Raw genomic sequence first — 50,772 nt, 5'->3', positions numbered from 1 at the left:
ACCACACCCCCCGAACTCCCACCAACGCCTGGGACGACGCCGAGCGCCGCCTGCACCCCACCCGCTGACGACATCTCAGTGAGGTGGTCTCAGTGGAAAGGGGGCAGGGTGCGGCAGGCAGCGGGAGCCCGGTTCCAGCGGTCCGCGCGGCCGATGAGGTGGAAGAGCCGGCTGAGCTGCCGGTAGGGGTCGCGCCGGCCTGCTTCGAGCTCGACCTCGGCCGCGGCCTGCAGCTGGTCGGCGTCGTTCGGGTCGAGGGCGGCTCCGCCGAGGTCGAGCCAGTCGACGAACAGCCACACCCCGTACCACTGGACGGGCCGGAACCCGCGCGCGTCGATGAGGTCGCTGATCTCCTCGACGGTGTCGGCGCGGGTCGGCAACCCGAGCACGCCGGTCTCGCGGGTGGTGTCGAACGAGGCGAGCGCGTCGGTCCACCGCCGCTCCAGGGAGGGGCGGACCGCCATCGCCCCGGCGTTGCCGGTCATGATCGACACCAGGCCACCGGGAGCGACGCACCGGCAGAGCTGGTCGACCACCGGTTCGGGATCGTCGAGGTATCCGATCACGCCATGGCACAGCACGGCGTCGAAGCGCCGGCCGCCGACCGCCTGCGAGGCGTTCGCCGCGTCCGCCCTCGACGAAGGTGACCCGCCGCCGGGCGTCCTCGGGGAGCTGCTGGAGCCGCTGCCGCGCCTTGTCAAGCATGCCCGTCGAGGAGTCCAGCAGAACCACCTCGTAACCGGCTCTGGCCACCGGGAACGACTGGTGCCCGGCACCGCCTCCGACGTCGAGGACCCTCGCCGGTGGCGGCGGCAGGTGCTCCCCCAGCTGCCGGTGGATCACGTAGGTCCGCACGCGCCCCTTGACCGAGGCGTACGCCCCGTCAGCGAACTCATCGGCCAGCCCGGCCCAGGTGTCATCGACCGCCACGTCCCCGAGCATCCCGCGCCGACCGGCGAGAACGGGTAGAACTCACCGCATGAGCGCTTGGGACGCCGACGCACCGGGGGTGCTGGCACTGCCGTCGGGACGCTCGGTCCGGTGACGCGGGCTGCGCAGACCGCTTCCCGACGGCCCGCGCCCGGAGTTCGCGCTGCACCTGCTGGGTCGCCGACGCCGCCGACGCCCTCCGCGAGGCGTGGCGCCGAGCCACCCGCGAACGCGTGGAACTCTCCTGCGGCGGAGGCCGCGGACGCACCGGCACGGCGCTGGCCTGCCTCGCCGTCCTCGACGGGGTCCATCCCGGCGAAGCCGTGTCCTTCGTCCGCGCCCACTACCAACCCAGCGCCGTCGAAACTCCCTGGCAGCGGCGCTACGTCCGGGGCTTCCGCACCTGAGGCCAGGACTTTCGGCCGGTCCCCCGGCTCCCGGACGCGGCTGACACTGGTGTGGTCGAAGGGGTCGCCACCCGGCACTCCGCACTGAGATCCAAGGAGGCGAACAACATGCGAATGCTGGTCAGGGTCAGGCCAGACCTGCGCGTGGCCAACAGCGCTATCGCCGACGGCTCCATGAAGGAAGCGATGGAACGGGCTCACGAACGGCTCAAGCCCGAGGCTTCCTACTTCCTGCCACAGGACGGCCAGCGCACGGCCCTGTTCATCTGCGACATCCCCGACGAGTCCCAGATCGTGGCGTTGCTCGACCCGTTCTTCTCCAACCTGGAGGCGAAGATCGACGTCTTCCCCGTGATGAACTTCGACGACCTCCGCGCGGGATGGGCCCAGCTCGCCCGGGGCTGAGCACACCTCTGCCCAGGTCAAGAGTCCGTTCCGAATCCGCCTGGGGTTCGCCAGGACGTCATCTGTGCTCCATAGCGTCAGTCCGGTTTTCCCGGAACTGACCGAACAGGTGGAGCATGACCTCGAATCCCTCCCGTGTGAACCGCCGCCAGGTGTTGCTGGCTGGATCGGCCGCCATCGGTGTTGCGGCGCTGGGCACCGGGTTGGCCGGCGCCGCCGGCGCCGGTACCGGCCGGATCCGCGAGCCGTTCCAGCTCGGCGTCGCCTCCGGTGACCCGTCGCCGGACGGCGTGGTGCTGTGGACCCGATTAGCCCCCGAGCCGCTGACCGAGGACGGTTTCGGCGGCATGCCCGACCAGATCGTCCCGGTGCAGTGGCAGGTCGCCACCGACGAGAGGTTCACCGACGTCGTCGCCGAAGGCACCGAGCAGGCCCAGCGCGCATCGGCTCACTCCGTGCACGTCGAGGTGTCCGGATTGCGGGCGGGCGCCGAGTACTTCTACCGGTTCCGAGCGGGCAGCGAGCTCAGCCCGGTCGGCCGCACCAAGACCGCCCCGGCACCGGGCGCGAAGCTGGACAGGTTCTCCTTCGCCTTCGCCAGCTGCCAGAACTTCGTCGCCGGGCACTACACCGCTTACCAGCACATGGCCGAGGAGGACTTGGACCTGGTGGCGTTCCTCGGCGACTACATCTACGAGGGCGGCAACGCGGGCTCGATCGGGCGCCCGCACGTGCCCGCGCACGAGATCATGGACCTCGCCGACTACCGGACCAGGCTCGGCCAGTACAAGGCGGACCCGTTCCTGCAGGCAGCCCACGCCGCGTTCCCGTGGGCCGTGGTCTTCGACGACCACGAGGTGGAGAACAACTGGGCGGGCGACCTCTCCCAGCCCGACACCGAACCCGACCAGGACCCCGCGGTGTTCCGCGAACGCCGCGCGCAGGCGTTCCAGGCCTACTACGAGCACATGCCGCTGCGGCGCGCGCAGCGGCCGTCCGGACCGGACATCCGCATCCACCGCCGCTTGACCTTCGGCGATCTGGTCGACGTGCACCTGTTGGACACCCGCCAGTACCGCGACGACCAGGAGGTGCCGCCGGAGCAGGTCGACGACCCGGAGCGCACCCTCCTCGGCGCCGAGCAGCGGAAGTGGTTGTTGGACAACCTCGCCGGGGAGACAGCACGCTGGAACGTCCTCGCGCAGCAGGTGTTCTTCAGCCAGCGGGACTTCGCCGCAGGCGATGCCGACTCGTTCAGCAACGACGCGTGGGACAACTACCCGGCCGAGCGCAACCTGCTCCGCGACCGCATGGCCGGCGTCTCGAACCCCGTGGTCATCACCGGTGACGTGCACGCCAACTACGCCGCCGACATCAAAGCCGACTTCGAGGACCCGGCATCGGCGACGGTCGGTGTAGAACTCGTGGGCACCTCGATCACCTCGGGCGGCAACGGATCCGACCAGAACCCGAGCGATTCGGTCCAGCTGCAGGAAAACCCGCACATCAAGTTCATCAACCGCAAGCGCGGCTACGTCCGCAACACCATCACCCACGACTCCTGGACCGCCGACTACCGCGTCGTCGACCAGGTCACCGCCCCCGGCGGTTCCCTGTCCGACCGCGCCACCTTCACCATCCAAGCGGGCAAGCCCGGTCTGCTCCAGGGCTGACCGCTGCACCTGTGGGGGTCGGGAGGACCCGACCCTCCACAGTGGAGCGACTTGGCCGCAGCCCAACGTGCAGGCCAACGGCGGATGAAGACCTGCTACCAGCCGACATCACGGGCCTTCCGCAGCGCGGGGGCCGGTGGGCGTTGGGTACTGTGGAGCCGATTCAACGGCGAGCTCGTAGGACGTGACATGACGAACGCGCGGCGGAAGCTGATCTTGGTCCGGCACGCGAAGTCCGCGCACCCCGACGGTGTGGAGGACTTCAAGCGGCCGCTGGCCGAGCGCGGCCGACGCGACGCTCCCGCGGTGGGCCGCTGGCTGCGGGACAACGCCTACGCGATCGAGGCCGTGCGCTGCTCACCGGCCCTGCGCACCCGCCAGACCTGGGAACTCGCCGGAGCGCACATCCCGGCCGGACCGCAGGTCAGCTTCGAGGAGCGCATCTACGGGGCCACCGCGCACCAGCTGCTCGCGATCGTGCGCGAGATGCCGGTGACCGCGATGACGACCGCGATCATCGGCCACAACCCGGGCTTGGAGGACCTGGTCCACCTGCTCACCGGTGAGCCCGTCGAGCTCAAGACCTCGGCGGTGGCCCTGCTCAGCAGCGAACGCGCCTGGTCCGACGCCGACGAGTCCTGGACGTGCGCGTCCACCTTCGCCAAGCCACGTGGCTGACTACGGCACCCGGATCGCCACCACCGCCCCGCCCAGCGCGGCCACCTGGTCGGCGACAACGCGGGCCCACGGGTGCTCGTCGGCGCTGCGGCCACCGAGATCCACCAGGAAGCGCACGGCGTCACCGGCCGTGACCTCGTCGAACACCGCCGAGCGCGTTCCCAGCAGCCCTCTGACGCGGTCCGCTGCCTCGGGACGGACGGTGAGCACCATCCGGCCGGTCGCCGAAGCGGCCGGAGCCTGCTGCGCGGCGGCGCGCGCGGTCGGCGCGGTGTCGGGCTTGGGGCCGGTGAGGGCGTTGTGCAGCACGTGGGCGGTGCCGTTGGTGAAGGCCCGGTAGTTCGGGTCGAAGCCGAACAGCACCACGCGCCCGGAACCGACGTTCTCGTCGACGACCGCGGTCTTGCCGTGCAACTCCTCGGCGCCTTCGGCGAAGCCCGAGACGTACCAATCGGGATCGCCGGCGGCCGGGAACCGCACCGCGGTGGCCTCCGGCGGCGCCGTCCAGACGAAGTCGTACTCGTACATCGCCCACGCCGTGTCCCCCACGCCCTCGGCGAGCGGGCTGCCGGGGGCGGTCTCGGTGCGGATGAGCGCTCCCGGGATGTCCGAGGTCGGTTCGGCGTAGGTCGCCGAGGTCAACCCGAGGCGGCTGGCCAGCCGCGAGCCGTCGCGCAAGCCGATCAGCGTTCCGCCGCCGCGCACCCAGTCGGCGAGCGCGGCCTGCCCCTGCGGGCCCAGCGCTTGGGCGGCCTCCTCGTCCGATCCGTTCGGGATGATCAGCGTCCGGTAGTCGTCGAGCGCGCCTCCGGCGATCTGCTCCGCGGTGAGGTCCCCGAAGTGCTGGTGCCGCTCCCGCAGCCAGTGCCGCAGCCAACCGGCGGACTCGACCGAGGAGCTGTCGGTGGTCGATATCTGGTAGACCGCCGTCTTCGGGCCGCGTGCGGCCGGAGGCTCGGGCTCGACCTGCGGCGGCAGCGGCATGGCGACGGGCTCGAGGTCGGCGCCGGATCGGCCGCCCTCGACGTTCTCCAGCAGCGGTCCGCTCCAGGCGGTGATGTCGTAGAAGTACGGGAACGGCACGTAGCTGCTCTCGTTGAGCATCGCCTGCACCCAGTGCTTCTGGCCCTGCGCCAGCGGGATCCACAGGGTTCCGGCGGGCAGCGTCGTCTCGCCCGCGGGCCTCCCGTACGGCGTGTGGTCGGGCACCGACAAGGGCGCGGCGAGGCGGTGGACATCGACGTCCATGCGCTGCAGGCGACGGGCCAGGCGTTGCACGCCTTCGGCCTTGGCGGGATCGTCGGTGCGCAAGAAGTAGTGCTTGACGTCGGCGTCGGGCACCGGGTTGGTGATCTCGCCGTCCTGCCAGTACAGCTGGTTGGGCTCCAGCTCGCCCTGCTCCCCCTGTCGCTGCGCCTCCAGGTGCTCGCCCCGCCACTGCTCGCGCAGTCGCGCGTTCTGCTCGCCCGCAGTCATCAGGGTCGTCCACATCGCCGTGTACTGCTCGCGCACGCGGTCGGCGATCGGGTCGGCGTTGTTCTTCTCGAAGGTCATGCCCGCAGCGTTGAAGCCGGTCAGCGGAACGGTGTCGCCGTAGCCCATGTACAGCAGGTCGTAGGAGCTGCCGTTGAAGTACGGGATGTCGAAGCGGTCGAACGAAGCCTGCATGGCCGGCCCGTAGAGGTCGTAGACCCAGTTCAGCGGCGTTTCGCCGATGTCGTGGTAGACGGGGTCGGCGTTGGGCGGGAAGAAGTAGTCGTCGCTTCCCATCTCGTGCGAGTCGACGTAGAGCTGCGGCGGGAGTTCGCGGAGCTTGTCCAGCTTTCCGTCGGTTTCCGGCTGGGTGCGGGCGAACCAGTCGCGGTTGAGGTCGAAACCCGCTGCGCTCTGCCGCGTGTCGAGCTCGTGCCCGTCGGGGTTCTGCATGGGCAGCACGACGACGATGGCATCGTCCAGGATGGACGGTGCCGTGCAGTCCGTGCGCGCGGCGAGCTCGTAGAGCACTCGCAGCGAGGCGTCGGTCCCGCTCTCCTCGTCACCGTGCACGTTCCCGGCCACCCACAGCACCGAGGGCGTGGCCCGGACGAGCTCCTGGGCGAGGGGTTCGGGAGTCCTGGGATCGCGCAGCAGGTTCAGGTTGTGCCCGATGGTCTCCAACGCCGCCGGACTGGTCCACCGGGGCTGCCCGACGACGGCGTAGTTCAGCGGCCGACCCTGGGTGGAGGTCGCGATCGTGCCGTCGACGACGTTCGGGCTCGCCTGCGACACGGCGTGCAGGTAGGTGTCGGACTCGGCGGTGGTGACCTCGCGCTGTCCCAGGTCGAAGCCGAGGACGTCACGAGCGGCGGGGACGCTGCGGTCGACGGTGGGCGGGGTGAACGCATCGCAACCGGGCTGCGCCCCGGCGGCGGGTGCCGCCACCTGCGGCAGGACCGCGACCATCGTCACAACACCGATCAAGGCTGCGCCGCGCAGGTGCTCGGTCACCACGTGTCCCGCCCTCCGGAGAGCGTCCGTCCCAGCGCACAGCAGTCGATCAGCGCGCCATCGGGATGTCAAGGCGCACATCGGGCGTCGCGCATCCGGCGTTCTAGACTCCGCGCATGGTCGACATCGCTGGTGAGCCGTTCTTCCGCCCCAACGGGAACTTGCTGGTCCCGGCCCCGCACGCGAGCAGCCCGTGGTCGCCGCAGATGATGCACGGGCGGCTGTTCGGCGGCCTGCTGGCGCGGTCGCTGGAGATCGAGCACGGCGCGGAGGACTTCCAATTCGCCCGGCTGACGGTCGACCTGTTCCGCAGCGCCCAGCTCCAACCGGTCCGCGTCGAGACGCAGCGGGTCCGCGACGGTCGCCGCATCCGGGTCGCCGACGCCACGATCTGCTCCGGCGAGGAGGTGGTCGCCCGGGGCAGCGCCGTCCTGCTCCGCCGAGGTGAGCAGCCCCAGGGTGAAGTTCCCACCACCCAGCCGTGGTCGATGCCCACGCCCGCCGAGCTCGGCCCTCCCCCGGCTTCGGCGGGTCAGTGGGAGCCGCCGTTCGACATCTGGATGCTCGACGAATCCGGCGCCCCGACCGACTGGTCCAACGCGGGTGCCCGCCGAGCCTGGCTCCGCGACACCCACGACCTGGTCGAGGGTGAAACCATGACTCCGCTCGTCCGCGCGGCCACCGCCGCGGACTTCGCCAGCCCGCTGGCCAACATGCCCAAGGGCGGCGCACTGGGCTTCATCAACGCCGACTACACGCTCACCCTCAGCCGGATGCCGTCCACGCCCGAGATCGGCATGGAGGCCACCGGCCACCTCAGCCACGAGGGCGTGGCCACGGCGTCCACGACGTTCCAGGACGTCGAAGGCCCGTTCGGCTACTGCAACGTCACAGCGGTGGCGACCGCGCCCATGGCCTGACCTCGGCGTTCAGGGGTGAGCGCTCTCAATGCGAGCAGCCGGGAGCGCTCACCCCTGGCCGGTGGTCAGCGCTGGTCCAGCTCGCCCGACTTGATCTTCCGCGAGAAGGCCGCCCACTCGTCGCTGCCGACGGCCAGGATCGGGCTCCGCTCGCCCAACTTGCTGTCGCGAACCAGACGACCACCCGCAACAGCAGCGGTCTCAACGCATTGCGCATTGCCGGAGCTGTAGCTGCTCTTCACCCATCGAACCCCGGCCTCCGGGACATGACTTCCCATCGAACTCGCCCCTCTCGTCATCACTAACCCATCTGTTCCGCCGCCTCGGCGAGGAACTCGCGTGACTCAACTGGCCCGAGAGCGGCAGCCTGCAACCGACCCCACAAGGCTCCGTAGGAGGACACGGCATCGTGGGCGTCGAGATATCGAGCGTCGTCATGAGATTCGACGTAGACGAAGTCCAGCGGCGAACTCACGCCGGAAGCGGGAACGTTGACCAGCGTGAAGCGGTACGCGACCTGCCCCGCGTAGGTGCGAGCGTCGAAGGGCAGCACCTGGATCTGCACGTTGCGGAGCCGTGCGATCTCGACGAGGTGGAGCAGCTGCTCCCGCATCACCGCCGGTCCGCCGATGTTCCGGCGCACGCATGATTCGGACAGTATGAAGGAGAGCTGGGGACGGTCGTCCCTGGTGAAGATGCTCTGCCGCTCTTTGCGCGCGAGCACGCGGTTCTCCAGGTTGTCGTCCGCACCGCCGTTCTCGAACAAGGCTTGGATGTAGTTCTCCGTCTGCAGGAGGCCGGGGATGACTTCGACCTCGACCGACTTGAGGGCTGCGGCGTCTCGTTCGAGGTCGACGAACAGGCGGAACCAGTCCGGGTAGATGGCGCGGTAGCCGGCCCACCGCCCTCGCTGGTTCTGGCCGCGCGCGAGGTCGAGCAGGACTTCGGCGTGGCCGGATTTCGCACCGTAGAGCTCGCTGAGCAGCTTCACGTCTCCGGCCTGGATGCTGCTCTGCGCCAGCTCGATGCGGCTGATCTTGCTCGTCCGGCAGCCCAGGTGGCGTGCGGCCTTGTCAGGGTCGATCCCGGCTTGCTCCCGCAATCGCTTGAGCTCGTTGGACAGCAGCAGTCGACGAACGGTCGGGGTCGTGGCCATCGGGACGGTGCCTCCGTGGTGCGAACGGGTCGTGATCAGTATCGATCGTCGACAGCGCCGAGAAGATCCCCCTTTCGGGCGAAGCCACATTAGGAGTCCTACATTCACCGCTCCGCCTGCCGATGTTCCTGGCAGCTCGGTCGACGGTGCCCTCCTCCCCGACTCGGCTCCGCCGACCGAGCCCTCATCTCACGAGAAGGGACAGCGCGGTGTCTTCCGAAGCACGAGCCACGCGCCACTACTGGCTGCCGATCCCCAACCCCGACGGCAACGGGGGCACTCGTCACGCCTACCGGGGCCACCGCTGGCTGGGGACCCCGAGCGAAACGGCGATCTGCGAACGGGAAACACCCATGGCGCCACCGTCCGAATTGGACTGGATCTGCTTCCCCACCTGCCGCACCTGCAACGAGACGCTCAAGGGCGAACTCACGTGAGTGCCGGAACGGGATGACCGGATCGTGCTCTCGAGTGGCGGGATCGCGCCTTCTGCCGAGGCCGGTTCCGACCCGAGGACCGTGGCGTGAGCAGAGCACTTCTCGTCATCGCCGTTCAGGATTCCTACCAGCGGCTGCCGCTGTGGCGGACCATGTCCCATCCCGATATCGCCGCCGCCGCGCGGGCCGTCGGGCTCGCCGACGCACGCATGCTGCGCCGCATCCGCACCCGCGAGGCCGCCGCGCGGAGTTGATCCGCGCGATCGGACCCTTGACTTGCGGACATACACAAACCCATTATCTGTATGACTGTCGCTGGGTGATGGTGGTCCGAAGACGTACCCGCACGCGAGGAAAAGGCAGGTCATCGGTGCACGAGAAGCCTCTCACGAACTCCGTGCACGTGGTGCAGGGCGAACGGGTGCACATGCCCGTCGAGGTGCGCGCGGCCACCGGCGTCACCGCCCAGTTCCTGGTCCCCGCCGGGCCCGCTCGCGACACCCTCGCCGCCGCCGGACTGGCACCGGTCACCCCGGTCCCGGGACGCGTTCCCGCGACCTTGGGGTTCGTCCACTACCTGGACGGCGACCTGGGCGAGTACCACGAGTTCCTGGTCGCGCTGATGTGCAGGCAGCCCGGCGTGCGCGGCTCGACCGGCGTCTTCATCCACTGGCTGCCGGTCGACCAGACCTTCACGTGTGAAGCCGGGCAGAACATCTGGGGATTCCCCAAGGAGATCTCCACCATCGATGTCAGCACCCGCGGCAAGCGCACCCGCTGCGAGGTGCGGCTGGAGGACCGCGCCGTCGTCGCGATGGAGTTCGGGCGCGGCGTTCCCGCGCCCTCCGCGATGGGCGCGATGACCCTCGACGCCTACACGCACCGCGACGGCGTCCTGCGGCGAACCCCGTGGACGATGCGCGCCGGCGGCACCCGGATGCGCCCCGGCGGTGCGCGGGTCGAACTCGGCGACCACCCGATCAGCGACGACCTGCGGCGACTCGGATTCCCGCGAGATGCTCTGTTCACCAACCACATCGGCGAGCTGACGATGCGGTTCGCTGACGCAACACCCATTTCCAGCCGGTCGTGACCACGCGAACCGGAGCAGTCAACGGCGACCCCTGGAGAAGTTGGACGAAGATGAGCGATGCCGATTACATCGTCGTGGGCGCGGGCAGCGCCGGAACCGTCGTGGCCAGCAGGCTGGCCGAACGCGGCGCGAACGTGCTCCTGCTGGAGGCCGGCCGCAAGGACGACCTCCCCACCGTCACCGTGCCCGGCATGATCTCCGTGCTGCACGTCGTGCCGCAGCTGAAGAAGCAGGTGACCTGGAAGCAGTACTCGACCCCGCAGAAGCACGCCCACGAACGCGAGATCCCGATGACCCGGGGCAAGGTCCTCGGCGGGTCGAGCTCGGTCAACGGCATGCTGTTCGTGCGCGGCAACAAGGAGAACTACGACTCGTGGGCGGCCGAGGGCTGCGAGGGCTGGAGCTACCAGGACGTCTTGCCCGCCTTCAAGCGCTTGGAGAACTGGGAGGATGGCGCCAGCGACGTGCGCGGCGCGGGTGGGCCGATCGAGGTCACGCGGCAGAAGGACATCACCCCGGCCGGCGAGCAGTTCATGGCGGCAGCGCAGGAAACCCTCGGCGTGCCGCGGATCGACGACTACAACGGCGAGTCGCAGGAAGGCGTGAGCGTCTTCCAGCAGAGCGCGAGCAAGGGCCGCCGCTACAGCTCCTCGCGCGGCTACCTGACCAACCGCGAGCTGCCGTCGCTGCGCGTGCGCACCCACGTGCACGTCGCGCGCGTGATCATCGAGAACGGCCGCGCCACCGGCGTGGAGGTCATCGACACCAAGAGCGGCCGGAAGGAGGCGCTGCGCGCCTCCAGCGGAGTGGTGGTCTCGGCAGGCGTGGTCGGCTCGCCGCAGGTCCTGATGCTCTCCGGTGTCGGCCCGGCCGGTCACCTCAGGGAGAAGGGCATCGAGGTCGAGGCCGACCTGCCGGTGGGCCAGAACCTCCACGACCACCTGTTCGTGCCGATGACCTTCGTGACCAACAAGGCCCTGCACCGCTCCACCGCGACGTACATGGCCTCCGGGATGCTCAAGGAAGCACTGGGCAAGCGCGGCGAGTCCTGGCTCGGCAGAACGCTCTTCGAGACCGTCGGTTTCGTCAAGACCTCCCGTGCCGAGGGCGACTTCCCGGACATGCAGATCCACACGATCCCGTGGAGCTACCCGACGCCCAACCAGGACGAGGACAAGCTCTACCGCACCGACACGCGTCCGGCGATGACGATCTTCCCGACGCTGATCTACCCGGCCAGCCGCGGCGAGGTCCGGCTGGCCTCGACCGATCCGACGGCTTCGCCGGTGATCGACCCCGGTTATCTCAGCGACCCGGCCGACACCGAGTTCCTCATCGAGGCGATGAGCATGATCCGGGAGATCATGGCGAACAAGACCATCGCCGCGGACGTCACCGAGGAGCTCAGCCCCGGACCGGAGTACTTCGACGAGACCGCGCTGCGGCGCGAGCTGCCGACCCGGATCCACTCCGTCTACCACCCGGTCGGCACCTGCCGCATGGGCGTGGACGAGCGCGCGGTCGTCGACCCCAAGCTGCGCGTGCGAGGCGTCGACGGCCTCTGGGTGGCAGACGCCTCGATCATGCCCAGCATCACCGGGGGCAACACCAACGCCCCCTCCTACATGATCGGCGAGATGTGCGCCTCCCTCATCTGACCAACCCCACCCCACCCACAACCCCAAGATTCCGGTCAACTCCCGCACCCACCCACACCCCGAGTCCGCGGGTGACCCGAATCGGCCGCAACCGGGTCATCACCTCGGGACCGCGAGGGGTCGGCTCGGGCGACGGGCTGCGGGCTGGAGCTGTCATCGACTTGTTCGGGGCGTGAGAATCGGGTCATCGCGTTGCGCGGTGACGCCGGGCGTTCGCACGTTTAGCATCCGGTTCACCATGACGAAGTGACTTCACATTTCTGAAGCGAGGGTGATCGGGTTGTCGTCGCCGACCTTGGACCAGTTGGGTTTCCGCCTGCACGAGGAGGACTCCGTCCTCATCGCCCGGCAGGACATCGAGCCCGGCACCTACTCCGGACTCGAGATCGCGAACACGGTGCCGCGCGGGCACAAGGTCGCCACCGCCGCCATCGCGGAGGGGACGGCGGTGCGCAAGTACGGGCAGATCATCGGGTTCGCTTCCCGCGACATCGCCGCCGGTGAGCACGTGCACACCCACAACGTCGCCTACCAGGAGTTCCAGCGCGAACACGCCTTCGGAGCCGACGTCACCACCACCGAGTACGTGCCCGAGGACCAGCGCGCCACGTTCCAGGGCTTCGTGCGGCCCGACGGCCGGGTCGGCACCCGCAACTACCTCGCCGTGCTGACCTCGGTGAACTGCTCGGCGACGGCGGCGAAGATGATCGCCCGCCGCATCGAGGCGTCCGGCATCCTCGACGACTACCCGAACGTCGACGGCATCTGCCCGCTCACCCACACCCTCGGCTGCGGGCACAGCGGACGCGGCAACGAGGGCTTCGAGGTGCTGCGCCGGGCGCTGCAGGGCTACGCGGGTCACCCCAACATCGCCGGGCTCCTCGTGCTGGGGCTGGGATGCGAGGTCAACCAGGTCAGGGCGCTGACCGAGGACCTCAAGCTGCCCGACGACATGCCCGTGCACGCGATGACCATCCAGGAGTTCGGGGGCACCAAGAAGACCGTCGCCGAGGGCGTCCGGCGCATCGAGGAGATGCTGCCGATCGCCAACTCCCACCAGCGGCAGACCGTCGGCGCCGACAAGCTGGTGCTGGCCATGGAGTGCGGCGGCTCGGACGCCTACTCCGGCATCACCGCCAACCCGGCGCTCGGTGCGGCGGCGGACCTGCTGATCCGCCACGGCGGCACGGCGGTGTTCGGCGAGACCACCGAGATCTACGGTGCCGAACACCTGCTCACCCGCCGCGCGGTCAGCCGCGAGGTCGGCGAGAAGCTGGTGGACCGGATCGACTGGTGGGAGAAGCACGTCCAGGTCGACGGCAGCTCGATCAACAACAACCCCTCCCCCGGTAACAAGGCGGGCGGGCTGACCACGATCCTGGAGAAGTCGCTCGGCGCGGCCGCCAAGGGCGGCACCACGAACCTCGTCGACGTCCTGCAGTACGCCGAACCGATCACCGACCGCGGGCTGATGTTCATGGACACGCCCGGCTACGACCCGGTCAACGCCACAGGCTTGATCGCGGGCGGCGCGCAGCTGCTGTGCTTCACCACCGGGCGCGGTTCGGCGTTCGGCTGCAAGCCGGCGCCGAGCATCAAGCTGGCCACCAACACGCCGCTGTACGAGCGGATGACCGACGACATGGACATCAACTGCGGTGTCATCGCCGACGGCGAGATGACCGTGGCGGAGATGGGCGAGCAGATCTTCCAGCACATCCTGCGCGTCGCCTCGGGCGAGGAGACCAAGAGCGAGGAACTCGGCTACGGCGAAGAGGAATTCGTCCCCTGGCACCTCTCGACCGTGCTCTGAGGAGGGCGCGGGCACCTCGGACGCGCAACCTCGGATCAACGTGAGAGCGGTTCCGCCGAACTGGTTCGGCGGAACCGCTCATCATCCCCCTCATTCAGGCCGCTACGGCTTCGCGGCTCGGGATCTCCAGGTCCCAGCGGTGGCGGTGCAGCAGCACCGGCACCTGCTCACCGCGCTGCGCGGCGGCGAAGACCTCGGCACGGGCTCGGCGCCACCAGACCCAGGTGCGCGAGGCGCCGAAGATCAGCAGCGCGACCAGGGCCAGCATCGCCACCCGGTACTCCGAACCGCCGGGCATGGACTCGAACAGGTCGAGCACCAGACCCACGGTCAGCACGCCCAGCGCCGTGGCCGAGTGCCCGCCGGCGTTGGCCACACCGGTGGCGGTGCCGACCTGGCGCAGCGAGTTGTAGTCGCGCACCAGGGCGAAGGCCACCGAGGACACCGGACCGCCGATGGCGAAGACCAGGAACGCCACCGCGATCACCGCCAGCGGCGGGCGACCCTGCGGCCAGGCCAGCAGCGCGCACCACGACAGCGCGTTGAGGCTGAGATACCCCATCACCAGCCACATCCTGCACTCCGGCCGCTGGCCGATGAGCGCTCCGACCAACGGACCGCCCACGACCTGGCCGATGATCAGCAGGCTCAGCAGCACGCTCGCCGTGGAGGCCGCCACGCCGAGCCCGTCGACCAGGTACGGGAAACCCCACAGCAGGGTCAGCGCACCCGAGACGAACATGGTGCAGAAGTGGGTCCAGAACGCCAGCCGCGTTCCAGGCACCGACCACGCGGCCCGCACCTGAGCCAGCACCGCTCCCCCGCTCTTGGGAGCCGAAGCCTTCGGCGTGGTGTCGCGCACGACCGAGACCGTCACCGCCGCGTAGGCCATGGTCAGCGCGCCGACCAGCAGGAACGTCCCGGTCCAGCCGATCGTGCGCAGCGCCGCGGCCAGCGGGAACGTGGCCGCGACACCACCCAGCGCCCCCAGTGCGCTGGAGATGGTGGCCACCAGCGCGTAGCGCCGCGCCGAGAAGTGCGCCGCCACCAGGCGCAGGATGCTCACCCACATCAACGCATCGCCCAAGCCCAGCACGCCGCGCGCGGCCAGCCCCATCGCGTACGTGTCGGCCAGCGCGAACAGCGCCTGGCCGGTCCCCAGCAACAACACCGCCGTGGTGATCACCCGGCGTGCGCCGAAGCGATCCACCAGCAAACCGGTGGGAATCTGCATGCCGGCGTAGACGCCGACCTGCAGCACCGTGAACGCGCTGAGCGCGGCCGGTCCGACGTCGAACCGATCGAGCGCCTGCGTCCCGGCAACCCCCAAGCTGCCCCTGTGAAATACCGCGGCGAGGTAGGCGACCACCGCCACGCTCCAGATCCACCACGCCCGACTCTCCGGTCGGTCGGCAGCCACGAATGCCCTCCCGTGTTCTCCATGTCAACAACGTCCTGCGAACGCTTACTCATCCGTTACTTCGTCTCGCGGAGCCCCGGGGTTAGCCATCTCGCGAGTGGACTGCACCACATGCTCCACAGTGGAGGGACGACGATCCGAGCCTTGGCCCCGGAGCGACGCTCGCTTAGCCTCTAACCCGGTGCCCGCGACGCGGCGGGCAACGACGCATCGAAAACACCGGCGCGCCAACGCGCCAGGTGGGATGGAGCGCGATGGACGGCAACACGGCCCCGCATCCAGCGATCCACCGCATGTTGCACCCGAGGTCGATCGCGGTCCTAGGCGCTTCGAACAACCCGGTCAAACTCTCCGGCCGCGCGATCGCGCTGATGAAGCGCTTCGGCTACGCGGGGAGGCTGCTACCGATCAAACCGGTGCGCGCACGGGTGCAGGGAATCCCCGCTCATCCCCAGCTGGCCGACGTCGACGGCGAGATCGACCTCGCGATGATCATGCTGCCCGCGGACCAGGTCGTCGACGCCGTCCGGGACTGCGCCGATCGGGGGATTCCGGCGGCGATCGTGGGCGCGGCGGGTTTCGCCGAGCTCGACGAGCAGGGGGCGCGACTCCAGCAGCGGCTCAGCGAGGTCGTCTCCGAGACCGGCATCCGGGTGCTCGGACCGAACTGCCTGGGCATGTTCAGCCTGCGCGACAAGGCGATGCCGACCTTCACCTCAGCGATGGATGGGAACTTCCAGCTGCGCGAGGGACCGCTGGCGTTCGTCAGCCAGAGCGGCGCGTTCGGCACCTTCATCTTCTCCGCGGCCCAGCACGCCGGCATCGGGATCTCGCACTTCCTCAACACCGGCAACGAAGTCGATCTGTCGGTCGCCGAGCTGCTGGGCGGGCTGGTCGAGCTCGACGAGGTCCGGGTGCTGATGGCCTACCTGGAAGGCGTGCACGACGGCCGGGAACTGCTGACCGTGGCCCGGCGAGCGCACGAGTTGGACAAACCGCTCCTCGCGGTCAAGGTCGGCAGCTCGGAGGCCGGAGCGCGGGCCGCGGCATCGCACACCGCGTCGCTGGCCGGTGAGGACGCGGTCTTCGACGGTGTCGCGCGGCAGTTCGGCGTGGTGCGGGTGGACGGGATGGAGCCCCTGCTCGACGCCGGACTGATCTTCGCCGACGGTCGCCGGGCCCGGGGCAGGCGCCTGACGACGCTGTCGCTCTCCGGCGGCGCCGGGGTGCTGATGGCCGACGCCGCCGCCCGCCGCGGCTTGGACGTCCTCCCCTGGGAACCCGAGTGGCAGCGCCGGATGGCCGAGGTGCTCCCGGCGTTCGGTTCGCCGCGCAATCCGGTGGACCTCACCGCGAACCTGATCAGCGATCCGGCGATGCTGCGACGCGCCCTGGAGATCGCGGTGGAACACCCGGGCTCGGACATGATCGCGGTGCTGCTGGGCAATTCCGACCACGTCGCGGACGAGCTCATCGGCGCTGTCGAGCACGCCTACCGCTCCACGGACCGACCGCTGGTCGTGGTGTGGACGGGCGGCAGCGGACGTCCCCGGGAGTGGCTGCGAGAGCTGGGCATCCCGTGCTTCACCGACCCCGGACGCGCGGCCGCAGCACTGGGCTCGCTGGCCGGCTACAGCCTGCGCCCGGCTCCACCGAGTCCGCAGCGGCCGAACGACATCGACAGCAGGGCCGTGCGCGCCATCCTGTGCGAAGCGCGCGATCACGGGCGCAGGCAACTCGACGAACACGAGTCCAGCAGGCTCATCGCCGCCTACGGGGTGCCGTGCGCGGGCGCTTTCCCCGCCAAGGACCCGCAGAGCGCGGTCGCCGTCGCGCACGACCTGGGAACGCCCGTGGCGGTGAAGCTCCTGTCCCGCGCCATCGGCCACAAATCGGACATCGGCGGGGTGCGCCTGAACGTGTCCACCGACACCGAGGTCCTGGAGGCGGCCGAGGACCTGCTGCGACTGGATCCGGACGCCAAGCTGCTCGTGCAACGGATGACGGCCGGGACGGAGTTGATCGTCGGCATCAAGCGCGACGCCACGTTCGGTCCGGTCGTGGTGGTCGGGTTCGGCGGCGTCCTGGTCGAAGTCCTCGCCGACAGCCGAGTCGGCGTCGCTCCACTGGACACCGCCTCCGCCACGCGACTCCTGCTCTCCCTGCGCGGGAGCAGGGTCTTCGCAGGCGTCCGCGGCGAACCGGCCCGCGACCTCGACGCAGCGGCCGACGCCCTCTCCCGCCTGTCCTGGCTGGCCCACGACCTCGCCGACGACCTCGCCGAACTCGACGTCAACCCGCTCCTGCTCGACGAGAACGGTGCAGTGGCGGTCGACTGCCTCGCGATCCTGACCTAGCGCGCGGGGGTGCGTTGCGGGACGAGGGCTTCCCTTCTCAAGATCACGCGCGCGAAGTCCGTCGACGATGACCGACACCATCGGCTGAGCCCGCGCGTCCCACTCGGCTCCGGGAACGCGGGCCAACTCGCCCAGCAGCAGGATGACCTCCGCCGCTCCGACGTCGTCGCGCACCTCACCGGCGGCTCTCCCCCGCTCGAGCAGCACCTCGAGCGCGTCGTCGAGCCGCTGGTGCTGGTCCGAGTGGAGATCGCGCCACGCCGACGGCCAACACGGCATCACATGGTTTGACCGCTCGAATCTTCTATTGACCGGTCAAATGCGCACCGCTAGATTCCGTCCATGGCGACCCCGGCGTACCTGCGCATCCGCACCGAACTGGAGCAGCGGATCCGCTCGGGTGCGCTGCTGCCCGGCAGCAAACTCCCCACCGAGGCGGAGCTGCGCGAGAGTACTCGGTCAGCCGTGCCACCGCGCAGCGGGTGCTGACCGAACTGGCCCAGGCCGGGCTGGTGGAACGACACCGCCGGCGCGGCACGTTCGTCGCCGAAGGCGCGCGGCAGGAGAACCTGCTGCGCCTGGTCAACCCCGCGCTGCAGGGCCCGGAAATCCCCGGACGGCACGCGGTGGACTCAGCTGCGGTCGTCCGGGCGCGCGACGCCGACGTCGAGATGCCCGGGATTGATGACGACGCGCCGGTGACGCAGCTGCGCCGGCTCAAGTTCGACGTCGACGACAACCCGATCGCCATCGAACTGTCCGCGGTCCCGTTCTCGCTGGCACCACGACTGCTCGACGAGGACCTGGCCCACCTGACCGTGCACGACTACTTCTCCCGCAACGGCGTACCCGCCGCCAAGTCCCGCGTCTACATCGACCCGGTGCTGCTCGACGACGACACCGCGTCCCGGCTGAACCTCTCCCCGGGCCAGCCCGTGATCCGGCTGCGCCGGCTGACCTGGCTCACCGGCGGCAAGCTCGCCGAAGCCATGTGGCACATCATCCGACCCGACCTCGTCGAGTTCTTCATCGAGCACAGCGTCCTGTCCACGCAGGACCGCTGAACCCCCTTCACCCCGGACGGTTCCGCGTGGGAACCGTTCGTTCAGCCTGCCCGGAAACCTCGGAGGAGTGTTCATGACTCGCGTCGCGGTGATCGGCACCGGCGTCATCGGTGCCATGACGGCCTGGCGGCTCGCGCTGCGCGGAGCCGAGGTGCTGGCCTTCGACGCCTACGGCCCCGGCCACGACCGGGGCGCCTCAGCAGGCGAATCCCGCATCTTCCGCACCGCCTACAAGGAAGGCGCCGGTTACGTGCCGCTGCTGCAGCGCGCCGAAGCGCTGTGGCGCGAGCTGGAACGCTGCGCGGACGCGCGACTGCTGACGATGTGCGGTGGGCTGACCATCGGCGCACCCGAGAACCCCGACGTCTCCGCGGTGCGGCGCTGTGCCGAAGACGCCGGGCTCGACCACGAGGTCCTCGACACCGCCGAGGCGCGAAAGCGGTTCCCGCAACACCGTCTCGACGACGGCGAGGTGATGGTGCTCGACCCGGCGGCCGGTGTGCTGCGACCGGAACCCGCCGTGCAGGCCGCGCTGCGGTCCGCCGAGTCAGCGGGGGCCAAGATCCTGCCTTACCACCCCGTCGCCGACGCCACCGAGACCACGGACGGCTGGCGGATCACCAGCGACGACAGCACATTCGACGTCGACCACGTGATCTTCGCGCCCGGCCCGTGGGCGCGACGACTCGCGCCGCTGCGGAACCTCCCGGTTGAGGCGCGCCTGATCACCGCCTACTGGTTCGCCGCGCGCGACGTCGCAGCGCACTCGCCTGTGTCGCTGCCCATCGCCATCCGCAGGCACGCCGAAGCCGGGTTCTCCTGCTTCCCGGCTCTCGACGGAGTCGCGATCAAGATCGTGCCGCACCACCTCGGTTGGCCCGAGCTCGACGGCCCGGACGACCTCCCGCGCAACTCCACGACCGACCACGCACGAGCCGCTTCGGCCGCCGCCGCGCGGCTGCTGCCGGGAGTGACACCGCACCCGATGCGGACCGGCACCTTCGCCGAGGGTTTCACCCCTGACGACCACGCCCTGCTCGGCCCGCTCCCGGGTCACCGCCTGGCCACCGTCATGACCGGTTTCTCCGGGCACGGCTTCAAGCTCGCGCCCGCCTTCGGCGAGATCGGCGCGGACCTCGCGCTGACCGGGGGCACCTCGCACGACATCGCAACGCTCGACCCGAACCGCTTCCCGCTGTGAGCCCACTGGAGGCAAACCATGCTCACCGGTTCCACCGGCCAGATCGCCGGGATCATCATCGCCAGCCTGCTGGTCATCGGATTCGGCATCGGCATGTCCGTCTACTTCGGACGCAAGGCGAAGAACTCCGCGGACTGGCTTTCCGCGGGTGAATCGCTGCCGCTGATCGTCGTCATCATCACCCAGTTCGCCACCGCCACCGGCGGCGGCGTGCTCATCGCGCACGTCGGCATCGGCTACCGCTCCGGGTGGTCGGTGTTCCTCTACGAGGGATGCGTGCTCGTCGGGTTCCTCGTGCTGATGTGGATCGCGAGATGGCTGCGCGAGCAGCGCTTCACCACCGTCCCCGACATCATCACCGAACTTTACGGCCGCAACCGGCTGGCCATCGCGATCGCCGCGCTGGCAGCGCTGGTAGTGCCCTTCGGCTGGCTGGCCACCCAGTTCGTGGCGTTCGCGCAGCTCTTCGGCCAGCTCACCGGCGTGTCGCCGACCGCGCTGATCCTGGTCATCATGGTGGCGTCGCTGCTGTTCGTGCTGCCCGGCGGCCTGACCTCGGTCGCGTGGACCGACTTCGTGTTCGGCATCTTCATGATCGCCATGTCGCTGGGCGTGGCCGCATACGCCATCCACCTCGCAGGCGGTTGGGGCCAGATCACCGCGACCGTCCCGCAGCGGCTGTGGGGCTGGGAGGGGTTCACGGCGGCCGGCTGGGACCAGATCTGGCTGTGGGTCGCGGCGATCCTGCCCGGAACGCTCACCAACCAGCTCTACTACCAGCGGGTCTTCGCCACCAAGAAGGTCTCCGACGCCCGTCGCGGGCTGGGCCTGTCCGGCCTGACGATGCTCATCGGCGGCATCTACGCCGGGTGCATCGGCCTCGCCGTTCACTCGATGAACCCGGGCCTGGTCAACGAGGAGGACGCCGCAGGCTGGCTGCTCACCCAGCTGCCGACCTGGCTGGTAATCGTCTTCGGCGCGTTCCTGGTGTCCACCATCATCTCCACCACCGGTGCCGCGCTGCAGTCGGTGGTGGCCAACCTGACCCGCGACGTCTACCAGAACATCGCGGGCAAGCAGGCCGGTGAGCGGCAGACCGTGTCGCTGTCGCGGATGATCACCGTCGGCGTGTCGGTCCTCGCCGCGGTGCTGGCGATCCTGTTCCCGAAGGCGCTGAGCTGGCTGGTGGCGACCTACGCCTACTCGGCGGCGGCGCTGGCGGCGCCGATCTTCCTCGGGTACCTGCTGCACCGGCGACGCCGGCTCACCCCGGCGGCCGCCATCGCGGGCATGGTCGCAGGCATCGTGGGGTGCGCCCTCGCCCAGCTCGCGGACACCACCGTGCCCTACGCGGTCTACGGCATCGCCATCTCGACCGTGGCAGTGCTGGGAACCGCACTGCTCACCCCCGCCCGTCCCGCCGTCGAGAACGAAAGGGCAGTCCAAGCATGAACATCGCCGTGATCGGACTGGGTGTCCTGGGCGCGGCAACCGCGCGCTCCCTGAGCCTCGCAGGTGCCCAGGTCACCGTCTTCGAACGCACCGCGCCGCTGGCGGGCACCTCGAACACCTCGTTCGCCTGGGTGAACTCGCACAGCAAGAACCCGCGCCCGTACCACGACCTGAACGTTGCGGGCATGGCCGAGCACGACGCCCTGGCGTCCTCGCCGGGCCGGTGCGCGCCGTGGCTGACGTTGGGTGGGAACATCGAATGGGCCCAGGACCCGGCCGGGACCGAACGGTTGGCCGCCTCGGTGCGCGAACTGGAGGACCGGGATTACCCGGTGAGGTGGATCGGGCCGTCGCAGGCCCGCGACCTGGTGCCCGACCTCCTCGTTCCGAACGGCGTGCGGGACATCGCCCACTACCCCACCGAGGGTCATCTGATCCCGGCGCTGCTGGTCGCGCGCTTGTGGGGAGAGGCACGCGAGAACGGCGCCGACCTGTGTTGCCCGGCCGAGGTCGTGTCGGTGTCCGAGACCGGGAGCGGGGTGCGGATCACCTTGTCGGACGGTGACTCCGCGACCGCCGACGCGGTGGTGTTCGCGGCCGGGCGCTGGACCGAGTCGCTGACCGCGACCACCGGTCACCGGGTGGCGATGGCCGATCCGGACGTCGCGGGATCGGCCACCGTCGGGCTGCTGGGATGCACCGCTGCCCTGCCGACCCGGCTGGACGCGGTGCTGACCACGCCTGCGCTGAACGTGCGTCCCGACGGCGGCGGGCGACTCGTGGTGCAGGGCCTGGACCTCGACGCCCACGCGGATCCGGCGAATCCTCCTGCGGTGGACGGCCACCACGCCCAGGAGCTGTGCCGGCGGGTGAACGACCTGCTGGCGGGGACCTCCGGCGCGGTTCTGGAATCCCTCCGGGTCGGACAGCGGTCGATGCCCGGCGACGGGTTGACGGTGGCGGGCTTCCTGGGCGAGACCGGGCGGATCTACGTGCTGGCCACGCACAGCGGGGTCACGCTGGGGCCGCTGCTCGGCAGGCTCGCCGCGACCGAGCTGCTCGGCGGTGACACCGCGCCGGAGCTCCGGCATTTCCGCCCTGACCGGCTCGTCGGTCGAGACTCGTTGCCGCCCTTGGGAAAGGTGCGGTTCGCCGGCCAGCAGTGATGGTCACTCCGCAGTGGTGTGACGAGGCGCTCCCCACTCAACTCATTTCGGAGCGTGACCAGGTAGATCATCCCATCCAGCGATCTCCATCCGCTCGCATGTCCGAATGGCCGGCGGCACAATGGGAACATGAGTTCGATGACATGGGCACTGGTCCGACACGGGTTGCGCGCACCTGGATGTGGTGGCGTGGCGAGCAAATCCGGCCCACCGCCACGTGACTCGGGCGCCGATCCTCAAACCACGAGATCACGAGCCGAGTATCGGCACCGCCAGAAGACCACCGAGAACCGGCCTCCGCGGAGGCCGGTCACCCCGGTACGCCCCTTCCGAGCGCGACCGCTGTTCGACAACTCCACAGTGGAAAGCTCAGCCCAGGTGGCGGTGCAGGAAGTCCAGGGTGCGCGGCCAGGCGACGCGGGCCGATTCCTCGTGGTACGACGCGGGGTTCTGGTCGTTGAAGAACGCGTGGCCCGCCGCGTAGACGTGGATCTGGGGGTGGACCTCGGTCTGCTTCTTGATCTTGTCCGCCACCTCACCGACGGCGTCCACCGTGACGCCGCGGTCGTACTCGCCGAAGTGACCGAGCATCGGCGCCGTCATCCCGGAGAAGTCCGTCTCGACCGGTGGGATTCCGTAGAAGGGGATGACGGCGCCGATGCGGTCACCCTGCTGGGCAGCCAGGACCAGCGCGAACTTGCCGCCCATGCAGAAGCCGACGGTGCCGACCGCCGACCCGGTCACCAGCTCGTGCCCGAGCAGGTGGTCCACGGCTCCGGCCAGGTCACGAGCCGCCCGGTCGACCGGCAGCTCCTGCATCATCCGGGCGGCTTCCTGCGCGTCGTGCGTGGTGTGGCCCCCGTAGAGGTCCGGGGCCAAGGCCACGAAGCCTTCGGCGGCGAAGCGGTCCGCGACATCGGCAACGTGGTCGGTCAGCCCCCACCACTCCTGGACCACCACCACTCCCGGGCCCGGTCGCCCGGGAGTCGCCAGGTAGCCGTGGGCTGTCCGCCCGTTGCTGGTGAAGCTGACGTTCTGGTGCGGGTTCGTCAAGCTCGTGCTCCTTCGTCGGAGGATGACCGTTCGCCGGGGCCGCTCGTGCCCGCACCATGATCCCGCCGCGAACAGTTGATCGCAGCCCTCAGTCGAGCGGCATGTGGAAGATCTCCCAGATGTGCCCGTCCGGGTCTTCGAAGCTCCGGCTGTACATCGGGCCTTCTTCCACGACGTCCCCGATGCGAGGCGATCCGGCCGCACGAGCCTTCGCCACGAGTTGGTCCACCTGCTCGCGCGAGTCGACGGTGAGGGCGGTGATGACCTCGGCGACCTTGGTCGCATCCGCCAAGTCCTTGGTGATGAAGGACTTGAAGAACGGTTCCACCAGCAACATCGCGTAGCTGTCGTCACTGATCACCATGCAGGTGGCGTTCTCGTCGGTGAAGTTCTGGTCGAAGGTGAACCCCAGCGCGGTGAAGAACTCGACCGAGCGGTCCAAGTCCTTGACGGGCAGGTTGAGGAAGGTCTTCATGGCCATCGTCGTCACTCCACTCAGTTGAGGTCGGAACTGTCAGGATCGGGCGGGGACGGGGATCGTGCCGCGCCGGGCCCAGGCGAGGAGCACGAGGACCACGCACAGCACGAGCGGCGACAGGGCCACCGCAGGGGCGCCGAGCGGGAAGACCTGCGCCAGCGCGGCGCCCACCATCACCAGCGCAAGACCGAGCGCCGCGAGCCCGCACAGCCGCGGGACCAGCAGCCCGATCGCACCGAGCAGTTCGACCGACCCGGTCAGGTACCGGAACCACTGCCCGAAGCCGATCAGGTCGAACATCTGCACGGCCATCGGATCACCGAGCAGCTTCGGGACCGATGCGAAGACGAAGAACGCCGCGAGCAGCACCTGCAGCACCCAGAGCCCGGTGTTGGCCGCCCGTCTCGGCGGAGCCTTGGTCTCGGTCGCACTCGTGGTCATTCGAGACGCACCCCTTCCATCGCGCTGTCGAGATTCGATCGCAGGTATCGACTCGACGCGCGTTGGAAACTCATCGGTGGCCGCCGACGAAGGGTGTCAGTCCACCAACTGGTCGAGCACGGTGGTGAAGACGTCGCGATCCACGGTGACCGGGTCCTGCGCGAGCCAGTGCCCGATCTCCTTGACGAACTGCGCCGGAGTCATCGGCACCACCCGCTCGTCAGGCTGCTCGACGGTGGTGATCTCGCCGGCCCGGCTGGGGTAGATCAGCACCGCACCGCGCACCTCGACCTCGGGCAGCAGCCCCTCGAAGTTGGCCACGCCCTCGTTCAGCCGGGTCACGCCGCCGCGGAACGGATGCCCGTTGCGCCACAGCGACCCCTTCTCGTCGGTCGTGTAGTGCCCGGGCAACCAGCTCTTGGACTCCACGAGCACCAGGCGACGTCCGCACAGCACCGCGTGGTGAACGTCCTCGAACACCGAGTCCTGCCAAGTCAGACCGTGGAACACCCGCACGCCGGGCAACCGGATGAGGTACTTCGCGCACAACTCGGCGGTGAGCAGCTGGGCCCGCTCGTGCTGGATGTCGGGCAGCCCGAAGATGCGCTGGTTGCCGAACTCGGCGGTGAACATCCGATGCTCCCGGTGGGCGCCGATGTGGCGACGCAGGAGCACCACGATCACGACTCCGGAGCTGATCAGCAGACCCAGCCAGGTCGCCATCAACACCGCGTTGAGCTCGACCGCCAACCCGGCCAGCAAGAGCAATGACCAGGCGCCGACCAGCGCAAACGTCGGCATCCGGTCCGGACCGAGAACCGGCAGGTACTGCACCCGCGCCTGCGGGTCGACGCTGTCCCACCAGGCGAGGTCGTCGAGCCGCACCTTCGGCATCCGGGGCACGTAGTCCGGGTCCTCGCCGAAGTCGCGTCCGGGCCGCCTGGTCCCGCCCGGCCGTCGCGGACGCCTCGACGGAGCGGTCTCTGCCTCGACCGGACGGCGCCGACCGCTGTCGTAGGAAGCGCGGCGCACCGGGTCGGTGAGCGTCTCGTACGCCTCTCGCAGGAGCCGGAACGCACCGTCGCTACCGCCGACGTCGGGGTGCATGCTGCGGGCGAGCGTCCGATAAGCCGATCTGATCTCGACCGGCGTCGCGTCGCTCCCCACACCGAGGAGTTCGTAGTAGTCGACCCCGCGCACTACCCTCCCCCGCCTCCCGGACCGCGCGGCAACAACGAGTTGCGATGACAACGCCCGGCAATGATAGGACGTGATCCGAGATCAAGATCAACCGACTGGCAGGATCTCAACCCGAACCGATCCGCCGATCTTCCGGCGGGAACGAAAAAACCCGCTGACCTGCTTGGCCAGCGGGCTCTTCCACGCGGATGACCGAGGCGGCGCTCCGCCGCCCCTCCCTTTTGGCCACCCGGGAGCCGGGCTCGGTCCTGGATGGCGCCTGGGACCGGCTCGGCCTGCTGTGCGGTGCGCGACCGCGTGAGTCTGCGTAATGCTCAGAGGGGGACCCGCCCGGCATCGCCGCCCACCATAGCCGATCGAGGCGCAGTTGTGGGCGGAATCGACTACCGAACCGGCCAACCGTTCGGCCGGGTGCGCGCAGGGTGCCCCATCAGGCTGGTCGAGTTCCCGGGAAGCGACCTTGACGCGATCTGATCCGACGTGCATAAGATCGCCGGTCGAGCCGCTGGCTGAAAGGGTGCAGATGGCTGCGGATCCGCTCGCGCCCGGCGTCTGGGGCGTGGTCGCCACCCCGTTCACCGAGTCCACACAGGACGTCGACCTGGCGTCGCTGGCGAAGCTCGTCGGGCACTACCAGCGGATCGGAGTCACCGGGCTGACGGTGCTGGGCGTCTTCGGCGAGGCGGTGCGCCTGTCCGCGGCTGAGAGACGAGCGGTGCTCGAAGTCGTGGTGGAAACCGTGGACCTGCCGATCGTCGTGGGCGCCTGCAGCACCTCGCCGGCACCCGTGGCCGAAGAGGTCGAACTGGCCACCGACGTGGTCGGCGACCGGCTGGCCGGGGCGATGGTGCAGGTCAACACCCCTGATCCGGAGCTGCTGGCCACCCAGCTCAACGCGCTGCACGCGACGACCGGCGCCGGCTTGGTGGTGCAGGACTACCCGCTGGTCACGGGCGTGTCGATCAGCGCGGTCGACCTGGCCTCGGCGGTCGAGCAGGTCGAATCGGTGGTGGCGGTCAAAGCCGAGGCCCCGCCCACTCCCCCGGCGATCACCACGCTGACGGCTCGCACCGGTGTGCCGGTCTTCGGTGGGCTAGGCGGCGTCGGGCTGCTGGACGAGCTGGCCGCGGGCTCGGCGGGAGCGATGACGGGGTTCTCCTACCCCGAAGGGCTCAAGGCCTGCGTGGACGCGTGGCGGCGGGGCGGCTACCAGGCGGCGCTGGAGGCGTACCTGCGGTACCTGCCGCTGGTGAACTTCGAGGCTCAGGCCCGCATCGGGCTGGCGATCCGCAAGGAGGCGCTGCGCCGACGGGGTCTCATCAGCGAATCCCTGGTGCGGGCGCCTGCGCCCGGCATGCCGGAGAGCCTGGAGGAACAACTGGATCGCCACTTGGCGGCCGTGGAGAACATGGAGAACTGATGGATCTGGGAATCGCCGGCCGCAATGCGCTGGTCTGCGCCTCGACAGGTGGACTGGGTGAGGCGACCGCGCGGGCACTGGCCGCCGAGGGCGTCAACGTGGTGGTGTCCGGTCGTCGCGGTGAACGCGCGAAAGCGATCGCCGCCGAGCTGCCCGGCGCCACTGGCGTGGAGGTCGACCTGACCGCGCCGGGCGGGGCCGAGAAGCTGCTGTCGGCGGCGCAGGAGGCGCTGGGGAAGATCGACGTCCTGGTGCTCAACGGTCCCGGGCCGCGCCCGGCCAGCGCCTCCGAGGTCGGTCCGGACGACACCGCGGAGGCGGTGCGGAACCTGCTGCTGGTGCACCAGAGGCTCGTCGGCGGCGTGCTGCCGGGGATGCGGGAGCGTCGTTGGGGCCGGCTCCTGGCGATCGCCTCCAGCGGTGTGGAGGCTCCGATCCCGAACCTCGCGCTGTCCAACATCGGTCGCAGCGCCCTGGCGGCGTACCTGAAGAGCCTGTCCATCGACGTGGCCGACGAGGGCGTCACCGCGAACCTGCTGCTGCCGGGCCGGATCGCCACCGACCGCTTGTCGTCGCTGGACCGTGCCACGGCCGAGCGCGAACGCCTGCCGGTCGAGGAGGTCCGCGCCCGGGGCGAGGCCGCGATTCCGGCCAAGCGCTACGGCGAACCCGCTGAATTCGGCGCCACGGCGGCGTTCCTGTGCAGCGCCCACGCCTCCTACATCACCGGAACCGCGATCCGCTGCGACGGGGGCCTGGTCCCGACCTTGTGACACCGCAACGGCTGAACGAGGCGTGTCGCGTGGAACGACGGGAGGTTCCTCCACGCGACACGCCTCTTCCGCCCCCGGAGTGTCAGCCGGTGACGGAGTTCAGGGTCGGCAGGTACGCGTTGGCGTGCCCGTCGACGTCGGGGTGGAAGGACTCCTGGATCGGGTTGCTCGGTCCGTTGATCCACTCGTCGGAGGCGCACACGCCGTGCCCTTCGAAGGCACTTCGCGGGTCGGCGAAGGAGAACCCAGCGGCCGAGGCGCGTTCGGAGATCACCGAGGCGAGTTCGTCGGCGCCCTCGTTGATCCGCTGGCGCTTGTACTCGGAGTAGAACGGGATCCCGCAGTCGCCCATCTCGTTGATCTTCGGGTAACCGAGCACGACGACCTCGGCGTTGGGCGCGGCGGAGCGGATGTTGGCGTAGGTGGTGTCGAGCTTGGCGGGCAGCTCGTTGCGGGCCTTCTCGGTGGCGTCGTTGACGGCGTTGTCGCAGCCCTCGTCGGTGCCGGCGACACAGCTGGTGATGACGTCGACGAAGCCGATGTCGTTGCCGCCGATGGAGATGGTGACCAGCGTGGTGTCGGCGCTGAGCGAACCGAGCTGGTCGGCGTTGACGTCGTCGGTGACGGCGCCCGAGCAGGCCGCGAACTCGAAGCTGGCGACTCCGTGCGAGTCGGCCCACAACTGCGGGTATGCCTTGGGGCTTCGAAGACAACTACCGCTGTCCTCGAAGTACTCCCGGGTCCCGGTTCCCGACGCGTAGGAGTCGCCGAGGGCGACGTAGTTCTCGGCGGCGGATGCGGAGTCGGAATCAGCTGCGAAGGACGGTGCGGCCGTGCCCGAGACGACCGTGCAGGCTGCCACCGCACCGATGAGGTACCTTGCGTGACGCATGTTTTCCTCCGTTCGGAGCGCGAAAAGCTCCTTCATTCAAAGAAGTCCGCGCCGAAATTCGGAGGAGTTGGCGAGTACCCGCCAGTAACCGGCTCTCGCGGCAGCTCGAACGTCGCACGGGTAGCCGCCATCGGAACAATCCCGGGTTCCGGTTTCGCCGCTTTTCCCAATCCCGGCGAAGCGGCGAGGCCCCGAAAGGGCTCACAAGACGCACGTACGTTTTGCTCGAATTCGTACGATTGCAGCAGGCACTTCGCCTCTCGACCTGGCATAGTCCTATGCCTCCCGGCACCCCATCCCAATGTTTTGAGGAGGGCGTATGACACTCCGGGTTCCCGATCACCACACCGCTTCAGCGGTGCTGTCGCGGGCCATCGCCGCAGTGCCGGAGGCGTTCGACGACGGCGTGCCCCGCAACCTCATCGACCGCCGCTGGCAGGCCGTCGGGGAGCGCGCCCCGCAGGTGACCCCGGTGGACGGCACGGTCTTCTCCCAGCTGCCCAAGATCGACGCCGCCACCGCGCAGGACGCGGTGCGCGCAGCGGCCAGGGCCCACCAGGCGTGGGCGCAGACGACCTTCGAGCAGCGACGCGACGCGGTGACCAGCGCGGTCGAGGCCATGTCGCAGGTCCGCGACGACCTCGCACTGCTGCTGGCCTGGGAGATCGGCAAGCCGTGGAAGGCCGCCTGCGCCGACGTCGACCGCTGCCTCGACGGCGTGCGCTGGTACGCCGAGCACACCGAGCAGATGCTCAACCAGGACGTGGAGGGCGCCCCGTACAAGCGCCAGCCGCTGCCCGGCCCAGTGAGCAACATCGCCAGCTGGAACTACCCGATGAGCGTCCTGGTGCACGCCGAGCTGGTGCAGCTGCTCGCGGGCAACGCCGTGATCGCCAAAACGCCCACGCAGGGCGGCGCGGTGACGCTGACGGTCGCGCACGCGCTGATGGCCCGCGCCGGGCTACCGGCCACGCTGCTGTCGGGGGACGGTTCCGCCCTGTCCGACCCGCTGGTGCGCTCGCCCGAGGTGGGCGCGCTCGCGTTCGTCGGCGGTCGCTCCAACGGCGGCAAGATCGCCGCGCAGCTGGTGGACACCGGCAAGCGGCACATGCTGGAGCAAGAGGGCCTCAACACCTGGGGCCTGTGGGAGTTCTCCGACTGGGACGGACTGAGCGCGCACCTGCGCAAGGGTTTCGAGTACGCCAAGCAGCGCTGCACCGCCTACCCGCGGTTCGTGGTCCAGCGGAAGCTGGTGGACAAGTTCCTCGCCACCTACCTCCCGGTGGTCCAGTCGGTGCGCTTCGGTCATCCGCTGGCCGGTGAGAACGGCGAGCCACCCGTGCTCGACTTCGGCCCTCTGATCTCGGCGGCGAAGGCAGCCGAGCTGGAAGGCCGGGTCGCCGAGGCGTTGCGCCACGGTGCCGTTCCGCTGCACCACGGAGACCGCTCCCAGGGTCACTTCCTGGAAGGTCAAGACGTCTCGGCCTACGCCGCACCGGTGACGCTGCTGGCACCGCCGGGAGCCAGCAGGCTGATGCACGAGGAGCCGTTCGGGCCGGTCGACACCGTCGTCGTGGTCGACACCGAGGCGGAGCTGCTGGCGCAGATGAACGCCTCCAACGGCGCGCTCGTGGCCACCGTCGCCTGCGACGACGAGTCGTTCGCCGCAGAGCTCGCCGAGAGCGTCCAAGCGTTCAAGGTCGGCATCAACAAGCCGCGCTCTCGCGGTGACCGGGACGAGCCGTTCGGCGGCCGGGGCGCGTCGTGGAAGGGCGCGTTCGTCGGTGGCCAGCACCTGGTCCACGCGGTCACCCAGGGGCCTCCGGGAGAGCAGCTCTACGGCAACTTCCCGGGTTATCACCGCTATCCGCAGTCCTGATCGCGGCGCGAGCGAACGGGGGATCCCGCTGCGGCGGGGTTCCCCGTTCGTCACCGGCGGGCTCACCGGCCGCGGTGGATCACGCCCAGGGCCCTCACCAGGGCTCACCGGGGCGGGGGTCGCAGGTGAGCGGTGCGCTGCGATCGAGGGTGGCCCCGGCCGGGTAGTAGTAGATCCAGCCGTCCTCGTCGGGGGTCGGGTGGATCCCTGTGGTCGTGAGAGCCCTGGTCGGCGCCGGCCAGGGCTTCCATCCCCGCGCTTCGTAGAACGGGCGGCCGGCTTCGCTGGCACCGAGCGCCCCGAGGTCGTAGGCCGCGCGGATCATGCGCTCGACCTCGGTCATGATCGCGCCACCGATGCCCCGCCCCTGGCTGTCTCGTCGCACCGCGACGCCCTCCACGTAACCGGCGCGCAGAGCGCGGTCGCCGAGAAGCAGGCGCCGCATCACGAGTGCGGCGTGCCCGACCAGTTCATCACGCTCCCAAGCGAGCACGTGCATGCCGCCGAGGCAGTGCTCCCAGTCGGCTTCGGTCATGGCGTCGCCCTCGTCGAAGACGTCCCACAGCAGCCCGCGCGCCGCGCGCAGGCTCGCCCCGTCGAGGTCCGCGGTGTGCGCGGTCCGCAATCCGGCCATGCGGCACATGATGGCAGCAATCAGGCGACCGGGGGCTCGCTCGCGGACGTCCGGAGGAGGTTCTCGGCGAGTTCGCTGGCGTTGCGCCCGCACATCCGCCCCTGGCAGGACCCGAGCCCGACGCGGCAGGACAGGTTCAGCGAGCTCGCGTCGCGCTGGGCGGGCGCGCTGTCCCGAAGGGCCTGGTAGGGAACTGCTTCGCAGCGGCAGACCACGGTCTGCGGCGTGAGCCACTCGTTCCAGTCCTCGCCGATGCGCGTCGCCGACGCCATCGCCCGGCTGAACTTCTGTCCACATCGGACCACGAGCATCGCTCGACGAGCGGGTTGTTCGACCTCGCTCCACGTGGTCGCCTGGACCTGCACCGCTGCGGCGAGCCCTGCGACGGCACCTTCGGCCGCTGCGGCACGGGCTCCGGCGATGCCGGTGGCCTCACCTGCCGCGAACACCCACGGCGTTGAGCTGCGCTGCGAGCCGTCGACCCGCACGAACCCGTCCTCGATGTCGCAGCCCGCCGCTCTTGCGAGCTCCAAGCGCGGTTGCAGGCCGTGGGCGACGCAGATCGCGTCCACCGGAATCCTCCGGTGCGTGCCCGGGACCGGCCGCCACCGCGCGTCGAGCTTGGCGACCACGGCCTCTTCGACCCGTTCCTCGCCGACCGCCGCGACCACCCCGGCCCGGGTGCGGAACTGCGTGTTGCCGACGAGCCTGCGCAGGTAACCGGCGAACCCGGCGAGCTTGTCCCACTGACCGGCCAGGGTCGGCGCTCGCCGCAACCACGCCGCCGGGCTTCCCGCGTCGAGCACGGCCACCACGTCGGCGCCCACACCCAGCAGCGATTCAGTGACCGGCAGCAGCAGCGGCCCGGTTCCCGCGACCAGCACACGGCTGCCCACCGCGATCCGCTGGCCACTCGCCAGCGCGTGCGCGGCGCCGGCGGTGAACACCCCGGGCAGTTCCCATCCGGGGAACGGCAGCACCCGGTCGTGCGCGCCGGTGGCCAGCACCAGCGCGTCGGCGTGGATGATCTCGCCGGCGTCCCCGGAGCCGGTGCGCACGTGGACGTCGCGCCCGTCCAGCGACCGAACACCACCGGCCAACCGCCGGATGCGCGGGTGCGCGCCGATCTCCTCGGCGAGGGTCGTGACACTGCGCTGCCCTCGCCGGATCCGCTGCGGTTGGGCGAGGCCGAACTGCTCGGGCGGCGCTTGGTTGTACTTCCCGCCCAGGGCGTTCGAGGAATCGACGAGCAGCACCTCGGCCCCGGCTCGGGCGGCGTGCAGTGCGGCGGTCATGCCGGCCGGGCCCGCACCCACGACCACGACGCTCATCCCCGCTCCCCCGAACCGCGGGTGCTGATCACGTCGCCGGGTTCGACCGACCGCAGGCAGGCGCGGACGTCCGGGGCTCCGTTGACCACCAGCACGCACTCGGCGCACACGCCGATCCCGCAGAACAGCCCACGCCTCCGGCCACGACCACCGCATTCGCGCCACGCGGTCAACCCCAACGACATCAGCACGGCCGCGACCGTCTGCCCGGCGTGCGCGGTGACCCGGCGCCCGTCGACCTCGACGGCGAAGCGGGCCTGGTAGCGCGGTTGTGCTGGGTCCAGGTGGGCGGGAAGCAGGTACGGTCCGGTCAACAGCCGCCACCTCCTGAGATCTGCACCGGCACGGCGCTGGCACCCGTTGCGGTGCGCACGGTTCCCGATCGAACCGGCAGGAGAAATTGAACTGCCCCAGAGCAGATCGCGCATCAATCCATTGATGTAGGCCCGTCAGACATGGGACTGATGCGCCAGAACAGCCGTCCCCGGCAGCCACCGCCTGCGCTGCGGTGTTGCCGGGGACGGCCTCTTCCCTCTCCCGATGGCTTGAGCTCTACGGCTGCGGGAACTGCGCGGCGTAGGTCTTCACGGCATTGGCGATGGCCGCGAAGTTGCGCTCCAAGGCTTGGGCGTCGACGTTCTCGACGGTGTCGCACGCCTGGTGGTAGCAGGCGTCGAAGGCTTGACCCGCCTGGCCGCCCCACTTCTCGGCCTGCTCCGGGCTCTTGGTCTCCTCGGCGCCCGTGAAGGTGCCGCCGGCCGGGATGCCGACCTCGATGAACGGGCCGTAGTCGGAACGACCGTCGAAATCGGTGCCCTCCGCGGGCGTGCCCGCCGCACCCAGCGAGTCGTTGAGCAGCTCCTCGATCTGCGCCGACCCCTCCGGGCCCGGGCCCGCACCAACGCCGTCCGAGTCGTCGCCGTCGTAGGTGAAGTAGCCTGCGTTGGGCGAGCCGACCATGTCGAAGTTCAGGTAAGCGGCGATCTTCCCGTGCTCGGTCTCCGGCAGCGTCTCCACGTAGTGGGTGGAGCCCACCAGACCCTCTTCCTCCGCGCCCCAGAAGGCGAAGCGGAGCTTGTTGGTCGGCGTCTCACCACCCGCCGCGTGGTCGAGCGCTGCCTGCAGGATCGCGGCCGCACCGGTTCCGTTGTCGTTGATCCCAGGCCCCTCGCCCACGCTGTCCAGGTGGGCGCCGAACATGACGACCTTGTTGGCATCGCCACCCGGCGTTTCGGCGATCAGGTTGTAGGTGGGACCGCCGAGGGAGTCGAACTCCTGGACCGTCGTGACGAAGCCGGCTTCGTCCAGCTTGCCCTTGATGTAGTCCAGGCAAGCCTGGTAGCCGGGCGTCCCGGAGGCTCGGTTCCCGCCGTTCGCACCGGCGATGTCCTGCAATTCCTGCAGGTGGTCCTGCACGGCCATGGCACCAGCGCGTGCGCTGTTGTCGGCAACGGCCGCGGTCGGCAGCACCAGCGCTGCGGCCGCCGCGAGCGCGGCGGCGGTGACGAGCATCGGGCGGTTCGGCATCTCCGCGATCCCCTTCGTCGATGTCGGAGTCGATCTCGATCGATCGCGCATTCGCCAAGCGAACGTATCGGCGTGAGTCACGAGGAAGACCGCTTTGACCAGAAGTCGCCTCAACAACACGTTTTTCCCGTACGCGCGGCGGGGTTCGCGGTTGCAGAGCAGAGCACAACCGGACGCTCGATGCGCTCGGCAGATCGAGGCTCGCGTTGTTCTCCCGGCGGCGCTGAGGCAAGCTGGGGCGACACCCCACCAACCCATGGAGGTACCGCACGTGGAACAGGTGGTCCTGCTCGACGAAGCCGGCCAGGCTATCGGCGTCGAGGACAAGGCGACCGTGCACCACCAGGAGACGCCGCTGCACTTGGCGTTCTCCTGCTACGTGTTCAACGACCACGGCGAATTTCTGCTCACCCAGCGGGCGCACCACAAGCGGACCTTCCCGAGCGTGTGGACCAACACCTGCTGCGGTCACCCGGCTCCAGAGGAGGAGATGAAGGCCGCCATCACCCGCCGGCTCGGCGAAGAGCTCGGCTTGGCGGTGCGCGGGCTCGAACTGGCGCTGCCCGCGTTCCGCTACCAGGCCACAATGGACAACGGGGTCACGGAGAACGAGATGTGCCCGGTGTTCGTCGCTTTCACAGACGGCACCCCCGCGCCCAACCCGGACGAGGTCGCCTCGACCCGTTGGGTGCGCTGGAAGGAGTTCAGCACCGGGGTCCTCTCCGGTGACACCGAGGTCTCCCCCTGGTGCGCGCTGCAGGTGCGCGAGCTCACCGAGCTGGGGCCCGAACCGGCGCAGTGGCCCATCGGCGCCCCGACGACTCTGCCACCGGCAGCCCGCGTGGCCTGAGAACCGCGCAACACCGAGCGGTCCCGGAATCCGCTCGGTGTGCGCTACTCGGCCCGTGCGAGCGGGGTGAGGTCTCGCGACCAGCTCCACTCGCCGGGTTCGGGCGCACCGACGAGCTTCATCCCGGCGCCCCGCAGCGTGCGGGAGATCGCGGTGTTGTCGACGTGGGTGTGCGCGGTGAGCGTCCTGATCCCGAGCTCGGTGGCCTGTTCGACGATCTGCTGGGCGAGCACCGCGCCCACGCCCCGGCGCTGCCAGTCGTCGCGCACCAGCAGGGCGAGCTCGCCGCTGTCGCCGTCGTACATCAGGTTTCCCATCCCCACGACCTCGCCCTGCGGCCCGAACGCCAGCGTGGAGCGCCCCAGAGCCGGGGTCAGCAGCAGTCGCAGCCCTCGTTCGCCCGGGGCAGGTCCGGGGCTGAAGTAGCGGCGGAAGCGCGCCGCGCTGGAGCAGCGCTCGTGGAACTCGGCGACCAGGGCGAGGTCTGCGCGATCCGCCGGGCGCAAGGTCAGCTCGATCTTGCCTGACGTCGTCGCGATCCGCTCGATCGGGCGAACGCGAGCACGACAGCTGGTGACCAGCTCGACCATGGCGCGGGAGCGCGCGAACTCGGCCGGGGTGAACGCTCCTCCCGGCCGGGTCAGCACGAGGAACCCGCCGCCGGGTTCGGCCAGGCACATCGCGGTCTCGGTGAAGACCCCGGATTCCAGTGACGGCTCGGGTTCCTCCTGCCAGCGCACGTCGACGTGCCCGAGCAGCGAGCGCAGGCTGCGCACCAGGTCTGTCCGGCCGTTGACCAGGTCGTCCGCGAGGTTGGCGGTGCGAGTGGGCACGTCGTCGAGTTCGCGGACGTCTGCGCGCGAGGCGGTCACGTCGTAGCCACCGGCGCTCTCCACCGCGGCGACCAGGTCGGCGTGCCGTATCCGGGTGGGAACGTGCAGCAGCACCTCGTCGACCGCCCCGTCGGCGACCGGGTGCACCTGCATGGTGCGGATGTCGCCGCCGAGCGCCGCCAGCGCCCCGGCCAGCTTCGCCAGGCGGCCAGGTGTGTCGGTGACGCGAGCCCGCAGCCGCCACAGGTTCTGCGGGACGAACGCCACTTCTGATGGGACCGGTTCCGCTCCGTCCTCGGTCGTCATGGGGGCGGTGCCGCGACGCGACCACCACCGCGCGGCCCCCGCCACCAGCAGCGCCGCTCCGAGGGACATCAGCACCAGCGTCGCGGCGGAGTGGCTGCGCACGCCGGTGACGATGAGGTTCGCCGCGCCTGCGACGAGGAACAGCGCCGCCAGCTCGATGATCTCGCAGGTCCAGTCCCCGTGGGCTCGGCGGTGCTCGCTGGGAGTCATGTCCCCCATGCTTCAGGCACCACGTTTCACCGGGACGAACCCCGATCACACCGGCGTTACCAGCCTGACATCACACCGAGCGGTGAACGCGCGGCATCAGCGAACCGATTGGCCGTAGCCCGCGAAGAGGGTTGCGCAGTGGGCGAGTTCTCCGTCCGAGAGGACGGCCGGGTCGCCGAGCTTGGCGGCCGTGAGCCACAGCTCGCAGAGCCATTCGAGCTGCCGGGCCCGGTTGTAGGCCTTGCTGAGGCTTTGGCCGATGGTGACCGTGCCGTGGTTGCGGAGGATGCAGCCGTTGCGGTCGCGCAGCGCCTCGGACATCGACACCGCGAGGGCGTCGGTGCCGAAGGTGGCGTAGTCGGCGACGCGCACGGCACCGCCGTAGTCGGCCAGCTGGTAGTGCACGGCCGGAACCTCGTTCCGCAGCAGCGACAGCGCCGTGGCGTGCAGCGAGTGGGTGTGCACGACCGCGCCCGCGTCGTGCTCGACGTAGGCGCTGAGGTGCATCGGCAGTTCGGAGGTGGGCTTGAGCTCGCCCTCCACGACCTCACCGCTGAGGTCGACCAGCGGGATGTCCACCGGCCGCAGCTCGTCGTACTCCACTCCCGAGGGCGTGACCGCGACGAGGTCGCCGCTGCGCACCGACACGTTGCCGGAGGTTCCCACCACCAGCCGGTCGGAGGTCATCCGCCGCGCGATGTCGATGACCTCGCCGCGCTGCTCGGCCAAACGCAATGAGCTCATCCCTTCCCGTTCAACAGGCCACCCCGGTGCCCTCGTAGCCGTCGATCGCCGCGACCTTCTCAGCCGACGCCGAACTCGTGTCGAAACGGTAGTCGAGCCACTCACCGACGAGCTTGCGGGCCAGTTCGAGCCCGATCACGCGCTGCCCGAAGCACAGCACCTGCGCGTTGTTGCTCAGCACCGAGCGCTCGACCGAGTAGCCGTCGTGCGCGGTGACCGCCCTGATCCCGGGCACCTTGTTGGCGCTGATCGCCACGCCGAGCCCGGTTCCGCACACCAGCAGCGCCCGGTCGGCCGACCCCTCGGCGACCAACCGGGCGGCCTGGACCGCCACGTGCGGGTAGGCGGTGTGCTCGTCGTTGCCGACTCCGACATCGACCACGGAGGCGACCCGGGAGTCGTTCTCCAGGTCCTCCTTCAGCGCGTTCTTGTACTCCAGCCCGGCGTCGTCGGATCCGACGACGATGCGGTACGGCTGTTCGCTCACTGGTCCTCTCCCCCTCCGGAGTGTTCGCCGATCAGCTCTCCGACCCGGGTGAGCACGAGCGCCAGCGACGTCGCGCCCGGGTCCGGTGTGCCCACGCTGCGTTCGGCCAGCGGCCTGGCCCGGCCCGTCCGGGGCCGCAGTTCCGCGGTGGTGGTGGCCGCCTTGGTCGCCACCGCCGCCGCGCGCCGCCACGCCGCGGCTCCCCCGCTGCCCTCGTCGACCGCTCCGCGGAGCTCCTCGGCGAACGGCACCAAGGCGTCGACCAAGGTCTTGTCCCCGAGTTCGGCGCGCCCGAGGCGCTGCACCGAGGTGAGCGCGGCCTCGGCACCGGACACCAGGTCTGCCGCGCGAGCCTCGCGGTCGTCGGGCAGCAGGTCACCGAAGGAGCGCAGTGCCGCTCCCCACAGCACTCCCGAGGTCCCGCCGGCCTTCGACGCCCACGCGTCGCCGGCCGCGAGCAGCACGGCCGCGGGACCGACGCCCTGGGCTGCTGCGGCTTCAGCGGCTTCGACCGCCGCCGAGCTGCCGCGCGTCATGCCGCGTCCGTGATCACCATCGCCCGCGATGGCGTCGAGTCGCCCGAGCTCGTCCTCGTTGTCGCGCAACAGCTCCGCGACCGCACGCAACGACGCGACCGCCACGGCGGCCGTGGCCTGCCCCTGCTCCGGTGCGACCACGACTTCCGGTTCGGCCACCACCGGGTCCTCGACCTCGACGTCCGAAGTGGGCGCTTCGACGAATCCCCTGCGGTAGGCGGGGGTGTCCGCCGGGGCGAGCCAGAGCCGTTCGAGCTCGTCGTCCAGCCAGGTCAGGGTCAGCGAGCAACCGGCCATGTCCAGGCTGGTCACCAGCTCCCCCACCTCCGGCGCGACGACCTCGACACCGGCCTCGGCCAGCAGCCGGGACGCGGTTGCCCACACCACGAACAGTTCTTCGTACTTGGTGGCACCGAGCCCGTTGAGGATCGCGGTGACCCGTCCGCCTTCGGCCGGAGCCTCGGCCAGCAAGCCGTCCACCAGGGTTTTCGCCAGTTCCGACGCCGAGGGCATCGGCGTCTCGGACACCCCGGGCTCGCCGTGGATGCCCAGCCCCAAGCCCATGCGACCTTCGGGCACCTCGAACAGCGGGTGGTCCTGGCCGGGCAAGGTGCAGCCGTCGAATGCGACGCCGAGGCTGCGGGTGCGCGCGTTGGCGTGCTCGGCGACGCGCACCACCTCGTCGAAGTCGTAGCCCTCCTCGGCCGCAGCGGAGGCGACCTTGAAGACCACGAAATCGCCCACCACGCCGCGTCGCTTGGTCTGCTCGTCGGCGGGAGCGCTGGCGACGTCGTCGGTGACCACCACGTTGTGCGCGCGAGTCCCCTCGCGTCGCAGGCGTTCCACGGCGAGCCCGAAGTTCATGTTGTCGCCGGCGTAGTTGCCGAAGGAGAACACCACTCCAGCTCCTCGGTCGGCCGCGCGCGCCACGGAGTAGGCGTCGGCGGCCGATGGCGAGGTGAAGATGTTGCCGATCACCGCGCCGTCGGCGAAACCGGGCCCGACGACTCCGCAGAACGCGGGGTAGTGACCGGATCCGCCGCCGGTGACCACCGCGACCTTGCCCGGCCGGGCCGGGCGGGAGCGCACCACGCCGCCGGCGACGCGGCGCACGTGATCGGGGTGCGCGGCCACGAACCCGGTGACCATGTCCTCGGTGAAAGTGGCCGGATCGTCGTACAAGCGCGTCACGTCAGCCCTCCTCGACGGGCGCCCAGTGCGGCCGGGCGCGTTCGATGGCGGTCAAGTAGTCGTGGTAGCCGCGGTCGTAGAACTCCACGGCTCGCGGATCGGGGTGCACGACGCGGCGGTCGGCGGCCCACTGCTCCCGGTCGACGGGGTCGCCCAGCGAATCCCACGCGGTCATCGCCGCTCCCCGCGCGCCGACGCCCTCCTCGTGCGGGACGTTCAGGGGTCGGCCGAGGACGTCGGCGAAGATCTGGCTCCACGCCTGCGAACGGGCACCGCCGCCGCAGGCCGCGACCTCTCCGCTGAGCCCGGCGCTCTCCAGGTTGTGCCGGGCGGCGTAGGCGACCGCCTCGCACATCGCGCGCACCATGTCGGCGGGCGTGGTCTCCAGCGAGAGCCCGGTGAACTGGCCGCGCGCCCGCGAGTCGACGAACGGCGCGCGCTCGCCCGACGAGGACAGGAACGACAGCGCCGACACGCCACCGGCTCCCGGCCGGCTCTGCGCGAGCATGGTCTCCAGCTGCTCGACGCTCGATCCCGTCGTCGACAGCACCCAGTCCAGGTTGGCGGTGCCCACCATCGCGGGCATCACCCGCAGGTAGCGCTGCGGGATCGGTGTGGCCAGCCACATCCCGGCGGGCTCACCGCGGGCGTCGATGACGACCTCGTCGCGCAGCACCTGGCAGCCCAGCGTCGTGCCGATCACCAGGCTGCCGTCGCCGATGTCGCTGACGCCGGAGCCGAAGGCGCAGGCGGGCAGGTCGAACGGCCCGGCTGACACGGGAAGCCCCGACGGCAGGCCGAGTTCGGCCGCGGCCTTGCCGGAGAGCGCGAAGAGCTTGCCGACGGGGGTGGTGTCGGCCAGCAGGCGGCGGTGCTCGGCGATGCCGCAGGCTTCCAGCGCCTCGGTCGAGTACTCGCGTTCGGGCACGTCGAGGAACGGCATCGAGGCGTCCGAGGCGTCCACCGTGACCTCACCGGTGAAGCGCTGGACGATCGCGTCCACGCAGTACCCGGCGACGGCTGCGCGTTCGAGGCGTTCCGGCTCGTGCTCGGCGAGGTGGGCCAGCAGCGGCCCGGCCGAACCGGGGAACATCCCGGAACCGGTCAGCGCGTGCACCTCGCGCTGCACACCGCTGGTCTCCCAGTCGCGCAGCACACCGGCGGCGCGGGCGTCCAGCCAGGAGATGGCCCGCCCGACGCTGCGCCCGTGCTCGTCGCGCAGCCACAGCCCGTCGCCCTGGCCGGTGATGGCCAGGGCCTGCACGGGTTCGGTGGCCGCGACCGCGATCTGACGGACCACTTGGACGACCGAGTCGACGACCTCGTCGAGGTCCTGCTCCACCAGTCCGGGCGCGGGCCGGTGCAGAGCCGAGCGCACGCCGCGGGTCAGCAGCGCCGACCCGTCGCGGCCCAGCAGCGATGCCTTGGTCACCGAGGTGCCGACGTCCACTCCGATGATCATGGCCGCAGGTCTCCGAACTTCGCCAGCACGTCCGGGTTGGCCACGAACCGCGGCCGCTGCCCGTCGAGGAACCTGGCGACCTCGCCCGCCACGATCTCGGCCGCCCGGTGCGCGGTCTGGCGAGTGGCACCGGCCAGGTGCGGGGTGGTGATCACGTTCGGCGCGTCGAACAGCGGCCAGTCGCGCGGCGGAGGTTCGATGTCGTAGACGTCGACCGCCAGCGCGCCGAGCTTGCCGGTGCGCAGCAGGTCGGGCAGCGGCGCGTAGTCCAGCAGCCCGCCGCGCGCCGAGTTGACCAGCACCGCGCCTTCCGGCAGCAGCTTGAGGTTGTCGGCGTTGAGCAGGTTGCGGGTCTCCGGGGTCAGCCGCGCGTGCAGGCTCACCACCGAGCTGCGCCGCAGCAGTTCCTCGAGCTCGACCAGTTCGACGCCCTCGCCCGCGACCTCGGCGGCGTTCGCGAACGGGTCGGCCACCAGGACGTTCGCCCCGAACGCGCGCAGCACGCGGGCGACGATGCGACCGATCGCGCCGTAGCCGACGAGCCCGGCGGTCGAGCCTTCGAGCTCGATGCCCGCGTTCTCGTAGGCGTAGTAGTCGCCGCGCCAGTGGCCGTCCTTGAGCTCGGCGTCCGAGCCCGGGATGCGGCGCAGCGCGGCGAGCATGAGCCCCACCGCGAACTCGGCTGCGGCAGCCGCGTTGCGGCCGGGCGCGTAGCTGACGATCACCCCGTTGTCGGTGGCGGCCTGCAGGTCGACGTTGACCGGGCCGCCCCGGCACACGCCGACGAACTGCAGGTTCTCGGCGGCGTTGAGCACGTCTCCGGTGAACGGCGCCATCTGGGTGGCGACGATCTCGTTGCCCCCGAGGGCGTCGAGCAGCCGCTGCTCGGTGCCGCTGGCCTCCTGCACGTTGCCGACCGGGCCGAACGGCTCCACCGGCCACGGCAGCTTCAGCGTGTCGAAGCGCAGTTCGCGCGTGGTCGCGCGGCGCAAGGCGTCGACGAACACCTCGGGGTGCACGAAGTGGTCCCCGGCGGCCAGTACGCTTGTCATCTCCAGACTCCTTTGTCGCGAGGTGTGCGAGCTCAGCTCAGTTCAGCGTGCCTGCGGCAGCGATCCGACCAGCTTCAGCCGCACGTCGTCGAGGTCGGTGGCGATGTGGGCGGCTCCGGCGAGCGCGTCCTCGGCAGGCGGGTAGTCACCGTTGGGGATGGCCACCACCGTCATGCCCGCTCGGGCGGCGGCGCGCAACCCGTTGCTGGAGTCCTCGACGGCGAGGCAGTGCTGCGGCTCGTGACCGAGCTTCTCGGCCGCGGCCAGGTACACGTCGGGACTCGGCTTGCCGCGCGGCACCTCGGCGCTGGACACGGTCGCCGAGAAGTGCGGGGTCAGCCCGTGGCGGTCGAGGACGGCGTCGATGAGCCGCCGCGGCGCCGAGGAGGCCAGCGCGATGGGCGCGCGGGCGGCGACGTCGGTGACCATCTTCTCCGCGCCCGCCAGCAGGTCGATCTCGCCGTCGTCGAGCGCGGTGATCATGTCGTCGACCACGATCCGCTCGGTCTCGGCCGCGGATTCAGCGGCTTGGCTGAACTCGGCGAGGAACGCGGCCCACTCCGGCGCGCTCATGCCCTGGACCTGCCGGGTCTCCTGCCCGGTCCAGGTGCGTCCGCGAGCCGCGGCGAAGCGGGTCCACATCCGCTCCCACAGGTGCTCGCTCTCGACCAGGACGCCGTCCATGTCGAACACGACCGCGCTGTGGGCGCTGTTCGGCCGATCCGGCTGGGTCATACGTACCTCCCGCCAATCACTGATGCACCCAAATTAACACTCTCAGCGTTAACTGTCACTAGCAGAGTGATACTCCGGCAGGTCCGCATCGCTCAACGCACCCGACGAGGCAAGATGAGCGCATGGCGTCAGCACCGAAGAAGCAGTCCCCCCGCCTCCAGCGGCAGCAGAAGATCGTCGATCACGTGCTCTCGCAGGGGTTCGCCAGCGCCGCGGAGCTGTCCACGCTGACCGGGGTCAGCCTGATGACCGTGCACCGCGACCTCGACGACCTGGCGACGCGGGGCCTGCTGCGCAAGTACCACGGAGGGGTTTCGGCCCAGCCGTCGACGGTGTTCGAGTCCAGTTCGGACTTCCGGTTGCACACCCACACCGCCGAGAAGGAGGCGCTGGCCGCCGACGCCCTGCGGTTCATCACGCCCGGCATGTCGGTGATGCTCGACGACTCCACCACCGCGCTCGCGCTGGCCAGGCTGCTGCCGGAGGTCGGTCCGCTGACCGTGGTCAGCAACTACCGGCAAGTCCAGGAGGCCCTGCGCGACGTGCCCGACATCCGACTCATAGGACTCGGCGGCGAGTACTCGCGCACGCACGACTCCTACCTGGGCCTGCCGTGCCAGGAGATGATCTCGACGTTCTCGGTGGACATCGTGTTCCTGTCCACCTCGGCGATGAACGCCCGCCTGACCTACCACCAGGAGCAGGAGATCGTGCTGGTCAAGCGGGCGATGATGGGCAGCGCCACGACGAAGGTGCTGATGATGGACGCCAGCAAGGTCGCCCGCTCGGCTCTGCACCAGCTCGCCCCGGTCAGCGCCTTCGACCACGTCCTGCTGGCGGGGAAGCTCGACGACGCCCTGGTCGAGGAGATGCGGGAAGAAGCCGACGTCCAGCTCTCACCCGTGGACTGACACGACCACCCGGGACGGTGACGTCGGAGCGCGCTCTGCGAACCGAACCGAATTAACATCTTGTGCGTTAACTTCAACAGGGTGCATGATGGCCGACATTCGTTGGCTAGGTGCGGCGACGCACCGACACATCCGACCTTGTTGGAGACAGTGATGTCCCGAACGTCCGCAGCCGGCTACCCGGGCTTCCTCGACCGCATAGGCATTCCGCGGCAGCTCTTCTGGGGTTTCGTCGCCGTGCTGATCTTCATGATCGGCGACGGCGTGGAGACCACGTTCCTGTCCGACTACCTGCAGCGACCCGAGGGCGGTGCGCTACCCGGCGCGGTGGCCTCCTTCGCCACGGTCACGCTCTACGGCGTCGCGGCCATGATCGCGGCGTGGTTCTCCGGAACGCTTTCCGCGATCTGGGGCCCGCGCCGGGTGATGTGGCTCGGCGGTGCGTGGTGGATCGCGTTCGAATGCTTGTTCCTGTTCGTGGCGCTGCCCTCGCACAACGGGGCCTTCATCGTCGCGACCTACGGCATCCGCGGCCTGGCGTATCCGCTGTTCGCGTTCTCGTTCCTCGCGTGGGCGCAGGTCGCGAGCCCGACGAAGATGCGCGGTTCGGTGGCCGGCTGGTTCTGGTTCGCCTTCACCGGCGGTCTGCCGACGCTGGGTGCCGCGCTGGCGGCGCTGTCGATCGGCGTGTTCGGCCTCAGCGACTACCAGACCCTGGTGCTGTCGCTGGTCGTGGTGACGTTCGGCGTGCTTCTGGGGTCCTTCGCCGTGCGCGAGGAGCACGGGCTCAAGCCGATCGCCGATGAGACGGTGGAGAACCCGCGCAGCCTCAAGCGGCTCGCCGAGGGCGTGGACATCCTGTGGCGTGACCGCCGGGTGCTCGCCGGTGGCCTGATCCGCATCGTCAACACCGCCCCGCAGTACGGGTTCTTCGCCATGTTCCCGTTCACCTTCGGGCCTGCGGCACCGGACGGCGGGTTCCTGACAGCGGCGCAGGTGGCGTCGTTGGCGTCGATCGCCTACGGCGCCAACATCGCGGCCAACCTGTTCTTCGGCGTGTTCGGCGACCGCTTCGGCTGGCGCCGCACGGTGACCTGGTTCGGTTGCCTGGGCTGCGCGATCGCCACCCCGCTCTGGTACTTCAGCTCGGTGGCCTCGCAGAGCTTCGCCGTGGCGGCCGTGCTCGGTGTGGTCTACGGCCTGCTGCTGGCCGGTTTCGTGCCGCTGTCGGCGCTGATGCCCTCGATGGTCGCCACCAAGGACAAGGGTTCGGCGCTGGCGGTGCTGAACTTCGGCGCCGGTGGCGCGGCCTTCGTCGGACCGGTGGTGGTGACGGTGCTGTACCCGCTGGTCGGAGGCGGTGGCGCGACGATCGTGTTCTGCCTGATGTACCTGGCGGTGGGCGTCCTGTCGCTGCGCATGAAGGACGAGAGCGACCCCGGCGAGCACCGCGCCCCGCGCGCCGGAGCACCGGAGGCCGCGGGGGCTTCGGCCTAGGGAACGGAGAAGGTCCTGATCAGGCCGTCGCCCGTGAGGGCGGCGGCCTGATCTCCGTTCGGGGACAACGCGGGTTGCGCTTCGACGGGGCCGAGGGTGGTCGTGCCGTCCGGCCGGAAGATCTGCAGGAGTCCGTCGGCGTTGCGGGCGGCGAGCACCGGGCCAGGGGCCATAGCCGGATCGGAGATCGCCTCGGCGTCGATGGTCCACACCCGTCCCCAGCCCGCGTACTCGGCCAGCACCACCAGATCGCCTCGGGAGTCGCGGTAGGCCGCGTACCCGCTCGTGGTGGCGATGGCACCGACGGGGTGTTCGGAGGAGGCGACGGGCACACCGCATCCGGACTCGGTCAGCCGCCAGTGCAGCATCCCGCTTCGGGAGGCGGCCATCACGTGGATCTCGCCGCTCCCCGATGCCAGCACCGAGACCTCGTCGCCCACGTCGGAACCGCCGAGCCGGCACCACGCCCCGGTGTCGCGGACGCTCACCCCGCCGCCGGAGTCGCGGACCGCGACCACCACGCGACCCCGCACCGACACCGCCGACGGCGGCCCGAGGTCCACGCGCGGTTCCCGCGGTGGCGGCACGCCCAACGATCGCCACGACCTGCCCCCGGCCTTGAGCCACACCGCACCCGAATCCCGGTCCTGCACCACCACCGTCGCAGGATCGGCGAAGGACGCGGACCCTTCGCGCGGGGCGAATCCGGGTGTGTCCACAACCGAATCCCCGACCACCAGGTCACGCCCGCGCACGTGCGCGTGGCGACCGCTGGTCAGCCACCGCGATCCCCACGGCCTGCGCAGGCGCATCGCGGCGAGCCAGGCGTCGTAGGGCTCATCGAGGCTGACCAGCGGATCGTGCTCGGCGTAGCGGGCGAACACCGCGCGCTTGTCGGCCACCACGCGTTGCGGGAGGTTCGGCGGCGCGTCGGCGACGTTGTAATCGCGGTAGTGCAGCAGCGGAAGATCGGTTCCGATCAGCGCGGTTTCGGTGAACCGAGCGGTGGCGAGGTGGTCGGGGTGGTCATGGGCGCTCCCCCACTGCTGTTGGTGGCGCGGGTCCGGTCGCGGGTCCTGCGTGCGGACCAGCGTCGGCGCGAACTCCTCCCGGAGGCGGATCAGCGAATCGATCACCGATCTGCGGTCGTGGGTGGTCACGGGCACGATCGACCCCGTAGCGGCGACGGTCTCCACGCGGTGCGCCGGGTCCCGCCAGAGCCTGCTCAGCGCGTGCCGAGCACGCGGATCGTTGTCATCGGGCAGGCCGAGGAACACCAGACCCACCGAGGGCCGCTGGCGGAGCCGGTGCAGTTCGGCCGTCCGTCCTCCGGGTAGTTGCAGAGCCGAGCGCGTCCAGTCGTCGGCGACCCCGGCCATCGCCGCGAACGCGGCGCGAGCACCGGCCAGGCGGCTCGCCGCGTAGTCCGCGGGCAGTTGCACGTCGCTCTCCCCCGCGGTGAGGAAGACCGTCGTGACCCGAGCACCCGAGCGGATCGCCAAGGGCACGTCCGGACTCATGAAAAGCATGTCGTCGTCGGGGTGCGCCACCATCTGCAGGTGCGACGGCCTCGGTGAGCCCGCCGCCGCGGCCCCCGGCGCCACCAGCAGCAACGCGATCGCGAGCAGCACGGCAGTCCTCATCGCGCCCACCGCCACGACATCCACAGCGCGCCCAGCGCCCCGGTCACCACCAGCAGCAGCCCCGCTTGGACACCCGGTGGCGACCACGACAGCCTCAACGTCCCGCCGGCGATCTCGCGCGGAACCCGCACGTTCAGCAACCCCGCTCCGGTTGCGGAGACCGGCACCGGACGTCCGTCCACAGTGGCCCGGTAACCGGGCCAGAACAACCGCGCGAACACGAGGTCCCCGCTCCCGTTGAACCTGACGGTCTCGGTGCGCGCGCCGCGCTGCACGTCCTCCAGCACCTCAACCCCGCGGGCCACGCTCAGCCGCCCGCGCGGCCACGGGACCGGCGCGATGCGGCTGAGCACGACGACCTCGCCGTTGCGGTGCGCGACGCGCCAGCCCGGTGGCGGCTGGGCGACCTCGCGCAGCCGTCGCTGCACCACGACGTGGGTGGCCTTGAGCTGGTCGGCGAGCCGATCGGGACCCCACAGGCGGTCGTACGCGCGCGGACAGGTTCCGCCGAAGTAGTTGAGGCACAACGACGTGTGCATGGCGTCGTGGCCGATTCCCGTGTAGGACACCAGGCTCGAGACACCGGCGGCGGCCGGCATGTTGCCGAGCAGCAGATCAGACCACGCGCTGCGGTCGGCGATCCGCTCCGGCGGTATCCGCTCGCGTGCCGCCACCTGCACCACCGTGCCGTCGCGCAGCGACGCGTGGGCGCGGCGCAGCGCGTCGACGTCGGTCGGGAAGTTGTAGTCGGCGACGTCGCGGTTGATCGGGAACCACAGCAGGTGGAGCCCCAGCACCAACGCCGTTCCCAGGTGCAGCACCGCGAACAACCTGCCGCGCAGGGCCAACGCCAGCAGCCCGGCGACCAGCACCAGTCCGACCAGGTGTTTCGGCGCCTGCGCGGGCCAAGCCGCGAAGGCCAGGTAGCCACCTGCCACCACCAGCAGCGCAGAGGCCGCCGCGCGCGTCGAGGCGCGGTCCCGGCGCAGACCGCTGGACAACGCCACCGACAGCAGCACCGCCACCGCCAGGTGCAGGACCGCGATGTGCCGCAGCGGCCACCGGAACATCCACACGTTCGACGGGCCCAAGCACAGCAGCGCGAAGCAGCCCGCGACCAGCACCACCGCGGTGCACCGCCGCCACGGCACCTCGCGCCATTTCAGCCAAGGCAGCAGCGGAACCGCGAACCACGACAGGAAGGTGGCGGGAACCGTCATCCGGTAGTCGCCGAAGGAGATGATCTGCGGCAGGAAACCGGGCGTGCTCGCGTTGAGCAGGTCGCCGATGCCCGGTACCAGCAGACCGGAGTTGAACAGCTCGCGACCCGACCGCCAGCCCACCGCGGCGGTCGCCAGCACCGGCCAGAACACCAGCGGCAGGCACGCGGCCACCGCGACACCGATCGCGATCAACCGGCGCGGGCCGAATTCGACCGCCAGCGCGGCGAAGACCAGGCACAACGCGAGCAGGCCGTACGGATCACCGGCGGAGACGCACAGGTAGCACAGCACGAACGGCAGCACCGCCGGCGCGCCTCCGGCGAGGTACCGCCGCAGGGCCCACCACGCCCACGGCAACCACGCCAAGCCCATCAGCCCACCGGCCCAGCTCGCGGCCTGGAAGTGAAGCACGAACCCCGACCCCGGCAGCGCCACCGACATCACCGACGCCGCAGCGGGTTTCGCCTCGCAACCTCGGCACAGCAGGTACGAGCCGACCGCCAGCAGCACCAGGAACTGGATCTTCACCACCGCCGCGGCGACCGCCAGGTCACCGATCAGCGCGACCACGACGAAGTCCAGCAGGTGCACCGGGTTCCAGATGCCGAAGAGCGACTCGGCGGCCAGGTTCCCGCCCATCCACGAGTCCGGCTCCAACCCCAGCGCCCACTCGCCCGCCAGCAGCCGCTCGCCGAGCCGGTGCCACATCGGCAGGAACTGGGCGGCGCTGTCGTCGGCGAAGTAGAACGAGCGATTGACCAGCAGCGGCAACGTCCCGAGCCCGACCACCGCCAGCCCCACCCCGGCGGCACCGCGCCACTCACCGCTGTGCGGGCGGGTCAGCGCCGCGCGGCTGGCCATGAACGTCACCGGCACCAGCCCGAAACCCACCAGCGGCGCGAGCCTCGGATCGACCCCGAACACGGCGACCGCCAGCGCCACCGCCGAGGTGCTCACGCCCAGCAGCACCAGACTCGCCAGCGGGAACAGCAGCAACGAGCGCCCGCTCGGTGGCACCCGGAAGGTGAACCGGCAGTTCAGCGCGTAGGAGCACAGCATCGCCGCGCCGGTGGCCAGCACGTGCGCCAGGAGGTACGGCAGCACCAGCCACAGCGCCAGGTACACGGCCCAGTGCACGCCGGTGTTCACCCCGCCGACCAGGGCGAACCGGCCGAACTGCGAGGATCCGAGCAGCCGCCGCATCACGGAACCAATCCCGCGTTGCACAACCGGTGCTGGCCGGGAAGCGGATCCGGTACCGGGCCGTTCTCCTTGACCAGGTAGTGCGGCCGCCGCCGGGACTCGGCGTAGGCGCGACCGGCGTACTCCCCGAGCACGCCGAGCATGAGCACCTGCACACCGCCCAGTCCGAGGAGCACGGTCGGCCAGCGCTCCTCGTCGTCGGCGAGCGCTCCGAGCACGCCCGCGAGTCCGGCGACGAGCAGGCCGAGGTAGATCGCCGGGCGGAGCGGCTTGTCGTTGAACGCGGTCAGCCCGTCGATGCCGTGATCGACCAGGTCCGCCAGACGCCACCGCGACTCACCGGTCTCGCGCGGCACGTTGCGGTAGGTGACCCAGCCGGTGTCGAAACCGATCCAGGCGAACAGGCCCTTGGAGAAGCGGTGGTGCTCGGGCAAGGACAGCAGCGCGTCGACCGCGCGCCGCGACAGCACCCGGTAGTCCCCGGCACCGTCCTGCAACCGCACGTCCAGCCACCTGCTCGCGAGCCGGTAGTAGGCGCGCGACGAGGCGGTCCGCCAGGCCCGTTCGCCGGATCGGCTGCGCCGCGCGACGACCTGGTCGTAGCCGGTGTCGAGCAGCAGCATCATCCGGGGAAGCAGTCGCGGTGGGTGCTGCAGGTCGGCGTCGAGCAGCGCCACCTGGCCTCCGCGGGCGTGCCGGAGCCCGCAGAGCATCGCGGGCTCCTTGCCGAAGTTGCGGCTCAGCGACACGTACCGGAACCGAGGGTCGTGCTCGCTGAGGCGCCGAGCCTCGGACAACGTGCGGTCGGTGCTGCCGTCGTCGACCAGGATCACCTCGTAATCCCGGACGTGTCCGGACAGCGCCTCGACCAGCGCGTCGTGCAGCCGTTGCAATCCGTGCTCCTCGTTGAAGCACGGCACGACGATCGACAGGTGCATGGTGCAGTTCTCATCCGTCTCGGGGCCGGCGGCCCGCGCACCCCGGAACTCCCGGAAAACGCTGCGGGCCTTGCTGGATCGCCCCGAACCATGCCCGGCGCACCCGCCTCCACCCCCTCCCAACACACCGGCGAATCCCCCACCTCAGCGTCGAATCCTCAACGATGAACCGGATTTCAACGGAAATCCGTCCACGTGGATCCGGTGGTGGGAGATGCGGTGTTGGGGGACCGGTGGCCGGGTGGTGGAGCACCTACCTCCGGAACGCTCGATGGACGCACCGGTGGGGATGACCGGCGGACCTGGTGCGGCACCGGGGTGTGCGTGATGGCAGGCTGGTTCGCATGTCGTCCGCATCGTTTCCTCGCCGAAGCGCGCGCACGCAGGGGTTCAGCCTCGGTGCGCCACGCAACTTCACCGTCGTCGGCGACGGCGCGCGCGTCCTGTTCCTGCGCTCCACCAGCGGTACCGACCGCACCACGGCGCTGTGGGCGTTGGACACCGCCACCGGAACCGAGCGGTTGCTGGTGGACCCGGCGAAGCTGGCCGAGGACCAGGTGACCGCCGAAGAGCAGGCCCGGCGGGAGCGCGCCCGGGAACGGGCGACCGGCATCACCGGCTACAGCACCGACCGCGACGGCGAGCAGGTCGTGTTCACCCTGTCCGGGCGGCTGTTCATCGCCGAGGTCTCCACCGGCGACGTCCACGAGCTCCCGGTCCGGCAGCCGGTCGCCGACCCTCGCCCCTCCCCCGACGGACGCCACATCGCCTACCTCTCCGCTGGTCAGCTCCGCGTGATCGCAGCCGACGGCTCCGGCGACCGCGCTCTGGCCGAACCGGACGGCGACAACGTCACCTGGGGAGCCGCCGAGTTCATCGCGGCCGAGGAGATGGACCGCCACCGCGGCTACTGGTGGGCGCCCAGCGGCGAGGAGCTGCTCGTCACGCGCGTCGACGAAACCCCGGTCCAGCACTGGTACCTGGGCGATCCCGCCCACCCCGACCG

The 50,772-nt window shown here is 70.3% G+C and carries 46 protein-coding genes and 3 pseudogenes; 23 read left to right on the top strand and 26 right to left on the bottom strand.

Annotated elements, in window-relative coordinates:
* Positions 1–89: 89 nt before the first annotated feature.
* On the bottom strand, positions 90–566 hold the full coding sequence (locus E1161_RS28440; protein ID WP_268951417.1) for a hypothetical protein: 477 nt from the start codon (positions 564–566) through the stop codon (positions 90–92).
* 124 nt (positions 567–690) lie between these two features.
* Positions 691–942 (bottom strand): annotated as a pseudogene (locus E1161_RS28435) (SAM-dependent methyltransferase); the annotation flags it as partial.
* A 221-nt stretch (positions 943–1,163) separates the two neighbouring features.
* Here E1161_RS28435 and E1161_RS28205 point away from each other — a divergent pair.
* From E1161_RS28205 to E1161_RS23095, 4 genes are all read left to right on the top strand, one after another.
* Complete coding sequence (locus E1161_RS28205) at positions 1,164–1,337, top strand: phosphatase domain-containing protein (protein ID WP_235875244.1); 174 nt, start codon at positions 1,164–1,166, stop codon at positions 1,335–1,337.
* A gap of 108 nt (positions 1,338–1,445) precedes the next feature.
* Positions 1,446–1,742, top strand: coding sequence for a DUF3303 family protein (locus E1161_RS23105; protein WP_132626712.1), 297 nt, complete (start codon positions 1,446–1,448; stop codon positions 1,740–1,742).
* A gap of 116 nt (positions 1,743–1,858) precedes the next feature.
* Positions 1,859–3,415, top strand: coding sequence for an alkaline phosphatase D family protein (locus tag E1161_RS23100; RefSeq protein WP_132626710.1), 1,557 nt, complete (start codon positions 1,859–1,861; stop codon positions 3,413–3,415).
* 189 nt (positions 3,416–3,604) lie between these two features.
* On the top strand, positions 3,605–4,093 hold the full coding sequence (locus tag E1161_RS23095; RefSeq protein WP_207920363.1) for a SixA phosphatase family protein: 489 nt from the start codon (positions 3,605–3,607) through the stop codon (positions 4,091–4,093).
* Here the strand turns inward: E1161_RS23095 and E1161_RS23090 are convergent, their stop codons facing one another.
* The gene (locus tag E1161_RS23090) at positions 4,094–6,583 is read right to left on the bottom strand and encodes a M14 family zinc carboxypeptidase (protein ID WP_165939914.1); all 2,490 of its coding nucleotides are present in this window, start codon (positions 6,581–6,583) and stop codon (positions 4,094–4,096) included.
* Positions 6,584–6,696: 113 nt separating this feature from the next.
* Here E1161_RS23090 and E1161_RS23085 point away from each other — a divergent pair, with 113 nt between their 5' ends.
* Positions 6,697–7,500 (top strand): acyl-CoA thioesterase domain-containing protein, encoded by an 804-nt coding sequence (locus E1161_RS23085; protein WP_132626706.1) that lies wholly within the window; start codon positions 6,697–6,699, stop codon positions 7,498–7,500.
* Between the two features lie 65 nt (positions 7,501–7,565).
* Here the strand turns inward: E1161_RS23085 and E1161_RS23080 are convergent, their stop codons facing one another.
* Together E1161_RS23080 and E1161_RS23075 are read right to left on the bottom strand one after the other, a co-directional pair.
* The gene (locus tag E1161_RS23080) at positions 7,566–7,742 is read right to left on the bottom strand and encodes a DUF397 domain-containing protein (protein ID WP_235875243.1); all 177 of its coding nucleotides are present in this window, start codon (positions 7,740–7,742) and stop codon (positions 7,566–7,568) included.
* Between the two features lie 59 nt (positions 7,743–7,801).
* On the bottom strand, positions 7,802–8,656 hold the full coding sequence (locus E1161_RS23075) for a helix-turn-helix domain-containing protein (RefSeq protein ID WP_165939913.1): 855 nt from the start codon (positions 8,654–8,656) through the stop codon (positions 7,802–7,804).
* 209 nt (positions 8,657–8,865) lie between these two features.
* Between E1161_RS23075 and E1161_RS23070 the strand changes: the two genes are divergently transcribed.
* The 5 genes from E1161_RS23070 (at position 8,866) to E1161_RS23050 (ending at position 13,657) form a co-directional block, all read left to right on the top strand.
* On the top strand, positions 8,866–9,093 hold the full coding sequence (locus tag E1161_RS23070; RefSeq protein WP_132626700.1) for a hypothetical protein: 228 nt from the start codon (positions 8,866–8,868) through the stop codon (positions 9,091–9,093).
* Positions 9,094–9,179: 86 nt separating this feature from the next.
* A complete protein-coding gene (locus E1161_RS27765; RefSeq protein ID WP_207920362.1) occupies positions 9,180–9,347 on the top strand; it encodes a hypothetical protein in 168 nt (55 codons plus the stop codon).
* Positions 9,348–9,463: 116 nt separating this feature from the next.
* A complete protein-coding gene (locus E1161_RS23060; RefSeq protein WP_235875242.1) occupies positions 9,464–10,186 on the top strand; it encodes an acetoacetate decarboxylase family protein in 723 nt (240 codons plus the stop codon).
* Positions 10,187–10,236: 50 nt separating this feature from the next.
* Positions 10,237–11,844, top strand: coding sequence for a GMC family oxidoreductase (locus E1161_RS23055; protein ID WP_132626698.1), 1,608 nt, complete (start codon positions 10,237–10,239; stop codon positions 11,842–11,844).
* Between the two features lie 280 nt (positions 11,845–12,124).
* A complete protein-coding gene (locus tag E1161_RS23050) occupies positions 12,125–13,657 on the top strand; it encodes a UxaA family hydrolase (RefSeq protein ID WP_132626696.1) in 1,533 nt (510 codons plus the stop codon).
* Between the two features lie 94 nt (positions 13,658–13,751).
* Here E1161_RS23050 and E1161_RS23045 read toward each other — a convergent pair whose 3' ends face one another.
* Positions 13,752–15,077 (bottom strand): MFS transporter, encoded by a 1,326-nt coding sequence (locus E1161_RS23045; RefSeq protein ID WP_132626694.1) that lies wholly within the window; start codon positions 15,075–15,077, stop codon positions 13,752–13,754.
* A 254-nt stretch (positions 15,078–15,331) separates the two neighbouring features.
* Between E1161_RS23045 and E1161_RS23040 the strand changes: the two genes are divergently transcribed.
* Positions 15,332–17,434 (top strand): acetate--CoA ligase family protein, encoded by a 2,103-nt coding sequence (locus E1161_RS23040; protein WP_132626692.1) that lies wholly within the window; start codon positions 15,332–15,334, stop codon positions 17,432–17,434.
* Positions 17,435–17,494: 60 nt separating this feature from the next.
* Here E1161_RS23040 and E1161_RS28570 read toward each other — a convergent pair.
* Positions 17,495–17,713, bottom strand: a pseudogene (locus E1161_RS28570) (SbtR family transcriptional regulator); the annotation flags it as partial.
* A gap of 63 nt (positions 17,714–17,776) precedes the next feature.
* Between E1161_RS28570 and E1161_RS28200 the strand changes: the two are divergent.
* From E1161_RS28200 to E1161_RS23015, 5 genes and pseudogenes are all read left to right on the top strand, one after another.
* A pseudogene (locus tag E1161_RS28200) lies at positions 17,777–17,919 on the top strand (GntR family transcriptional regulator); the annotation flags it as partial.
* Positions 17,920–18,105: 186 nt separating this feature from the next.
* The gene (locus E1161_RS23030) at positions 18,106–18,498 is read left to right on the top strand and encodes a GntR family transcriptional regulator (protein ID WP_408012017.1); all 393 of its coding nucleotides are present in this window, start codon (positions 18,106–18,108) and stop codon (positions 18,496–18,498) included.
* Between the two features lie 73 nt (positions 18,499–18,571).
* Positions 18,572–19,699: an N-methyl-L-tryptophan oxidase gene (solA, locus tag E1161_RS23025; RefSeq protein WP_132626690.1), complete on the top strand. Its 1,128-nt coding sequence runs from the start codon at positions 18,572–18,574 to the stop codon at positions 19,697–19,699.
* A gap of 18 nt (positions 19,700–19,717) precedes the next feature.
* On the top strand, positions 19,718–21,151 hold the full coding sequence (locus E1161_RS23020; protein WP_132626688.1) for a sodium:solute symporter family protein: 1,434 nt from the start codon (positions 19,718–19,720) through the stop codon (positions 21,149–21,151).
* Positions 21,148–22,317: an NAD(P)/FAD-dependent oxidoreductase gene (locus E1161_RS23015; RefSeq protein ID WP_132626686.1), complete on the top strand. Its 1,170-nt coding sequence runs from the start codon at positions 21,148–21,150 to the stop codon at positions 22,315–22,317. The genes E1161_RS23020 and E1161_RS23015 overlap by 4 nt, the downstream gene beginning before the upstream one ends.
* A gap of 369 nt (positions 22,318–22,686) precedes the next feature.
* Here the strand turns inward: E1161_RS23015 and E1161_RS23010 are convergent, their stop codons facing one another.
* From E1161_RS23010 to E1161_RS22995, 4 genes are all read right to left on the bottom strand, one after another.
* The gene (locus E1161_RS23010) at positions 22,687–23,370 is read right to left on the bottom strand and encodes a dienelactone hydrolase family protein (protein WP_132626684.1); all 684 of its coding nucleotides are present in this window, start codon (positions 23,368–23,370) and stop codon (positions 22,687–22,689) included.
* Positions 23,371–23,458: 88 nt separating this feature from the next.
* Entirely contained in the window at positions 23,459–23,851 is a 393-nt protein-coding gene (locus E1161_RS23005) for a VOC family protein (RefSeq protein ID WP_132626682.1), read from the bottom strand.
* Between the two features lie 33 nt (positions 23,852–23,884).
* Positions 23,885–24,289 (bottom strand): DoxX family protein, encoded by a 405-nt coding sequence (locus E1161_RS23000; RefSeq protein WP_132626680.1) that lies wholly within the window; start codon positions 24,287–24,289, stop codon positions 23,885–23,887.
* A gap of 96 nt (positions 24,290–24,385) precedes the next feature.
* The gene (locus E1161_RS22995) at positions 24,386–25,489 is read right to left on the bottom strand and encodes a J domain-containing protein (protein ID WP_132626678.1); all 1,104 of its coding nucleotides are present in this window, start codon (positions 25,487–25,489) and stop codon (positions 24,386–24,388) included.
* A gap of 523 nt (positions 25,490–26,012) precedes the next feature.
* On the opposite strand from E1161_RS22995, the gene E1161_RS22990 reads away from it, so the two are divergent.
* A complete protein-coding gene (locus tag E1161_RS22990) occupies positions 26,013–26,909 on the top strand; it encodes a dihydrodipicolinate synthase family protein (RefSeq protein WP_132626676.1) in 897 nt (298 codons plus the stop codon).
* Positions 26,909–27,682 (top strand): SDR family oxidoreductase, encoded by a 774-nt coding sequence (locus tag E1161_RS22985; RefSeq protein WP_132626674.1) that lies wholly within the window; start codon positions 26,909–26,911, stop codon positions 27,680–27,682. The genes E1161_RS22990 and E1161_RS22985 overlap by 1 nt, the downstream gene beginning before the upstream one ends.
* Before the next feature lie 82 nt (positions 27,683–27,764).
* Here the strand turns inward: E1161_RS22985 and E1161_RS22980 are convergent, their stop codons facing one another.
* Positions 27,765–28,574, bottom strand: coding sequence for an SGNH/GDSL hydrolase family protein (locus E1161_RS22980; protein WP_132626672.1), 810 nt, complete (start codon positions 28,572–28,574; stop codon positions 27,765–27,767).
* A gap of 319 nt (positions 28,575–28,893) precedes the next feature.
* Here E1161_RS22980 and E1161_RS22975 point away from each other — a divergent pair, with 319 nt between their 5' ends.
* Positions 28,894–30,453, top strand: a complete 1,560-nt coding sequence (locus E1161_RS22975) for an aldehyde dehydrogenase family protein (RefSeq protein WP_132626670.1) — start codon at positions 28,894–28,896, stop codon at positions 30,451–30,453.
* A gap of 94 nt (positions 30,454–30,547) precedes the next feature.
* On the opposite strand, the gene E1161_RS22970 is transcribed toward E1161_RS22975, so the two are convergent.
* The 4 genes from E1161_RS22970 to E1161_RS22955 form a co-directional block, all read right to left on the bottom strand.
* Positions 30,548–31,087 carry a GNAT family N-acetyltransferase gene (locus E1161_RS22970; protein WP_132626668.1) on the bottom strand — a complete coding sequence of 180 codons (540 nt, stop codon included), beginning with the start codon at positions 31,085–31,087 and terminating at the stop codon, positions 30,548–30,550.
* Between the two features lie 20 nt (positions 31,088–31,107).
* Positions 31,108–32,418 (bottom strand): FAD-dependent oxidoreductase, encoded by a 1,311-nt coding sequence (locus E1161_RS22965; RefSeq protein ID WP_132626666.1) that lies wholly within the window; start codon positions 32,416–32,418, stop codon positions 31,108–31,110.
* Positions 32,415–32,732 (bottom strand): 2Fe-2S iron-sulfur cluster-binding protein, encoded by a 318-nt coding sequence (locus E1161_RS22960; RefSeq protein WP_235875239.1) that lies wholly within the window; start codon positions 32,730–32,732, stop codon positions 32,415–32,417. The genes E1161_RS22965 and E1161_RS22960 overlap by 4 nt, the downstream gene beginning before the upstream one ends.
* Positions 32,733–32,970: 238 nt before the next feature.
* Positions 32,971–33,945: a M28 family metallopeptidase gene (locus tag E1161_RS22955; RefSeq protein WP_235875238.1), complete on the bottom strand. Its 975-nt coding sequence runs from the start codon at positions 33,943–33,945 to the stop codon at positions 32,971–32,973.
* A 271-nt stretch (positions 33,946–34,216) separates the two neighbouring features.
* On the opposite strand from E1161_RS22955, the gene idi reads away from it, so the two are divergent.
* The gene (gene idi / locus E1161_RS22950) at positions 34,217–34,795 is read left to right on the top strand and encodes an isopentenyl-diphosphate Delta-isomerase (RefSeq protein WP_132626662.1); all 579 of its coding nucleotides are present in this window, start codon (positions 34,217–34,219) and stop codon (positions 34,793–34,795) included.
* A 44-nt stretch (positions 34,796–34,839) separates the two neighbouring features.
* On the opposite strand, the gene E1161_RS22945 is transcribed toward idi, so the two are convergent.
* The 7 genes from E1161_RS22945 to E1161_RS22915 form a co-directional block, all read right to left on the bottom strand.
* Entirely contained in the window at positions 34,840–36,144 is a 1,305-nt protein-coding gene (locus E1161_RS22945) for a GNAT family N-acetyltransferase (RefSeq protein ID WP_132626660.1), read from the bottom strand.
* Positions 36,145–36,240: 96 nt separating this feature from the next.
* Entirely contained in the window at positions 36,241–36,888 is a 648-nt protein-coding gene (locus E1161_RS22940) for a class II aldolase/adducin family protein (protein ID WP_132626658.1), read from the bottom strand.
* Positions 36,889–36,898: 10 nt separating this feature from the next.
* Positions 36,899–37,375 carry a ribose-5-phosphate isomerase gene (locus E1161_RS22935; protein ID WP_132626656.1) on the bottom strand — a complete coding sequence of 159 codons (477 nt, stop codon included), beginning with the start codon at positions 37,373–37,375 and terminating at the stop codon, positions 36,899–36,901.
* Positions 37,372–39,102 (bottom strand): dihydroxyacetone kinase family protein, encoded by a 1,731-nt coding sequence (locus E1161_RS22930; protein WP_132626654.1) that lies wholly within the window; start codon positions 39,100–39,102, stop codon positions 37,372–37,374. Before E1161_RS22930 ends, E1161_RS22935 begins: the two co-directional genes overlap by 4 nt.
* A gap of 1 nt (position 39,103) precedes the next feature.
* Positions 39,104–40,564 (bottom strand): FGGY-family carbohydrate kinase, encoded by a 1,461-nt coding sequence (locus E1161_RS22925; RefSeq protein WP_132626652.1) that lies wholly within the window; start codon positions 40,562–40,564, stop codon positions 39,104–39,106.
* Positions 40,561–41,616, bottom strand: a complete 1,056-nt coding sequence (locus E1161_RS22920; protein ID WP_132626650.1) for a 2-hydroxyacid dehydrogenase — start codon at positions 41,614–41,616, stop codon at positions 40,561–40,563. The genes E1161_RS22925 and E1161_RS22920 overlap by 4 nt, the downstream gene beginning before the upstream one ends.
* 42 nt (positions 41,617–41,658) lie before the next feature.
* Positions 41,659–42,351: an HAD family hydrolase gene (locus E1161_RS22915; protein WP_132626648.1), complete on the bottom strand. Its 693-nt coding sequence runs from the start codon at positions 42,349–42,351 to the stop codon at positions 41,659–41,661.
* Positions 42,352–42,473: 122 nt separating this feature from the next.
* On the opposite strand from E1161_RS22915, the gene E1161_RS22910 reads away from it, so the two are divergent.
* Positions 42,474–43,262, top strand: coding sequence for a DeoR/GlpR family DNA-binding transcription regulator (locus E1161_RS22910; RefSeq protein ID WP_132626646.1), 789 nt, complete (start codon positions 42,474–42,476; stop codon positions 43,260–43,262).
* Positions 43,263–43,415: 153 nt separating this feature from the next.
* Complete coding sequence (locus E1161_RS22905) at positions 43,416–44,759, top strand: MFS transporter (protein WP_132626644.1); 1,344 nt, start codon at positions 43,416–43,418, stop codon at positions 44,757–44,759.
* Here E1161_RS22905 and E1161_RS22900 read toward each other — a convergent pair.
* The 3 genes from E1161_RS22900 to E1161_RS22890 are packed head-to-tail and all read right to left on the bottom strand — an operon-like array spanning position 44,756 to position 49,766.
* Complete coding sequence (locus tag E1161_RS22900) at positions 44,756–46,402, bottom strand: PIG-L family deacetylase (RefSeq protein ID WP_132626642.1); 1,647 nt, start codon at positions 46,400–46,402, stop codon at positions 44,756–44,758. The two genes, E1161_RS22905 and E1161_RS22900, sit on opposite strands and share 4 nt — an antisense overlap.
* A complete protein-coding gene (locus E1161_RS22895) occupies positions 46,399–48,828 on the bottom strand; it encodes a GtrA family protein (RefSeq protein WP_132626640.1) in 2,430 nt (809 codons plus the stop codon). The genes E1161_RS22900 and E1161_RS22895 overlap by 4 nt, the downstream gene beginning before the upstream one ends.
* Positions 48,828–49,766 (bottom strand): glycosyltransferase family 2 protein, encoded by a 939-nt coding sequence (locus E1161_RS22890; protein WP_132626638.1) that lies wholly within the window; start codon positions 49,764–49,766, stop codon positions 48,828–48,830. Before E1161_RS22890 ends, E1161_RS22895 begins: the two co-directional genes overlap by 1 nt.
* A 344-nt stretch (positions 49,767–50,110) precedes the next feature.
* Between E1161_RS22890 and E1161_RS22885 the strand changes: the two genes are divergently transcribed.
* Positions 50,111–50,772 (top strand): DPP IV N-terminal domain-containing protein (locus E1161_RS22885; protein WP_207920361.1); only part of this gene is annotated, 662 nt, incomplete at its 3' end.

The sequence above is a fragment of the Saccharopolyspora aridisoli genome (genome assembly GCF_004348445.1).
Lineage (GTDB): Bacteria > Actinomycetota > Actinomycetes > Mycobacteriales > Pseudonocardiaceae > Saccharopolyspora > Saccharopolyspora aridisoli.
This window is presented reverse-complemented; position numbering and strand designations above follow the sequence as displayed.

Coding starts and splice junctions, on each gene's coding strand:
- E1161_RS22965 (WP_132626666.1), bottom strand. CDS start 32,418: ATGAGCGTCGTGGTCGTGGGTGCGGGCCCGGCCGGCATGACCGCCGCA.
- E1161_RS22900 (WP_132626642.1), bottom strand. CDS start 46,402: ATGAGGACTGCCGTGCTGCTCGCGATCGCGTTGCTGCTGGTGGCGCCG.
- E1161_RS22990 (WP_132626676.1), top strand. CDS start 26,013: ATGGCTGCGGATCCGCTCGCGCCCGGCGTCTGGGGCGTGGTCGCCACC.
- E1161_RS22905 (WP_132626644.1), top strand. CDS start 43,416: ATGTCCCGAACGTCCGCAGCCGGCTACCCGGGCTTCCTCGACCGCATA.
- E1161_RS22895 (WP_132626640.1), bottom strand. CDS start 48,828: ATGCGGCGGCTGCTCGGATCCTCGCAGTTCGGCCGGTTCGCCCTGGTC.
- E1161_RS23005 (WP_132626682.1), bottom strand. CDS start 23,851: ATGGCCATGAAGACCTTCCTCAACCTGCCCGTCAAGGACTTGGACCGC.
- E1161_RS23040 (WP_132626692.1), top strand. CDS start 15,332: ATGGACGGCAACACGGCCCCGCATCCAGCGATCCACCGCATGTTGCAC.
- E1161_RS22985 (WP_132626674.1), top strand. CDS start 26,909: ATGGATCTGGGAATCGCCGGCCGCAATGCGCTGGTCTGCGCCTCGACA.
- E1161_RS22910 (WP_132626646.1), top strand. CDS start 42,474: ATGGCGTCAGCACCGAAGAAGCAGTCCCCCCGCCTCCAGCGGCAGCAG.
- E1161_RS23030 (WP_408012017.1), top strand. CDS start 18,106: ATGCCCGGGATTGATGACGACGCGCCGGTGACGCAGCTGCGCCGGCTC.
- E1161_RS23055 (WP_132626698.1), top strand. CDS start 10,237: ATGAGCGATGCCGATTACATCGTCGTGGGCGCGGGCAGCGCCGGAACC.
- E1161_RS23100 (WP_132626710.1), top strand. CDS start 1,859: ATGACCTCGAATCCCTCCCGTGTGAACCGCCGCCAGGTGTTGCTGGCT.
- E1161_RS22890 (WP_132626638.1), bottom strand. CDS start 49,766: ATGCACCTGTCGATCGTCGTGCCGTGCTTCAACGAGGAGCACGGATTG.
- E1161_RS23075 (WP_165939913.1), bottom strand. CDS start 8,656: ATGGCCACGACCCCGACCGTTCGTCGACTGCTGCTGTCCAACGAGCTC.
- E1161_RS22915 (WP_132626648.1), bottom strand. CDS start 42,351: ATGACCCAGCCGGATCGGCCGAACAGCGCCCACAGCGCGGTCGTGTTC.
- E1161_RS23000 (WP_132626680.1), bottom strand. CDS start 24,289: ATGACCACGAGTGCGACCGAGACCAAGGCTCCGCCGAGACGGGCGGCC.
- E1161_RS22925 (WP_132626652.1), bottom strand. CDS start 40,564: ATGATCATCGGAGTGGACGTCGGCACCTCGGTGACCAAGGCATCGCTG.
- E1161_RS22975 (WP_132626670.1), top strand. CDS start 28,894: ATGACACTCCGGGTTCCCGATCACCACACCGCTTCAGCGGTGCTGTCG.
- E1161_RS23095 (WP_207920363.1), top strand. CDS start 3,605: ATGACGAACGCGCGGCGGAAGCTGATCTTGGTCCGGCACGCGAAGTCC.
- E1161_RS22945 (WP_132626660.1), bottom strand. CDS start 36,144: ATGACTCCCAGCGAGCACCGCCGAGCCCACGGGGACTGGACCTGCGAG.
- E1161_RS22940 (WP_132626658.1), bottom strand. CDS start 36,888: ATGAGCTCATTGCGTTTGGCCGAGCAGCGCGGCGAGGTCATCGACATC.
- E1161_RS23105 (WP_132626712.1), top strand. CDS start 1,446: ATGCGAATGCTGGTCAGGGTCAGGCCAGACCTGCGCGTGGCCAACAGC.
- E1161_RS23085 (WP_132626706.1), top strand. CDS start 6,697: ATGGTCGACATCGCTGGTGAGCCGTTCTTCCGCCCCAACGGGAACTTG.
- E1161_RS22980 (WP_132626672.1), bottom strand. CDS start 28,574: ATGCGTCACGCAAGGTACCTCATCGGTGCGGTGGCAGCCTGCACGGTC.
- E1161_RS23020 (WP_132626688.1), top strand. CDS start 19,718: ATGCTCACCGGTTCCACCGGCCAGATCGCCGGGATCATCATCGCCAGC.
- E1161_RS22955 (WP_235875238.1), bottom strand. CDS start 33,945: ATGCCGAACCGCCCGATGCTCGTCACCGCCGCCGCGCTCGCGGCGGCC.
- E1161_RS22970 (WP_132626668.1), bottom strand. CDS start 31,087: ATGGCCGGATTGCGGACCGCGCACACCGCGGACCTCGACGGGGCGAGC.
- solA (WP_132626690.1), top strand. CDS start 18,572: ATGACTCGCGTCGCGGTGATCGGCACCGGCGTCATCGGTGCCATGACG.
- E1161_RS23015 (WP_132626686.1), top strand. CDS start 21,148: ATGAACATCGCCGTGATCGGACTGGGTGTCCTGGGCGCGGCAACCGCG.
- E1161_RS22920 (WP_132626650.1), bottom strand. CDS start 41,616: ATGACAAGCGTACTGGCCGCCGGGGACCACTTCGTGCACCCCGAGGTG.